Raw genomic sequence first — 56,658 nt, forward strand, 5'->3', positions numbered from 1 at the left:
CGATCTGGCGGATCTGGTCGATGGGCAGGTCGTCCCATCGCAGCATGCGGATCTGCCGGGCCCGCCCGGCCTGCGAGCGGCGGTAGCGGCGGTATCCGGTGGCGGGATCCACCGAGGCCGGTGCCAGCAGGCCGACCTCGTCGTAATGGCGCAGCGTGCCGACCGACAACCCGGTCAGCCGGGCGAACCGGCCGATGGTCACTACCTCATCGTCATCCACCCCTCCACCATCGGCCCTCCGGTAGCCCGAGAGTCAATGCGGAGGGCGTTTCAGGCCAGTTCGGCGAGGTCCTCGGCGCTGAGCCGCAGATCTCCGGCGGCGATGTTCTCCTCCAGGTGCGCGACTGACCCGGTGCCCGGTATCACCAGGATCGACGGCGACCGGGTCAGGAGCCAGGCCAGCGCGACCTGCGGCACGGTCGCGCCGTGCCGGGCGGCGACCCCGGCCAGGCGCGCGGTCACGGCCTCGTCGAACTCGCTGATGGGGAAGAACGGCACGAACGCGATCCCCGCCCGCGCGCAGGAGTCCACCATGGCCTCGTGCCGCCGGCGGCCGACGTTGTACAGGTTCTGCACGCACACGATCGGCGCGATGGCCAGCGCGCGGGCGAGCTGGGGTGCCGACACGTTGGAGATGCCGAGGTGCCGGATCACTCCTTCGTCCCGCAAGCCGGACAGTGTCTCGAGCGCCGACTCCATGGAGCCCTCCCCGGGTGTGACGGCGCCGTCCATCCGCAGGTTCACCAGGTCAAGGCGGTCGGCTCCCAGCGAGGACAGGTTCGCCTCGACGGCGCGGCGCAGCCCGTCGGCGGTCAGCCCGACGCGCGTGCCGGGCTCGCGGTCCTCCTCGCCTTCCATGATCGGCCCGACCTTGGTGGCGATCACCAGGCCGGCCGGATACGGGTGCAGGGCCTCGCGGATGAGGTCGTTGGCGGCCACACCGTCGCGGCGGTAGTAGTAGCTGGTGTCGAGGTGGTTGACCCCGAGCTCCACCGCACGACGCAGGACGGCGAGCGCGGTGTCGTGGTCCGGCCTGCGGGCGCCTTGCGGCCAGCCGGTCAGCTTCATGGAGCCATAGCCGATCCGGGTGAGGTCGAGATCGCCACCGATCGTGAGGTGTCCGGCAGACCTGGCGTCTGGCGTGCGTGCTGTGGTCATGGCGACAGCAAAGCAGACGACCCCTCCTTCTCCGCGTCCCGGGCAGCCGGGCGAGCATGACCGGCACGCCACCCCTCCACCCCGCCGTGCCGCGCCTGGAGCACTCCACCCTCTAGCCGGCCGAGGACGCCTGACGGGAGCGCAGGCGGGCCGTCCCGTCCGGGTCCGGGTGACCGTCGGCGTCGAGGGCGACCAGGTAGACCTCGCGTGCCCGCGCCGCGGTGATCCAGCCCTCGCGCACGTCGCGGGCGACCGCGCCCGGCGCGCGGGTGTGCGGGGGACCGTACCCGCCGCCCCCGCTGGTGCGGGCGAGCAGCCGCTCGCCGTCCTCGACGTGGACCGGGCCGCAGATGTCCACCGGACGCAGCGTCCCGTCGCGCTCCCGCTTGAGCTGGGCCGAGGGCGCGCCGGGCAGGCCGCCTCTGGCGCCCATCATGGGGTTGATCGAGCCGTCATTGGCGTAGATGGCCGCGATCGTGCCGCCGAGCGGGCCGTACTCGACCTCCAGGCCCGGGGCGCCCCGGTGCCGGCCCGCTCCTTCGGTGTCGGGCGCCAGCCGCCGACGGTGGATGACGATCGGCTGCTTGAGCTCGTCGATCTCCACGCTGTCCAGCAGTAGTGTGCCGCCGCTGCCCAGGTCGCTCATGGTCAGCCAGCCGTCGGCGGCCGGTCCGCCGGCACCGCCGTTGGGGCCGATGAAGATCTGGTTGACGAAGGGGGCACCGGTCCGTTCGTCGGTGCCGGACACGACGGCCTCGGACGGGGACATGCCGGAGCCGACCTCCGCCAGCCCCATGTCCGCCCCGATCTCGGCCATCGCGCGCTGGACGAGGTTGCCCACCCGGTTGGCCAGGTTCGTGGTGGCCACCGAACAGCTGAAGGGGTGGCGGGGTATGCCGACGACGCAGTTGTCGCGCAGGGCCACCCGTACCCGCCGGAAGCTGCCCTGGTTGTGCGGGATGGTGTGGTCGACGCTGTTGAACACGCCGATGAGCGCCGCCGTACGCGAGGACGCCTCGCTGAGGTTCAGGCCGGACGGCACGCAGTCGGGGTTGTCGCGCAGATCGACCTCGATCATGCCCGCCTCCGGCCGGACGGCGACCGTGGCCTGGATCGGCACGCCGTCGGGCACGCCGGGGAAGGGATCGTGCCGGGTCGCGGTGGTCGCCACGCCGGCGGGCAGCGCCCGGATCGCCGCCTCCATGCGGGCTTCGCCGTAGTCGAGCCAGTCGCGGGCGAAGCCGGTCAGCGCGTCCCAGCCGACCTCGTCGGCGAGCTGGAGCAGCGCGCGTTCACCGATGCGGGCGCTGCCCAGGACCGCGAGGTAGTCGCCGCGCCACTGCTCGGGCACCCGGATGCGCATCTCGCACATGCGCAGGATGTCCGCGCAGTCGGCGTACGCGTCCTGCACCCGGACGACCGGGAAGATCAGCGCCCCCTCCTCGTACACGTCGCGGGCGCTGGCCATGTAGGTGGTGGGCACCGAGTTGCCGCAGTCCGCCTGATGGGCCTTGGCCAGCACGGTGAAGCGGTGCACGCCGTCGTCGTCCACGACCGGCACCAGGATGGAGTGGTCGGCCGCGTGCGTGTTGCCGTGGTAGGGCGAGTTGTGCAGGAAGGCGTCACCCGCCCGGGGCCGCGGATAGAACTCCAGCATCGACCGGGCCTGCAGGTCCGGGCCGCCCATCACATGGATCGGCGGGCTGTCGCCGGTCATCAGCACCTCGCCGGCCGCGGTGAGCACGCAGCAGGAGAAGTCCCTGGCGGTGTTCAGCACGCCGGAGCGTCCCGAGCGGGCCAGGGTGTTCGACATCCGGCGCACGATGGCCTCGAAGCGGTGGCTGAGCACCGCGAGCCGGGCTCCGTCCAGCCGCTCCCCGGTACGGCCCGGCGCGGGCGCTGCTTGCACGCTGGTCATGCGGCGTCACCTCTGTTGATGATCAGGGAGCCGGAGGGGCCCAGCTCCGCCGTGCCAGTGGTGTCGGCGATCACCACCGTGGTGAACGGCGACTCGATGAGCACCGGTCCCGGCACCCGTTCCCCCGCCGTGATCGTGGCCAGGGGCCGTACCGGGACGTCGGCCATGCCGTGACCGGCCACGAAGGCCCGCCGTACCGATGGCCGCCGCGGATCGGCGAGCCGGGTCGTCAGCGTGCCCCCGGAGCCGGGCAGCGCGACGCACGAGATGTTTGCGGTTGACCCGGTCGGCCAGCCACGCCATGGGGATTCCGCCGACCGTCAGCGCGACGCCCGCCAGCCCGGCCATCGCGGTGAGGAAGGCGGCGGAGATGCCGAAGTAGTCCCTGATGTCCGGCGCCAGCGTGGTGGTCGCCTCGCGGGTGAGTTGTTCGAGGGCCACGAGCGGGATGGCGGTCGCGCAGATCGACCAGCCGCCGTGGCGGAGGGTGTCGAGCAGTCCCGGCTCCGTGGCTTCGGCACCGGGCAGCAGGTCGTCCGGCAGGACGACGGGTTCGGACGGATCCGGCACGTCGGCGGCGGTCATGAGTCGCCCTCTTCCTTCGGGGCGCCGTTAGAGGTGCTCGTCCAGCCAGTCGAAGGTGAACTCGGCCGCCGTCGCGGTCCCGCCGGTCTGGCAGTGCAGCTGCGCGGTCGAGGTCGCGTCGAAGAGCAGGAAGTCCTTCGGGCAGGTCAGCGCGTCGTAGAGCTGCTCGGCGTGCCCCGCGGAGAACCGCTCCTCGGTGCCGTCCATGACCAGCGTGCGGCAGGTGATCCGCCCGGCCACGTCGGTCAGGTCGCAGGCGTCGAGCTCCTTGAACAGCTCGTACGGTGTCTGCACGCCGTGCTTCCAGGAAGAGTCGCGGATGAACCACTCGGCCAGCGGGGAGGCGTCGCCGAGGGCGGCCGCGGCGGCGTTGAACGTGTCGGGCCCCTGCTCCAGGGCCTGACTGAGCGTCTCCGGCAGGTTCTCCTTGATGGAGGCGCCCCACTTCAGCACGCCCGGGTTGGCCACGCACACCTTCAGCCGGGACTCGAACGCCGCCGCCCGGGGCGCGAGGTAGCCGCCGAAGCTCAGCCCCATGAGGCCGATGCGCTCGCGGTCGACGCCGTCGAGCTTCTCGGCCACGTCCACGATGGGGGAGACGACGTTCTCCCAGTCGTGGCGGAAGTGGAGGTTGTTCACCCGCAGCGCCGCGCCCTGCCCCGGTCCCTGTACGGCGAGGCAGTGGTAACCCCGCCTGATCGCGTTGTCGTAGACCCAGCGGGTGTCCTCCGCCCAGGCGTCACGCCCCTGGAAGAAGATCAGCAGGGGCGCCGGTCCTTTGGCCAGCGGGGAACGGTAGAGGTAGGACGGCAGGAAGCTGTCCTGGTAGGGAATCTTGAGCAGTTGCCCCGGATAGTCCGACAGCTCGAGGTAGCGGTCGTAACAGGCGTAGGCCGCGACCGCGTTCGCCCTGACCCTGGGGTCGCCGGGGAAGCTGAAGTGCAGCAGCGAGGTGCGCCAGTACGTCGAGGCCCGCAGGTAGGCGTCGGCGGCGCTGACCAGCCGCCCCTTCCGCTCGGCCGCCTCGGCCCGCCGCTGCAGCCGCGAGGCCACGTCGGACCAGGCCGTGACCCAGCTCTCCTCGTCGTCGACCCGGATCCTCCCCGCGGCCTCCAGGCATTCGCCGAGGTCGGACATGCCGAAGAACATCATGCCGAGCGTGTGCTTGATCTGGTCGTCCATCACCTCGTTGCCGATGAACACGTGGGAGGTCCAGTGGTCGCCGGGGAAGTACGGATTGGGCCGGGTGTCGGTGGACGTCGTCATGAGAACCTCTCGGCTGGGTGGGGAGCCCGCGCGGCCCAGGGGCGCGCGGCCTCGAGCTGGGCGGCAAGACGGAAGAGCATGCCTTCGTCGCCGTAGGGCGCGACGAAGTGGGCGCCGAGCGGGATCCCGGCGGCGTTCCAGTAGAGCGGGATCGACACGGCCGGCTGGCCGGTGATGTTGATGAGCGTGGTGAACTGCAGGAAGGCGCCCATGAGGGCGAGACCGCCGGTGGCGAACGCGCCGAGCGGCGGTGCCGGGGCGGCGGTGGCGGGCGTGAGCCAGAGATCGTAGGGCGCCTGGAAGGCCGCCAGGTCGTCGCACAGGGTCTGCAGCTCGGCCAGGGCGTCCATGTAGTCGCTCAGGCTCGTCGCGCCGGACCGGCCCTGTTCGATCATGGCCCAGGTGGCGGCCTCGAAGTCCTCCTGCCGGGCCTTCTTGCCGGTGACGCGTTCGAGGTGGGCGACGTCCCAGGCCAGACCGCCCGCGGAGACGGTCGTGAACGGCCTGGCGAGATCGGAGTCCAGCTGGGGCGTGCCCTCCTCCACGTGGTGGCCGAGGCTTTCGCACAGGCGGGCCGCGTCCTCCACGGCCGCGACGGCGTCCGGGTGGAGCGGGGCGCCGAGGAGCGGCTCCCTGGTGAAGACGATCCGCAGCCTGCCGGGGTCGGTTCTGGTCTCCTCCAGGTAGGGGCGCGGTGGCGGGGGTGCGACGAAGGGGTCGCCGGGCAGCGGCCCGGCGGTGGCGTCCAGCAGGGCGGCGCAGTCGCGGACGCTGAGCGTGATCGCGTGTTCGCTCAGCACCGCGATGCGCATGGAGACCCCGGCCCGCCGGCGGGCGGAGGCGATGCGCAGCCGGGTCGGCTTCAGGCCGAACACGCCGCAGCACGAGGCGGGCACCCGGATGGAACCGCCGCTGTCGCTGGCGTTGGCCATCGTGACCATGCGGGCCGCGACCGCCGCGGCGGCGCCGCCGCTGGAGCCGCCGGCCGACAGGTCCGGGTCCCAGGGGTTCCTGGTGGGACCGAACAGCTCCGGTTCGGTGGTCGGCTGGAGGCCGAACTCGGGCAGGTTGGTCTTGCCGCAGACCACGAGCCCGGCGGCCTTGTACCTGCGGGTGAGCTCACCGTCCCGGCCGGGGACGTAACCGGCCAGGAACCTGCTGGCGGAGGTCATCGGGACTCCCGCGTAGGCCACGCCGCCGCCGTCCTTCAGCAGGAACGGCACGCCGGTGAACGGCCCCTGCGGCAGTGGGCCCGCCAGCGTCGCGCGGGCCTCGTCGTACATCGTGGTGACGACCGCGTTGATCGCCGGGTTCGTCTTCTCGATGCGGTCGATCGTGTCGTCCAGGAGTTCGGCCGGGGTGACCTGGCCGGTGCGGACGAGCTCGGCCTGGGCCAGTGCGTCCAGGCCGTCGGGCGCTACCCGGCCGCCCATGGCCAGAAGTAGTTAAGTGCTTTAATCATATGGGGAGTGTAGCCACTTTCTCGTCGTACGCAATGGGGCGGAGCGCCTCAATCCATTCAATTAGGCTGTGGCCGATCAAGGACGCAGTGTGAAGGAGAGACATGGACAAGGGTATGGACGCCGACCTGCTCGCCGCCGTCCGGACGATCGTCCGCCTGGCCCGCATCGCCCAGCAGGCGTGCGAGGAGGGCGGTCTGACCATGCCGCAGTACCGGGCCCTGACCAGCGCGGCCGCCGGCCGGCAGCGGGCCTACGAGCTGGCCAGGTACACGGCCGTGAGCCGGCCGGCGATCTCCGCCCTCACCAACGGAATGGTCAGGAGCGGCCTGATCGAGCGCAGTGGGCTGGCCTCCGACGGGCGCGGCGTGGTCTTCGACGTCACCCGGCATGGCCACGAGGTCCTGGACGCCGTGAACCTCCTGCTCGTCGAGCGTTTCCAGGAAGTGCTCGGTGACGCCGGGGAGGCCCTGAAGGCGCTCAACGGCGAGGCGCTCGAGGAGGCGCTCGAACGGCAGGCGGACAAGGACTTCGGTCCGGCCAAGTAGGGCGCGTGTCCATATAGTTAAGGCATGGAACTAGATGCTCCTTCCTCCCGGCTGTCCGAACGCGAGATCCTGAAGTCACTGGCCGGGCTGCTGCTCGCCTTGTTCTCCGCCGTGTCCAGCACGCTGATCGTCACCAACGCCGTGCCGTCGATCGTGGCCGCCCTCGGCGGAAGCCAGGCGCAGTACACCTGGCTCGTGGCGACCTCCCTGCTCACGATGACCGTCAGCATCCCTCTGTGGGGGCGGCTGGCCGACCAGTTCGACAAGCGCAAGGTCGTGCGGGTGGCGCTCGCGCTGTTCGCCGCCGGGTCGGTGGCCGCAGGGACGTCCCCCACCATCGAGATGCTCATCGGCATGCGCGCCGTCCAGGGCGTCGCGATGGGCGGGTTACTGGCCACGGCCCAGGCCATCGTGGCCGGCATCGTCCCGCCGCGGCAGGGCGGGCGCTACGGCGGCTACATCGCCACCGTGATGGCCCTCGGCACCCTGTGCGGGCCGCTGATCGGCGGCGCGATCGTCGACACCGCCTGGCTGGGCTGGCGCTGGTGCTTCTTTGTGGTGGTCCCCTTCGCGATCGTGAGCCTGGTCATCCTGAACCGGTACCTGCGCGTGCCCTGGATCCGGCGCAAGGCCCGCGTCGACTACCTCGGCGCGCTGCTGACCACCGTGACCGCCATGACTCCAGCGGTGTGGGTGACCTTCGCCGGCCGCGCCTACCCGTGGTGGTCCTGGCAGAGCGCCGCGTGCCTGGCCGGCACGCTCGTCGCCGGTGTCCTTCTGTACCTCGCCGAACGGCGGCACCCCGACCCCGTCGTACCGCTGTCCCTGCTGCGCCTGCGCACGACGGCGCTGGCGATCGCCGGGAGCTCGGCGGTGGGGATGGTCATGTTCAGCTCGATCGTCTTCATCAGCCAGTACTTCCAGCTCGCCCGCGGCCACTCGCCGACCGAGGCCGGGCTGCTGTGCATGCCCATGATGGTGAGCACCACGCTCGCCTCGCTCGGCTCCGGTCACCTCATCACCCGGTTCGGACGCTGGAAGGGCTTTCTGGTGGGCGGCTCCGCCACGCTCGCCGCGGGTCTGGCGCTGCTGGCGGTCCTCGGCTCGGGACCGCCCACCTGGTACGTCGTCGCATCGACCATCCTCGTGGGTCTCGGCATCGGGGTCGTGATGCAGAACTACGTGCTCGCCGTCCAGAACAGCGCGCCCGCCGACCGGGCCGGCGCGGCGAGCGCGTCGGTGTCGTTCTTCCGCTCGCTCGGCGGGGTGATGGGCATGTCCGTGCTGGGCGCGATCGTCACCCACGCCGTGGACGCCGCCCGGGGGTACGGCCCGGCCGTACGGGAGGCCTATGCCGGGGCGACGGGAACGGTCTTCGCCGTCTCGGCCGGGCTGGCGATGGTCAGCCTCCTGGCCGCGCTGGCGATCAGGGCCGTCCCCCTGCGCGCCTGATCAGCCGGGTAGCCCGGCGACCGCGGCGCCGAGGATCTCCAGGTGCAGATCGACGTCGGCCTCGGTGGTGTCCGGGCACATCAGGGCCATGTTGTGGAAGGGCGTCAGCATCACGCCCCGGTTGAGCAGGTACAGGTGGAGGTAGTCCTCGAGCGTGGCGTCGGTCGACCGGTAGGACTCGGTGCCGTTGCGCGGCCCGGGCGTCATGAACCGGTACTCCGAGCGCGCACCGAGCTGGGTCACCACCCACGGCAGCCCGTGGGCGTCGATGAGCCGCCGCACGCCCTCGGTGTACCGGGCCGACAGGGCGATCATCCGCTCGTAGGCGCCCTCGGTGAGCACCTCGCCGAGGGTGGCCCGCGCCGCCGCCATCGACAACGCGTTGCCGGCCAGTGTGCCGCCGACGCCCCCGGTGTCGACCAGGTCGAGGTCACCACGCCCCAGCAGCCGCCCGGCCAGCTCGCCGGTCAGCCCGTAGGCGCCGATGGGCAGTCCGCCGGCGATCGCCTTGCCCACGGTCACGACGTCGGGCCGCAGTCCCCACGCCCTGGTGCAGCCGCCCGGTCCGGCCGAGACGGTGTGCGTCTCGTCGTTGATCAGCAACGTCCCGGCCCGCCTCGTCAGCTCGCGGACCGCGGCCAGATAGCCCGGCTCGGGCAGGACGATGCCCATGTTGGTCATGGCCGGCTCCATCAGCACGGCGGCCACGTCGCAGGGGGCCAGTTCCCGCTCCAGCGCCTCCACGTCGTTGAACTCGACCACCCGGCTGGTCCGCGTGACGTCGTAGGGCGCGCCCACGTTGCCCGGACGCGGCACCGGGCCGTCCGGCCCGGTCACGATGAACGACTCGTCGACGCTGCCGTGGTAACTGAAGCTCATCACCAGCACCCGCGGCCGCTCGGTGACCGCGCGGGCCAGGCGCAACGCCCACCGGTTCGCGTCGGTGGCGGTCAGGGCGAAGCTCCACCGGCTGAGGCCGAACCTGCGGGTCAGCTCCTCGGCCACGGCCGCGGCGTCCTCGGTCGGCATCATCGTGGTGGCGCCGCCGAGCTCGGCGTAGCGCCTGCTGACCGCCTCGACCGTGGCCGGGGGCGAGTGCCCGGCCATCGCCCCGGTGTCTCCCAGGCAGAAGTCGGCGAGCTCGTGGCCGTCGGCGTCCCACACCCGCGCCCCGGAGGCACGATCCAGGTACAGCGGGAACTCCGCGGCCGACTTGGCCATCCAGGTCATCGGCACCCGGCCCAGCAGATGGTCCGCGCGCTCGTGCGCGGCGCGCGATCGGGGGTTGCGGGCGGCGTAGGCGGCCCGTTCCTTGGCCAGCGGTTCGCTCAACATGTCGCTCATCGTGACGGCCTCCTAGGGATGAGACAGTCATTCTGTACGTCTGTTCGCGTTGTTTTCAAGCTTTTCGATGGCACTTTGGATTCGAGCAAGCCAATCGCTTGCCGCGACCGGTATCGGGAAGCGATACGATCGAGGGGCTGACGAGGTGGCCGGTGCCGTACGGTGGGACCCGCCGCAGTGAAGATCAGCGTGGGAGGCGCCGCGTGGCCGAGGACAACCGGGCACACCAGGTCGAACTCGACGAGATCGACAAGTCGATCATCCGGGTTCTCCAGGTGGACGGCCGCATGCCGTACTCCAAACTGGGGCCGGAGGTCGGGCTGTCGCGCGCCGCGGTGCGTCAGCGGGTGCAACGGCTCCTCGACAGCGGCGTCATCGAGGTGGTGGCCGTCTCCGAGCCGTTCAAGATGGGCTTCAACGTCCAGGCCATGATCGGGATCAACGCGGACGGGGACCTGCGGGCGGTCGCCGCCGCGTTGTCGGACGTCGACCAGATCGTCTACGTGGTGTTGTCCTCCGGGCGCTACGACATCCTCGTCGAGGTCATCGGGCGCGACTCGGCCGAACTGCTGACCATCCTGAACGACGTCGTCCGGCGCGTTCCCGGGGTGCGCAGCACCGAGTTGTTCACCTACATGAAGATCGAGAAGGTCACGTACTCGTGGGGCGCGCTGTGACGCGGGCACCCGCCACCTGACCTCACTCCTCCATCAGCGCCGCCGCCTCCTCCTCCGAGAGCCGGTCGATCTCCGCCGCCAGGTGCGCCTCCACCGCCGCCGCCAGCCGGCGGACCGTCCGGGTCAGGAAGAGCGTGTTGAGCGGCAGTTCGATCTCCAGCTCCGAGCAGATCCTGGCCACGACCCGGGTGCCGAGCATCGAGTGCCCACCGAGGTCGAAGAAGTCGTCGTCGATGCCGAACCCGTCCCTGCCCAGGACGTCGGTCCAGACGTCGTGGACCAGTTCCTCCGCGGCCGTCTCCGGCGTGGTGGCCGTGGCGGTGGCGGGGGCGGCCTGGGGGGAGGGGAGGGCGGCGCGGTCGAGTTTGCCGTTGGGGAGCTTCGGGAAGTGGCCGACCGGCACGTAGAGACTGGGGACCATGGTGGGCGGCAGGCGGTCCCGGAGGTAGGCGCGCAGCTCGGCCAGCGGGGCCCGGTCGTCCACGTAGGCGACGAGGGCGCGACCGCCGGGGGCGTCGTCGCGGACGGCGGCCACGGCGCGGGTGACGCCGGGGTGGGTGGTGAGGGCGGTTTCGACTTCGCCCAGTTCGATGCGGACGCCGCGGACCTTCACCTGGTCGTCCACCCGGCCGACGAACTCGAGCGTGCCGTCGGGCCGGCGGCGGACCAGGTCGCCGGTGCGGTAGAGGCGGCCGCCGGCCGTACCGAAGGGGTCGGGGACGAAGCGGGTGGCGGTCAGGGACGGGCGGCGGTGGTAGCCGCGGGCCAGGGCGTCGCCGCCCAGGTAGAGTTCGCCGACCACGCCGGGCGGGAGCGGGTCCAGGCCCGGGCCCAGGACGTAGGACGTGGTGTTGGCCACGGGGCGGCCGATCGAGATGGCCGTGTCGCCCGGGTGTACCCGGTGGGTGAGGGACCAGATGGTGGTCTCGGTGGGGCCGTACATGTTGTGGAGCTCCCGGGTCTTGCCCAGCAGGCGGCGGGCCAGGGGGAGACCGAGGGGTTCGCCGCCGCTCAGGATCTTCGGCAGGCCGTCCGGGAGGTCGTCGATGATCTCCTCCAGGACCGACGGGGGCGCCTGGACGGTCGTCACGTCCGCCAGGAGCGGGGTGAGCTTGCCGTACGGCGGGGCGACCACGACCGCACCTCCCCGCAGCAGCGGCCCGAAGAGTTCGAGGGCGGCGATGTCGAAGGAGAGCGGCGTCAGCAGCAGCACACGCTCGGCCGCGGGGAAGGCCAGGCTCTCGACCAGGTTGACCACGCCCCGGTGCGGGACCATGACGCCCTTGGGCACCCCGGTCGAGCCGGAGGTGTAGATCACGTACGCGAGGTGGTCGAGCGTGACGGCCGGCAGCGGGCGGTGCTCCGCAACCTCGGCGGCCAGGTCGGTCAGCAGGGCCACTCCGGGCAGACGGCCCGCCAGTTCCGGGGTGGTGAGCGCGAGCTCGGTCCCGGAGTCCTCCAGCATGAGGCGCAGCCGCTCGGCCGGGTAGCGCGGGTCGAGGGGGACGTAGCAGGCACCGGACTTCAGGACGGCCAGCAGGGCGATCACGAGGTCGGCGCCGGGCGGGAGGCAGACCGCGACCGGGGACTCAAGTCCGACGCCGCGGGAGACGATCGCCCTGGCCAGGGCGTCGGCGTGGGCGTCCAGCTCGGCGTAGGTCAGGGTGCGCTCCTCGTGCGCGACGATCACCGCGGGGGCGTCCGGGCTTTCGGCGGCGCGTGCCGCCACGAGGTCGTGAAGGGGCGAGGAGGGGTATGGCAGGCGCGCCCCGTGCCAGGCGCCGGCCACCTCGGAACGGCGGGAGGCGGGCATGAGCGGCAGCCGCGACAGCGGCAGGGACGGGTCGGCGGTGGCCGCGTCGAGCAGGGCGAGGTATCCCTGCGCGAGCCCGGCGATCGTGGCCGGGTCGTAGAGGTCGGTGCTGTACTCCAGCCACCCGCTCATCTCGCCCTGCGCGTTCTGCAACTCCAGCGTGAGGTCGGTCTTGGTGGTCCCGGTGCCGATCTGGCCGCGTACGTCGAAGGGGAGCTGGTTGAAGGCGACCTGGTAGAGCGGGGTGCGGGCGGGGTCGCGGGGCGGGTTGAGCGCGCCGACGATCCGGGCGAAGGGCACGTCCTGGTGTTCGAGCGCCTCCAGGACGGTGGTGCGCACGCGGTCCAGGGCTTCGTCGAAGGTGGGGTCGCCGCCCAGGTCGGTGCGCAGGGGCAGGGTGTTGACGAACATGCCGATGAGCGGGTTGAGCTCGTCCTGGTCGCGGCCGGCCACGGGAGAGCCGATCACGACGTCGTGGTGGCCGCTCCAGCGGGCGAGCAGGGCGGCGAAGGCGGTGAACAGCACCATGAAGGGGGTGGCGCCGCGGCGCATGCCCAGTGCCGCCACCCGGGCCGTCAGCCCGGCCGGCACGGTGAACGGGTGGTTGGCTCCGGCGTAGCCGAGTTCGGCGGGGCGGGGGTGGTCGGCGGGCAGTTCGAGGGGAGCCGACCCGGCCAGGCGCCGGCTCCAGTACGCCAGGTCGTCCTCGAAGGTCTGCTCGCGCTGCCAGACGGCGTAGTCGGCGTACTGGACGGTCAGCTTGGCGAAGCGGGGGGCGCGCCGCTCGCGCAGCGACAGGTACGCCTCGGTCAGGTCGGCGCCGAAGATCTCCGCGGACCACGCGTCATAGATGGCGTGGTGGAAGACCTGGACGAGCCGCCAACGGCCGCCGCCGAGCCTGACCAGCCTGGCCCGCCACAGCGGCGCCCGGTCGAGGGCGAACGGCTCCGCGGCGTCCCGTGCGGCCAGCGCCGCCAAAGCCCCCTCGTCATCGGTCAGGTCGGTGCAGGCCAGCCGTACCGGGATCTCGGGAGCGATGAGCTGCATGACCTTCTCCTCGCGCAGCTCGAAGCGGGTGCGCATCGGCTCGTGCCGCTCGGCCACCAGCCCGAGCGCCCGCTCCATGAGCGCGGGCTCGACCTCGCCGAGCCGCTCCAGCCGGGAGATGCCCGCGATGTTGTACAGGGGCAGGCCGGGCAGAAGCGTGGTGAGGAACCAGACCCGTTCCTGCGCGGAGGATGCGGGGAAGGCGTCTTCGGTCACAGACATGCGCGAATCTCCCGGGTGATCGGCTCCAGCGCGCTGACCTCGCCGAGGGTGGCCAGCCAGTGCCATTGGTCCAGCGCGTGGTAGAGCCGGTAGAAGGCCAGCCGCTCGGCCCAGTCGCCGGGCAGCGTGCCGTACCCGTCCAGCAGGGCGCGGCGGCGGGCGGGGTCGTCCTTGACCGCGAAGTAGTCGGTGCGGGCCAGGTCCATGAGGGGGTCGCCGGCGAGCGCGTTCTCGACGTCGATGACACCCGTCAGCTCCCATCGCCCGTCGCGCTGGTCGGCCATGACGTTGCGCTCATGGAAGTCGTGGTGGAGCAGGACGGGCGTGGTGCAGCGCTCCAGCAGGCGGCGGTCGGCGCGCACGCGGGCGACGAGCGCCGCGTGCACGCCGGGGTCGCCGCCGAACTCGGCGAACTGGGCGACCTTGAGGTCGAACTGGCCGCCGAGGTAGGCGGCGTTCGTGGGTTCCTGGACCCCGTCCAGCGGGCCGTACGCGGTGAGTTCCACGCTGTGCACGGCCCGCAGCAGGCGGCCCATCTCGTGGTAGAGCCGTTCGACGGTCTCGGCGTCGAGGGAGGCGGAGACCTGCGAGAGCGGCCGGCCGGGGATCTTCGTCATCACCAGGTACGCCTGGGGCAGGTCACGCTTGGAGTCGTCGGCCAGGACCACGCCGGGCGCCGCCGCCCCGGTAGGGCCGAGCAGCTCGTACACCCGCTGTTCCTTGCGCATGCGGTCGGTGAACAGGCCGGGGTACAGCTTGAAGATCAGCTCGCGGCCCGGTGTCCTGACCTCGTACACCGCGCTGATCTCGCCGCCGGTGCGCAGCAGGACCCGCTCGACCGGCTCCCCGAGCAGGCGGGCCGCCGTGTCCGCGCTCAGCGGCATGGTCAGCGCCTTGGCGAAGGCGGGCGCGCTCCAGGCGAGGCTGACGGTGTTGCCCGCGCCGGCCTGCAGCGCCCGCGCGCCGACGAGGTCGTCGGGATCGGCTTCCGGCACCTCCCGGTCGAACCTGGCCAGGACCGGGATCCGCATCGACACCAGCGCGTGTACGGCGATGCCCAGGCCGAGCAGGACGTACATGAACCCGATGCCGCGCCCGGGTCCCACCCCGATCACCGCGCCGACCGTGGCGGCCAGGGCGCCGTCCGGCATGAGCAGCGGCTCCAGCACCCGCTCGCCCAGCGGCGCGACCACGGCCATGCCGACCGGCAGCGTGGACCAGGAGATCATCTGGTTGAACGCCATGACCCGGCCGTGGAAGCGCTGCGGCACCTTCACATGGATGATCGTCATGAAGACGCCGTTGACCACGGACAGGCTGCACCACAATCCGAACGCGCCAAGACCGACGGTCAGCGGGGAGGCGTACGCCCCGGTGACGACGGCGAACAGGCTGAGTCCCAGGGTGCCCAGCAGCACGGCGCGCATGCGGCGACGGCGCGGCCCGCCCCACAGCGCGACGATCATGCCGCCGAGCGTGGCGCCCAGGCCGCCGACGAACGCGATGCGCCCGGCGGTGCCGAGGTCGGAGAACGACAGCACCAGCGGTGAGATCGACATCAGCACCGCGGCCAGCATGACGTTGAGCACGGCGAAGTAGAGCAGCGCGGCCCGCAGGTGCCGGTTGCCCAGCGACATGCGGAAACCACCGGCGATCTCGGCGGCGAGCGTTTCGCGCCGCTCCAGCCCGAGGGTGGCGGGGAAGCGGATGACGGCCAGCGCGCCCAGCATCACGCAGAACCCGGCGACGTTGATCGCCAGGATGCCGCTCAGGCCGACTCCGGCCAGGAGCGCGACGGCCAGGAGCGGGGCGACGAACTGGGAGGTGCCGAGGAGCATCTGGACCACCCCGGCCGCGTGCCCGAGGTAGCGCTTGGGCACGAGCTGCGGCAGCGCCGCGGAGTAGGCGAGCCGCTGGAAGACCATCATGACCGAGAGCGTCGCGACGAGGGGGTAGATGTGCCAGGTGGCCAGGGTGCCGGTCCACAACAGCGCGCCGAAGATCAGCTGCACGCCGCCGGCGAGGCTGTTGCCCAGCGCCATCATCGCGCGTTTGCCCGACCGGTCGACGATCGCGCCGAGGAGCGGGGCGGCCAGGACGCCCGGCATGATCGCCAACGCGACCAGGAGGGCGAAGTTCAGCAGGGATCCGGTCGTGGTGTACACCCAGATCGGGATCGCGAAGTCGGTGATCGCCGTGCCGACCAGGGCGACGAGCTGGGCGGCCGACACGCTCAGGAAGCGCCGCATGCTCGGGGGCGGTGCCTGCTTCGCCGGCTGTTCCCGTTCCGTCTCCTCGACCCACCATCGGGCGGCCGGCCCCCTGGCGGAGCGGTTCAGCGCGGCGGTCGAGCCGTACTCCATCGCGATGTGCGTGTTGGTGAGGATCTGGGCGAGGTCGTCCGCGCGGTACTTCAGGTAGTAGTGGCCGGCTTCGCTGAGGACGACGAGCGCGGTGGTGGGCGACAGGAACCGCCACTCCCGGTAGCGCTCGCGGTAGTAGTCGGTCGCCGGGTCCTGCTCGCCGACGACCGCGATGACCGGGGCGCGCAACGGCTCCGCCCGCTCGCCGAGCATGCGGGTGAACGACTCCTCCGCGATCAGTGTGTCCCGGCGCTGGTTGCGGACCATGAACTTGACCTGCTCCTCGTCCAGGCCGGAGATGTCGTTGCCCATGGCCTTCATGCGGTTCTCGTAGGTACGGTCGCCGCGCAGCCGGTCGGAGCGCAGCAGCCTGCCCAGGGGCCCGGCGATGCGGCCCTGCGGCCGGGCGAAGGGGAAGATGGCGCCGATGTAGACGGCCTGGAGCTCACGGCCGGCGGCCTCCAGGCGCCGGGCGACCTCGGCGGTGACGGCGCCGCCGATGCCGCAGTGGCCGTACAGGGCGATCGGTCCCTCGATGCCGTCGAGGATTTCGCGCACGCACTGGCCGATGACCTCGTCCAGGGGCATCACCGGTTCGTCGGGGCGCCCGGGGTCGTGGCCGGGGAAGGCCATGGAGTACAGCGCGCACTCCTCCGGCAGGGCGTCGGCCAGCGGCTGGTAGACCAGGGCGCTGCCGCCGCCGTAGGGGAAGCAGACGAGCGTGAGCGCGGGCGTGGCGCGCGAGCGCGTGAGGCGGTGCAGGAGCTCGCGCGGCGTGTCCTCGTCCGGGGCGGGGCCCTCGATGAGCTCGGCCAGCGCCCGCACGGTGGAGTTCCGGAACAGGTCCATGACGCCGACCGAGCGGCCTTCGACCGGTGCGAGCAGCTTGCGCAGCCTGGCCACCACCTGGATGGCGACCAGGGAGTGCCCGCCGATCTCGAAGAAGTCGTCGTCGGCCCGGATGCCGGTCAGGCCGAGCAGTTCGCCCCAGATCCCGGCGACGGCGATCTCGGCCGGGGTGGTGGGCGGGGCGCCGTCCCCGGCGGTCCGGGTGGGGGCGGGCAGCGCGGCGCGGTCCACCTTGCCGTTGGGACTGAGGGGCAGCGCGTCCATGGTCACGTAGGCGCCCGGCACCATGTGGTCGGGCAGGATCTCCTTCAGCGCCGCCCGGAAGCCGGGGTCCGGGGCGTCGGTGACGACGTAGGCCACCAGGCCGTCCGCGCCGGCCACGACGAGCGCCTCGCGCACGCCCGCCTGCTCACGCAGCACGGCCTCGATCTCCCCCAGTTCCACCCGCTGGCCGCGGATCTTGACCTGGTTGTCCAGCCGGCCGAGGAACTCCACGGCGCCGTCGCGCCGCACCCTGGCCAGGTCACCGGTGCGGTACAGGCGTGAGCCGGGCGGGCCGTAGGGGTCGGGCACGAAGCGGTCGGCGGTCAGCGCGGGCCGCCCGTGGTAGCCGGGGGCCACCTGGACGCCGCCGATGTGCAGCTCACCGGGCACGCCGGACGGCACCGGCCGCAGCCGCGCGTCGAGGACGTGGATACGGGTGTTCTGTACCGGATGACCGATCGGAATCCGGCTATCGCCGGGCGCGCATCGCCAGGCGGTGACGTCGACCGCGGCCTCGGTGGGGCCGTAGAGGTTGTGTAGTTCGGTGCCCGGCAGGCGCTCGAAGAACCGGGCGGCGACGGCCGGCGGCAGCTCCTCGCCACTGCAGATGACCCTCTTCAGCGAGGCGCAGCGCTCGACGCCCTCCTCCTCCAGGAAGGCGGCGAGCATCGACGGGACGAAGTGCATGGTCGTCACGCCGCTGCCGATGATCAGGTCACGCAGGTAGGCGGTGTCCCGGTGCCCGCCCGGCTCGGCCACCACGAGGCGGGCCCCGGTGATGATCGGCCAGAAGAACTCCCAGACGGAGACGTCGAAGCCCGCGGGCGTCTTCTGCATGACCGCGTCCGCGCCGCCCAGGCCGAAGCGGCGCTGCATCCAGTCCAGGCGGTTGACGATGGCGGCGTGCGTGTTGGGCACACCCTTGGGGCGGCCGGTCGAGCCGGAGGTGTAGATCATGTAGGCCGGGTGGGCCGAGGTCAGCGGCGTGTCCGTCGCGGGGCGGGGCGCGTGGACCGTCTCCTGTGGCAGCAGGATCGCGGCCTGCGCGTCCCGCAGCATGAAGTCCAGGCGGTCGCGCGGGTAGTCGGGGTCCAGCGGCACGTAGGCGGCGCCCGCCCTGACCACGGCCAGCAGGCTCACGACCAGGTCGAGCGAACGCTCCATGCCGACCGCGACCCGGGCGCCCGGTCCCGCGCCCCGTTCGCGCAGCCGCCCGGCCAGCAGGCCCGAGCGCCGCTCCAGCTCGGCGTAGGTGAGGCGCTCCCGGCCGTACTCCACCGCGACGGCGCCGGGCGTACGGGCGGCCTGCTCCTCGAACAGCGCGCCCAGCGTCTTGTCTCCGGGGTACGGCTCGCGCGGCCCCTCGGCCAGCGCCAGGAGGTGTTCGTGTTCCCGCGGGGTCAGCATCTCCAGGTCCGACACCCGTGTGTCCGGCCCGGCGACGGCGGCGCGCAGCAGGGTGGCGAACCGGGTGCCGAGTTCCTCGACCGTGGCCGGGTCCAGCAGGTTCCGGTTGTAGACGAACAGCGCGTCGAGCCCGTCGTCGCGCTCGGTGAGGAACAGCTCCAGCTCGTAGGGCGCGGCCTGGGCGGTCAGCGGGTACGGCTGCGCCGCCAGTCCCGGCCAGGCGAAGCTGTCCTCATCATAGCTCTGCAGGGCGAGCGCGGCCTGGAAGACGGCGGTGCGCGAGACGTCCCGGGCGTGCCCGAGCTCCCCGACGAACTGCTCGAAGGGCAGCCGCTGGTGGCTGAAGGCGTCCAGGGTGTTCTGCCTGACCCGGGTGAGCAGTTCGGTGAAGGTGGGATCGCCCTCCAGGTCGGCCCGCATGGCCAGCATGTTGACGAACATGCCGATGAGGGGTTCGAGCTCGCTGCGCGGGCGCCCGCCGACCGGCGTGCCGACGGCGAAGTCGGTCTGCCCGCTGTGGCGGCCGAGCAGGACCTGGTAGGCGGCCAGCACGACCATGTACAGCGTCGCGTCGTGCTCCCTGGCCAGGCGGTTGGCGGCGGCCAGCAGGCCGGGGCCGAGCCGGAAGGAGTGGGAGGCGCCATCGAAGGTGGCCACGGCGCCGCGCCGGCCGTCGATGGGCAGGTCGATGGGTGGCACGCCGGCCAGCCGTTCGCGCCAGTAGGCCAGGTCGGCCTGGTCGGCCGGGCGGGTGCGCTGCCAGAGGGCGAAGTCGGCGTACTGCAGGGTCAGTTCGGGCGGGGTCTCGCCGGCGTAGAGCGTGCGCAGTTCCCCGGCCAGGATCTCCAGCGACCATCCGTCGCCGGCGATGTGGTGGAGCGTCACCAGCAGGATGTGGTCGTCGTCGGCCAGGCGGACGAGCGCGGCGCGTACGGGCGGTTCGGTGGCGATCACGAAGGGGCGGGCGAGTTCGGCGCCCAGGAGGTCGCGGGCGTGCGCCTCGTCGGTGGCGGCCAGCCGCCGCAACTCGACGTGTCCGATATCGGACACCTCCACGCGGGGCCTGCCGTCCGCGTCGGCCGGAAATCGGGTGCGCAAAATCTCGTGCCTGGACACGACCGTTTCAAGCGCCCGGTGCAGTCGTTCATCATCGAGGCTGCCGCGCAGCCGGAGGACGAAAGGGATGGTATAGGCGGCTGTGCCCGGAGCGAATTGCTCCATGAACCACAGGCCCTCCTGGGCATAGGACAAGGGGATCTCGACACCCGGCTCGCGACGCGGGATGCCCGCTGACTTGCCGGTGGACCGGCGGCGGAGGCGTTGCTCCAGCAGAGCTCGCTTGGTGTCGGAAAGCTGGATTTCGTCTGAGGACAGCCCCGCCGAGGATGTCACCACTGCCTCACTTCCTTGGTGAACGCCACATTAAACGAGATTCATACACATTCACCACACGCCTGACAATCACTACTTTCCGTCACGCCCTTTGCCGGTTTTGTATGCGTCCGAAATGGGCGTTGACTTGGAATTATGTCCTTGGCTATAAGGATTTATCCGGACTCTAGTGAATGCCTGGTGAACCATTGAGTACGGCGTTCCCATTGCCAGCCGACGCCCAGCTCTTCCGCCTCCCCACCCTCCGCAAGCCGGCCGCCCACCTCGACGGCCACGGCACCACCTCCGGTTCCGGCCGCGCCACCCGGCGGATCGCCGCAAGCCCGTGCCAGGACCAGGCCCACAAGGAAAGAGTGAGACATGACCGAACCGACGGTCGAGCCCATCGCCGTCGTCGGGCTGGCCTGCCGGCTGCCCGGCGCGGGGGATGTGCCGCAGTTCTGGCGCAATCTCGTGGATGGCGTGGAGTCTGTGCGTTTCTACAGCCGGGATGAGCAGGCCGGACTCGGCGTGCCCGGCTACCTGCTGGACGACCCCAACTTCGTCCGGGCCTCGTCCATCGCCGCCGAGTACGGCGCCCTCGACGCCGCCTTCTTCGGAATGTCGCCACGCGAGGCCGAGCTGCGCGACCCGCAGCAGCGCCTCTTCCTGGAGCTGGCGCACACCGCGCTGGAGGACGCGGGCTACGACCCGGCCCGCTACGACGGCGAGATCGGCGTGTACGGCGCCATCGGTTCCGACGAGTACCAGTGGCTCTACATCCGGCGCGACCGCAAGACCCACGCCTCGGCCGGAAACCTCGCCGTCTACGTGGGCAACCACCCCGACTACCTGGCCACGTTCGTCTCCTACAAACTCGACCTGCGCGGCCCCAGCCTGACCCTGCACACCGCCTGCTCCTCCTCGCTGGTGGCGGTGCACGTGGCCTGCGAGGCGTTACGGGGCGGGGAGTGCGACATGGCACTGACCGGCGGCGCCTCCTTCGAGCTGCCGCCGGAGTGGGGCTACCTGTACCACCAGGACGGCATCTACTCGCCCGACGGCCACTGCCGCGCCTTCGACGCCTCGGCTCAGGGCACCATCTGGGGCGGCGGGGGCGGCATCGCCGTACTCAAGAGACTGTCCGACGCGGTCGCCGACGGCGACCACATCCGCGCGGTCATCCGCGGCAACGCCATCAACAACGACGGCTCCTCGAAGGCCGGCTTCTCCGCGCCCAGCTCCGAGGGACAGGCCGGGGCGGTCGCGGGCGCGCTCGCGGTCGCCGGCATCGACCCGCGCACGATCACGTACGTGGAGGCGCACGGCACCGGCACCTCCGTCGGCGACCCGATCGAGGTGAGCGGGCTGAGCGCGGTGTTCGGCCGCGACACCGACGACGTGGGCTGGTGCGCGATCGGCTCGGTCAAGACCAACATCGGCCACCTGGGCCCGGCCGCCGGCATCGCCGGGCTGACCAAGACGGTCCTGGCGATCGAGCACGGCCAGATCCCGCCCACGCTCAACTACGAGCGGCCCAACCCGCGCATCCCCTTCGGCACCAACCCGTTCCACGTGGCGGCCGAGCTGACCGAGTGGAAGTCGAACGGCGTGCCCCGCCGCGCGGGCGTCAGCTCCTTCGGCATCGGCGGCACCAACGCCCACATCGTGGTCGAGGAGGCGCCGCCGCTCCCTCCGGTCGTCCGTGAGCACCGCGGTCAGCACCTGCTGCGGCTGTCGGCCCGCACGCCGTCCGCGCTGACCGCCATGACGGAACGGCTGGCCGCCCGCCTCGCCACGGAGGACCTCGACCTGGCCGACGTCGCGCACACGCTGCGTACCGGCCGGCGCCGGTTCAAGCACCGCGCGGTCGTCGTGGCGGGCAGCCACGAGGAGGCCGTACGGGCACTCGGCGACCAGCGGCGCCTGGTCAGGGGCGCGGCCGGCAACCCGCGCGTGGCCTTGCTGTTCCCCGGCCAGGGCGCCCAGTACGAGGGCATGGGCAGGGAGCTGTACCAGACGGAGGCGGTCTTCCGCGACGCCGTCGAGGAGTGCGCCCGGCTGCTCGGCTTCGACCCGCTCACCCACGACGCCGAGGCGCTGCGGCGCACCGAGCTCACCCAGCCCGCGCTGTTCACCATCGAGTACGCGCTGGCCCAGCTCTGGCGCTCGTGGGGCATCGAGCCGGCCGCGATGATCGGCCACAGCATCGGCGAGTACGTCGCCGCCACCGTCGCGGGCGTCTTCGACCTGCCCGGCGCGATCCGCCTGGTCGCCGCCCGCGGCAGGCTGATGCAGAGCACGCCGGCCGGCTCGATGCTGGCCGTCCGCCTCGACGAGCGCGAGGTACGGCCCGGCCTGCCCGACGGCCTGGTGATCGCCACCGTCAACGGCCCCGGCACCTGCGTGGTCGCGGGGCCGGAGACGCTGGTCGCCGAGTACCGCGACAGGCTCACCGCGCAGGGCGTCACCTCGACCGCCTTGCGCACCTCACACGCCTTCCACTCGCCGATGATGGACCCGATCGTGGGTGAGTTCCACCAGCTCGTCGCCGCCACCGAGCGCCGCGTGCCGGCGCTGCCGTTCCTGTCCAACGTGAGCGGCACCTGGATCACCCCCGGGGAGGCCGTCGATCCGGCCTACTGGGCCCGCCACCTGCGCGAACCGGTGCGGTTCGGCGACTGCGTGGCCGCGCTGGCGGCCGAGGGCGAGTGGCGGCTCGTCGAATGCGGCCCGGGCCGGCAGCTCTCCGGCCTGATCAGGAGCCAGCTCCCGAAGAGCGCGCCGAAGCCGCTGCCCAGCCTGCCCGGCCCCGCCGACTCCGGCTCCGACCTGCGGGTGCTGTACGCGGCGGCGGGCGCGCTCTGGGTCGCCGGCGCGCCGCTGGAGGCCCCCGGCGAGCCCGGCCGCCGGGTCCCGCTGCCCACCTACCCCTACGAGCGCACCCGCCACTGGGTGCCGATCACGGCCGACCCCGAGCTGATCTACCCCAGGTCGCCCAGGACCGGCGCGCTGCCGATCGAGCAGTGGTTCAACCTGCCCACCTGGCGGCAGACCCCGCGGCCCGTCTCCGGCGCGCCGCTGGGGGAGCGCCTGCTCGTGTTCGCCGGACCGGCGAGCGAGCCGCTGACGGCCGCGCTGCGCTCGGCCGGTGCCGAGGTGGTGACCGTCCGCGTGGGCGAGGCGTACGGCGCCGCCGACGGTTCGTTCACCATGCGCCCGGGATCCCGGGAGGACTGCGAGCGCCTGCTGGCGGAGATCGGGACTCCCGGGCACGTCGTCCACGCCTGGGCCCTGGACGCCGGCACGGCGGAGGAGGACGGCTTCTACACCCTGCTGGCGTTGTTCCAGGCGCTGGCCCAGTCGGAGCGGGAGAAGGAGGTCCGCCTCGACGTCCTCACCGAGGGCGCGCAGAACGTGCTCGGCCACGACGTCCGCCGGCCGGAACACGCCACCGTGACCGGCATCGCGAACGTGCTGCCGCTGGAGGCGCCGTGGTTGTCGGTGCGCCACATCGACGTGGAGTCGGCGGCCGGTGACCTGGAGGCGCTGGTGGCCGAGCTGGCCGGCGCCGCGACCACACCGGTCGTCCTGCGTTCGGGCCGCCGGTGGACGCAGCACCACGAGGCCGTCGAGCTGCCGCCGTCCCCCGACCCGATGGCCGGGCTGCGCGAAGGCGGCGTCTACGTCGTCACCGGCGGCCTGGGCGGCATCGGCCTCACCCTGGCCGAGGACCTGGCCACGCGTACCCGCGGCGCCGTGGTCCTGCTCAGCCGTACCGGCACGCCCGGACCGAGGGCGCGGGCGGCCATCGCGCGCATGGAGGCGGCCGGAGCGGGGGTGCTCGTGCTCGCCGCCGACGTGACCGACCCGGAGGCGCTGCGCCGGGTGCGCGCGAGCGCGCTGGAGCGCTTCGGCCGCGTGGACGGCCTGGTCCACGCCGCTGGTCTGCCCGGTGGCGGCATGGCCGAGGTCAAGGACCCCGCCGACGCCGCCCGCGTCATGGCGCCGAAGATCGCCGGGACGCGGGCGCTGCGCGACGTCTTCGGCGACCTGGACCTCGACTTCGTCATGCTCTGCTCGTCCGTCACCGCCGTGGCGGGCGGCTTCGGCCAGGTGGACTACTGCGCCGCGAACGCCTTCCTCGACGCCTACGCCGCCACCTGGCCCGGACGGGTGCTGTCGGTCAACTGGGGCGCCTGGCTGGAAGTGGGCATGGCCGCGGAGGTCGAGGCGCCCAAGGTCTTCCGCGCGCTCCAGCGCGGCGACCGGACCAGCCCCCTGGCGCACCCGCTGCTCACCGAGCTGCACGAGCCGGGCGACGGCCGCCTGGCCTGGTGCGGCGGCAGGATCTCGCCCGCCACCCACTGGGTGCTGGACGAGCACCGCCTGGCCGGCGTCCCCGTCCTGCCCGGCACCGGCTACCTCGAGTGCGCCCGCTTCGCGTTCACCTCCGTGGTGGCCGCACCCGGACCGGAGCACGTGGTCGAGCTGCGCGACGTGGCCTTCACCGCGCCGCTGCCGGTGTCCTCCTCCGCCGAGCTGCGGGTGCTGTTCACCGCGACCGGCGAGGGTGCCGACTTCGAGGTGGTCAGCGTCGCCGGGGGCGCCCCGCGCACCCATGCGAGGGGTAGCGCCGCCTGGGTGGCCGGTGCCGCCGCAAGCACGGCCGACCTCGCCGGGATCCGCGCCCGCTGCTCGTACGGCACGCGCACGGAGAACATGTTCGCCTCCGCCTCCGGCCTGGTCACCTTCGGCCCGCGCTGGCGCAGCCTGCGCTCGGTCGCCCAGGGGGCGGGGGAGGAGATCGCCCTGCTGGAGGCGGCGCCGGAGACCGCCGCCGAGCTCGGCGGCTACGGCCTGCATCCGGCGCTGCTCGACGAGGCCACCGCGTTCGTCAGCGCCGCCGGGGAGCACAGCTACCTTCCCCTCGGCTACGGCCGGCTCACCGTGTACGCGCCGCTGCCGGCCAGGGTGTGGAGCCACGCCGTACACCGGGAGGGCGGCGGCGAGGTCATCGCCGTGGACCTCACGATGTACGACGACACCGGGCGGCCGGTCGTGGAGATCTCGGAGTTCGTGCTGCGGCGGGTGGACGTCGAGTCGGTCACCCAGAGCGTGGGCGAGGACGACGGACAGCCGGAGGTGCCGGAGAAGTCGGCCGCCGCCGGTGTCGCGCTCGACCGCGAGGGCGCCCAGGCCGGCATCCTGCCCGCGTTGGGCGCCGACGCCTTCCGCCGCCTGCTCGGGCACGCGGTCGGCACCCAGGTGGTGGTCAACGCCACACCTCTGGCCGAGTTCGTGGCCGGGGTGCGTACGCTCACCAAGGAGACCCTGGAATCGGCGCTTCCCACGGGCGGCGCCGCCGCCGAGGACGGCGAGCAGGACGACACCGGCTACGTCGCGCCGCGCGACGGGGTGGAGGCCGCGCTGGCCGCGCTGTGGTCGGAGGTGCTGGGCACGCCGCGGGTCGGCATCGAGGACGACTTCTTCGAGCTGGGCGGCAACTCGCTGGTCGCGGTCCAGCTCATCTCACTGATCCGCAAGAAGCTGGGCGTCCGGTTGCCGATGCGCAGCCTGTTCAGGGAGGCGACGGTGACCGGGATGGCCGCCCTGGTGGCACAGGCCAGGACGGAGGGCACGGCACCGCCGTCCACCGGCATCACAGCCCAGCCCAGGAACGCCCGCGGCTGAGCACCGTCCCACGCCCGGCCCTTCGGGCGCTCGCGGCCGGTGACCGGTCGCGAGCGCCCGGGGCGGCGGTACCGGAAGGCCGGAGCGCACCACCCCCGAGATCCCGGAGAACGTCCGCCGCGCGATGCAACATCTTCGTCCCTTCGGTCGTCTGGGACATGACGACCGAAGGGACGACACGTGGACGACGAACCCGGCTTCGACGACTTCGTGGCAGAGCAGACGGACGCCCTGCTCCGCTACGGATACGTCCTGACCGGCAACCCTCATGACGCCGCCGACCTGGTCCAGGAGGCCCTGGTACGGCTGTGCGGCGCCTGGCCGGGGGTGGGACGCAAGGACAGCCCGCACAGCTACGTCCGGACCACGATGGCGCGGTTGCACATCAGCGTCTGGCGGCGGCGCAGGCGTGAACACCTCACCGGAGAACCACCGGAGCGGGTCCACCACGAAGTCTTCCTTCCCGACGAGGAACAGGGCCTGTGGCAGGAACTGGCCGCCCTGCCCCGCGGGCAGCGTGCCGTGCTGGTGCTGCGCTCCTACGAGCGGCTCAGCGACGCCGACATCGCCAAGGTGCTCGGCATCTCTTCCGGAACCGTGCGCAGCCAGGCCTTCCGGGGCCTGGACAAGCTGCGTTCCTCCCTTTCCTCCTCACCGGCGACCCATGGGAGCCTGCGATGACCGACCTGGAAGAGAAGCTGAGCCGCGTTCTTTCCGGGGCCGCGCATGGCGCGCCGCGGGCGCCCGCCGGGATGGTCGCGACGGTCAAGACCCGCCATCGCCGGCGTCGGGCCCGGACCGCCGCCGTACGCGCGGCCGCGGCCGTGGTCCTGGTGGCCGGCGGGGTGGGCGCGGTGGTGAGCGCCCTGGGGGCGTCGGCCGGGCCGTACCCCGTGGTCAGCGCGACCGGCGAGGCGGGGCCGCGGGCGGACGGGATTCCGCCGCCCATCGGGACGGTGTGGCCGCGGGCCGTACACAAGATCCCGGTCAAGCTGCCCGACGGCCGCGCGTACCATCCGCAGCTGCTCCTCGACGATCGCACGCTGCTGGTCATGACGGGCGTGTCCGACGGGGCGCGTCAGTTCCTGTGGAGCTACGACCTGGGCACCGGCAAGCCCACGCGGATCGCCGAGATCCCCGCGACGAAGGGATCGGCGATCTTCCCCGACGACGTCGCCGCCGATGGCGGCCACATCGTCTGGTGGGCGTCCCACAAGGAGGCGGGCCGCCCGCGCGTCGCCCGGATCTGGACGGTACCGGCCGCCGGTGGCCGGCCTCGGGTGGTGACCGACGTGCCGCTCGGAAACGTCATGAAGCAGGGGCATATCGACGGGTTGACCGTGACGGGCCAGGACGTGGTCTTCGCGTACGAGAAGGGCGGGGTCTACCGGGTGCCCCTGAGCGGGGGCTCGCCGCGGCCGGTGAAGGGCGCCGAGCGGCACCACATCCTGCGGTGGCCGTGGGTGGGCGTCCATCACGGAAAGGCGATCTTCCGCGAGCTGCTCAACGCCGAGACCGGTGAACGGCGCGACGCCGTGGTCAAGGCCGGCGAGGAGGTCAGGTGCGGCCTCGAGCGGTGCGCGGGCGTTGCCGTGCGCTACAGGACCGTCAAGGTCGAACGCCCCCGCGACCGCTCCGGCAAGGAGATCCGGTGCGGCAGGCGGCGCTGCCCGGACACGGTGCAGTCCCAGACCATCCTGCGAAGATTCGTCCGCGACCGCGACGGCTCCCGGGAGCGGGAACTGCCGCGCACCTTCCAGCTGGGAGACGACGCCGGTTTGGAGCGTTTCTTCAAGGTCACGCTGCGAGGACCGGGCAACCGGGCCGTCCTGACGCTGTACGACGCCGACACCGGCAGATCCGCGGATCTCGGCATCCGCCCGGATACGGAAGGAAACATGACGATCCCCGACGGCGGCCTGGACCGCCTGATGACCTACCCGATCAAGAACGAGATGTACGTCCTGGACCTGGCCGCGATCACGTAGGGGCTACGGCGTCCCCGGCGACCAGGCCCGCGCCCCGCCGGGCGTGCCCCGTGGCCGGGCCCGGGAGCCCGAAGCAGAACAAGACAGCCGGCCGGACCTCATCGCCGGCGCTCACAGGGTGCCCGGAGTTGACGGCGGGGGGCCGGTGTCGCCGGTGCGGGAGCCGAGAAAGGCGGCGATCGCACGATGGAGCCCGGCGGCCCCGCTGCCGGGATCGGCGCCGGCGGTGATGACGTCGGCTTCCCTGCGCAGCACGGAGGCGATGGTGCTCCATTGACCGCGGGTCAGCGTGAGGGTCACGGTGCGGCCGGGGCGTGGCCCGTGCCCCACGCCTTCCGCGTCGGCGGGCCAGTCGGGCAGCGCGGCCAAGCCGAGAGCGCGCAGCTCGCGCAGGCTCCGGCCGTGGTCGTCGGCGAAGACGGCGCTCGCGTTGTCCAGCGCGGCATCGATGACCAGCCAGTGATCGACCGACATCGTGATCGCGATCAGGTCGCCGCCGCTGGTGGTCATGGCGGCGATCCTGCCTCATCCCGGCCGGGAACACCATGACCTCAGGAGCCCACCCAGGGTGGGCTCCTGAGCTCGTCGCGCGGCTCTCCGGGCGGGCTCAGAACCACGTCCCGGCGGCGGCGAAGCGATCGCGACAGGGGAAACGCGGTCTGATCCCGGGCCGGCGCCCTGCCGTTCCAGGCCGCGGAGTACGGACTGATTTACGGAGGCCGAACAGGCGCTTCTACCGTGATGGCGCCACGGGTCATGGCGTCGTGGTGGTTACCAGGCGGGGCCCGCGTAGGGCTGCGACCACAGCGCGATCTGCAGGGTGACGGCCTTGAACCAGGCCTGGAACATGGCCTCGACCTGGTCGTCGTCGTGCCCGTCCGCGGCCAGGAAGGGCCGGATCGTCGCGGTGATCGGGTAGATGAACGCGATGAGGTAGCGCAGCGGGATGTCGGGCACCGAGTCGGCCCGATCGGTGTGGTTCTTCTTCTCCCGGGTGTGCCGCAGGGCGATCTCGTGCTGGTAGGCCAGCCAGCGCTCGTCGTGGGGACGGGTGCAGGTGTCGGTGATCCAGCGGCCGAAACGCGCCCGCACGCGCGTCAGGTACTCGCCGATCGGCTCTCCGTCGGGCGTGGAGAAGTAGGCGAGCAGGTGGGGGTGTGAGCCGACGAAGCCGTACCAGACGTCGAGGATCTGCTCGATCTGCCCGCCGAGGACGTCTCCGGCGGTCTTCAGCGCGGCCTGGTCGTCGGGGCCGAACAGGACGCCGGCCCGCAGCCTGGCGAGGTCGTCCAGGGTGACCGGCGACGCGGCGAGCGCCGGGTCGTCGTGGGTGTATCCGGGGATCGGGCTCGTGGTGCTCATGGTGCTCCTTGTCGAGTCGGCGATCGGGCGTGGATGGGGTTCCGGGGCACAGGACCCGGCGGTAGAACCCGGTCCTGCCACCGCGCGGGGTCGCGGCGGCAAGGTCGCGGATGCCGTGGCAGGCGGCCGGCTTGTGGCAGGGTCGGCGCGGCTGGGTCACCTGCGGCACGACGGTCGCGATGGTTGTGTCGTCTCCAGGAAGCATGCCACAAGATTGGTAGGAGTCCTACCTACTTTGCCCGGTGTGATGCCGCACCGGTGTTCGGGCAAGACCGCGAGGAAGGCGTCGAACGGCACATCGCCCACGGCGGAGAGGGCGTGCGCGGGGCGATCGGCTCGCCGGCTACGCCGTGGCCGGCTCGTGTTCGGGGCAGTCGATCCGCAGGCCGGCCAGGGGCAGCGGCGCCCGCAGCAGGTGGCAATGGTGGGGAGCGGCGGGGTCGGCGTGGGCGTGGGACTCGAAGAAGCGGCAGGTCGTGCACGTCCGCACGACGCTCACCACGCCCCGGCGCTGCAGGTCCGCGATCACCCGCAGCAGGCTGTGCAGCGTCGTCGCCCGGTCGGCGACCGGCAGCTTCGCGAAGGCCTCCAGCAGCGGCCCGTCCCATGGCGCGAGCCGCCGCGCGACCTCCCGGCCGCCGTCGGTCAGGCTGAGCAGCCGCCGGCGCCCGTCGGGGCCCGGCGAGCGCGCCACGAGTCCCTTGCGCTCCAGCGCGGCGACGGCGTCGGACAAGGTCGGCGAGGTGACGTCGAACTCCGCGGCCAGCGCGCTCACCTCCCGGCGGGCAGCGGGCACGCGGACGAGGGCGAGCACCGTCTGCTGCTGCAGCGCAGACAACCCGTGCTCGCGGGCGCTGCTCTGGGCCAGCGAGCGCAGACCGTGCCCGAGGCGCTCGACCGCGTCGGCCAGCCGCCGTTCCAGGTCTCCCGCGCCGTGCTCCAGGCTGCCCATGCCGCCGGTCTCCGTCACATGCTCGGTCATGCGCCCGCCCATAAAGATAGGACTCCTAATCCCAGTCAGGATACCTTTCGGCTGCCGGGGTCAGGTGGAGCGGCGGGTCCGGGCCGCGGCCGGTCCGAAGCGCCGGCGGCTTCGGTCAGGTCCAGGTGAGCCGTTCGGTCAGCAGCGCCTGCTGGGCGGGGTTGGCGGTCAGCTCCAGCGCCCGCTCGTCACAGGCCCGCGCCTGCCCGGCCCGGCCCAGTTCGCGGAGCAGCTCGGCGCGGGTGGCGTGCCAGAGGGCGTAAGTGGCCAGGTCGTGCTCCAGCGCGTCCACCTCGGCCAGCGCCACCGCGGGGCCGTGCACCTGGCGCACGGCGATCGCGCGGTGCAGCCGGGTGATGGGCGAGGGAGCGAAGTGCGCGAGCATGTCGTAGAGCACGAGGATCTGCGCCCAGTCGGTGGCGGCGAACGACGGCGCCTCCGCGTGGCAGGCCGCGATCGCCGCCTGCAGCTGGTACGGCCCCGGCCGCCGGTGCGCCCGCGCCGCCCGCGTCAGCAGCGTGGCCGCCCGCTCGATCGCCTGGTGGTCCCAGCGCGAGCGGTCCTGGTCGGCCAGCAGCACCAGCCGGCCGCGGTCGTCGAAACGGGCCGGACCGCGGGCGCGGTGCAGCCGGATCAGCGCCAGCAGCCCGGCCACCTCCGGCTCGCCGGGCACCAGATTGGCCAGTAGCGCGGCCAGCCATTCGGCGTCGTCGACCAGGTCACGCGCCTGAGCCCGCTCGGGAGTGCTGGACAGGTAGCCCTCATTGAACAGCAGGTAGACGACCGACAGCACCGAGGCCAGCCGCTCCGGCAGTTCCTCGGCCGCTGGGACACGGTAGGGGATGCCGGCCTCGCCGATCTTCTTCTTCGCCCGGGTGATGCGCTGGGCCACCGTCGCCTCCGGCACGACGAACGCCGCGGCGATCTGCGCCACCGACAGCCCGCACACCACCCGCAGGGTGAGGGCGATCCTGGCCTCAGGGGCCAGCGCCGGATGACAGCAGGTGAAGATCAGCCGCAGCCGGTCATCGGCCTCCTGCGGCTCCGGCCGGCGCAGCTGGGCCAGCTTGGCCCGGTAGTTCGACTCGCGCCGCAGCACGTCCAGGCCCCGCCGCCGGGCGACCGTGTACAGCCACGCCTGCGGCCGGTCGGGAACGCCCTCCACCGGCCAGCGCCGCAGCGCCGTCTCCACCGCGTCCTGCACCAGATCCTCGGCGGCCGAGAAGTCGCCCAGCAGCGAGATCAGGCTCGCCGCCAGCCGGCCCGCGTGCTCGCGCAACACCCGCGCGAGCACGCGCCCGCTGTCGCCGTCCGGGCACTCCCCGGTACGTGCGGGCGGGTCCACGGAGCCGGTCATGAGACGGGGCGGATCTCCACGATCGGGCACGCAGGCCAGGAGCGGGCCAGCTTCAGCACCTCGTCCAGATCAGCCACCTCGACCTCGGCGATCCCGCTCACCACCTCCTTGCCCTCCATGTACGGCCCGTCGGTGACGACCGGCTCGGCACCGTCCAGGCGCATGGTGGTGGTGCTGTGCACCGGCGCCAGATGCGCGTGGTGCGTGATCACGGCGGCGTTGTCGGTGAACCACCGGCCCACCGCCTCATAGGCCTCACGCCGCTCCAGTTCGCCCATCTCCTCCAGTTGCCGGGAGAACCCCTCGGTCTCGATGAACATCAGCACGTACTTCATTCCCTGTTCCTTCCGCTTGTCCGATGATGTACCCGCGCTCATCCGGCCGGCAGCGTGGCGTACAGGTCGACGCCGCACCCGTCCGGATCGGCCACCGTGGCATAGCGCATGCCCCAGAAGGCGTCGAACGGCTCGGCGATCCCCCGGTACCCGGCCCCGGTGAGCTCGCGGTACTTGGCGTCCACCCCGGCCGGAGTCTCGAACTCGAAGCACAGCAGCGTGCGCGGCCCGCCGGACGGCCTGCTCCAGCCCGGCAGGAACGGCGTGCGAAAACCCTCGGTGTCGAGCATCACGTGCAACCCGTTCGGCAGGTCACAGCCGGCGTGCTCCGGCGAGTACTCGTCGATCTTGAACTCCAGCCCGAGCCGGCCGTAGAAGGCGATCGAGGCCCGCAGATCGGACACCACGATGTCGATGATGTTGAGCGTCGGATGCATGACGCGCACTCCCGATGTTCTCCCGGGGGGCCCGTGGACCGGGCCCCTTCACCAGCACGACGATCGGCGGGACCCTCAATACGACACCTGCGGTACGCGCCCTGCACCGACACCGTCAAGGCGGTGCTGGACTCCGGGCGCATCGGGGAGATCGTGTCGGTCCTGCACCTCGAACCCGTGGGCTTCTGGCACCAGGCGCACTCCTACGTGCGCGGCAACTGGCGCCGCGCGGACCGGTCGGCGTTCATGCCGCCGGCCAAGTCGTCCCACGACCTCGGCTGGCTGCAGTACGTCGTGGGCCGCCGCGTCCGGCGGGCTCCAGCGCTTCCGCCCGGCCAACCGTCCGGAAGGGGCCGCCGCGAGATGCCTGGACTGCGCCGTGGAGCCGCAATGCCCCTATCCGGCCCCGCGGCTGTACGTCGGCCGGCTGCGCGAAGGGCGGCACGGGTGGCCGCTGAGCGTGGTCACGCCCACCTTCACCTGACTCAAGGGGCGGACGGCACTGAGGAAGGGCCCGTGGGTGAGGGGGCGGTGCCTCACTTGCCGGGGCCGGCGTGATCGGCTGCCAGTTCGATCAGTTTCCGGCGCATGATCTTGCCGGTGGACGTCTGGGGCAGCGCCGGGACGAACTGGATGGAACGGGGAAGCTTGTAGGCGGCGAGCCTGCCGCGGCAGTACGCGATCAGTTCCTCGGGGGTGGCCGTGGCGCCGCCGGACGGGACGATGTAGGCGCGGGCCGTCTCTCCCTTGACCTCGTCGGGGATCGGCCCGACCGCGACCATCGCCACGGCCGGGTGTGCGGCCAGGACGCGTTCGATCTCGGCGGGGTAGACGTTGTAGCCCGCAGTGATGATCATGTCCTTGCGGCGGTCGACGATGAAGAGATGGCCGGTGCCGTCCTGGTAGGCGATGTCGCCGGTGCGCAGCCAGCCGTCCTGGTCGATCGCCTCCGCCGTGGCCGCGTCGTCGCCGAAGTACCCGAGCATGACCAGCGGACCCCGCACGAGCAGTTCTCCCGGTGTCCCTGACGGTGCGGTGCGGGAGGCGTCGTCCAGGTCGCCGATCCGCACGTCGATGCCGGGCAGGGCCACGCCGATCGAGCCGGGGCAGGGCTCCGCGCCGGCCCAATGCGTCGTCCCCAGGCCGGACAGTTCGGTCATGCCCCACAACTCGATCAGCGGGGCGCCGCTGACCTGCTGCCAGCGCTCGATGGTGGAGCGGGCGATGGTCTGCCCGCCGACGGTGCAGCGCGTCAGCGAGCTCAGATCGGTGGCGGCGAGCCGTTCGTGGGCCAGCAGCATCGCGTACATCGCCGGCACGCCCTCGAACATGGTCACCCGGTGCCTGGCGATGAGCTCCAGCACGGTCCGCGCGTCGAAGCGTTCCAGCAGCACGACCGTCCCGCCGGATAGGAACGTGCTGTTGATCGCCACGTTGCCGTAGACATGCGGGGCGGGCAGCGCCGTGAGGAGCGTGTCCGCCGCGGTTCTGCGGTGCATGCGGGCGGTCAGCTCGCAGTTCATCAGCACCGCCCGCTGTGACTGGACGGCACCCTTGGGATGCCCCGTGGTGCCCGAGGTGTAGCCGATCGTGGACGGCTGCTCCCGGCGCACCCGCACGGGCTCCGGCGGCGCCGTCGTGGCGAGACAGCCGGCGAAGGCTTCGGCACCGGGAGGCGGGTCGTCGAAGCAGATCACGCTGCGCAGCGAGCCGACCGCGTCGAGCACCCCGCCCAGGGCGGCGAGTTCGTCGCGTGAGGCGAACAGCGCCACCGCCTGACAGTCGCGCAGGACGTGGCGCACCTCGTCCGCGGTGAGCATCACGTTGATCGGGTTCACCACCGCGCCGGCCTTGAGCACGGCGTGATAGGCCACGACCCACTCCCACCGGTTGTGCGCGTACAGCGAGACGCGGTCGCCGGGCCGGATGCCGCGCTCGGCCAGCGCCGCGGCGACGGACGCGGACATATGGTCCAGCTCGGCGTAGGTCAGTTCACGCATCGCCGTCACCAGCGCGCTCTTGTGCGGGAACAACGCCGCGCTGTGCGGCAGGATCTCACCCGGCCCGTTCATCGCAGCCATCCTTGTCCAGGAATAGAAGGTCGGTAGGTGGTCACTCAGACGGCGTCGGGCCTCTTGTTCAGGGTGACCGTCTGCCAGTTGGTGTACTCCATCAGCCCATGCAGCGAGTTCTCACAGCCGATGCCGGACTGCTTGTGCCCGCCGAAGGCCTGGGCGGGGGAGTACTGGTGCACCTCGTTGAGCCACACGGTGCCCGCCTCGATCTGCCGCCCGATGCGCTCGACGGCCTCCAGGTCCTTGCCCCACACGCTGGCGCCCAGGCCGAACGCGGTGTCGTTGGCGCGCGCGATCACATCGGCCTCGTCGCTCCAGCGCACCAACGGCAGGATGGGGCCGAACGGCTCCTCGCGCATCAGCCGTGAGTCCTCCGGCGGGTCGTCCACCAGGGTCACCGGGACGAACCAGCCTCGGGCGGACTCGTCGATCTGGCCGCCGAGAGCGAAGGTGTACCCGTTGCGGGCGCAGTCGTCGAAGTACTCCTTGACCTTCTCGAACTGGGGCCGGTTCTGGATCGGGCCGAGGTCGGTGCCCGGGTCGGCGCCGTCGCCCACCGTGATCGTGCGGGCGTAGTCGACGAGCGCGTCGCGGACCTGCTCGTAGACGTCGGCATGGATGTACAGGCGCTTGGCGGCGTTGCAGAACTGCGCGTTGTTCTGGAAGGCCGCCCAGAACAGCTGCGGCGCGATCTTGGCCGGGTCCACGTCCGGCAGCACGATCGCCGGGTCGTTGCCGCCGAGCTCCAGGGTGATCCGCTTGAGGTTGCCGGCCGCCGAACGCATGACGTGCTTGCCGGTCTCGGTGTTCCCGGTGAAGGCGATCTTGTCAATTCCGGGGTGCGCGGTGAGCTGCTTGCCCAGGTCGTCGTCGCCCGACAGCACGCTGAACACGCCGGGGGGCAGCAGGTCCTGGACCAGTTCGGCGAGCTTGAGGGTACACAGCGGGGTGAACGGCGAGGGCTTGACGATGACGCAGTTGCCGGCCACGAGCGCGGGGGCGATCTTCCACACCGCGAGCAGGATGGGGAAGTTCCACGGTGTGATGCCGCCGACCACGCCGAGGGGCGGGTAGCGGGTGATCACGCGCCGGTCGGCGGTGTCTTCGATGACCTCCTCCGGAAGGGACTGAGCGGCGATCGCGCGCAGCCACGCGACCGACCCCAAGACCTCCCACGTGGCGCCGCTGCCGGGCTTGCCCTGCTCGCGGGTCAGCAGCGTCATGAACTCCCCGGCGTGTGCCTCCAGCCGGTCGCCGATGGCGCTCACGATCGCCTGCCGCCGAGGGAGCGGGGTGGCCGCCCACGAGGGGAAGGCCGCCCGCGCCGCTTCCACGGCCTCGTCGAGCTGCTCCGGGCCGGCGACCGGAACCTCTGCGATGATCTCGCCGGTCGCGGGATTGACCACGGCCGACGTGGTCACCGACCGCTCCGGCTTCCCGTTGATGGTCAGGACGTAGTCGCCGTCGAACTGGATGGACGGCCCGCCGTCGCTCATGTCGGCCTCCCGTGTGTCGTTGCCGTTGGCCGTCATCGTGGGCCACGACCGGGGCCGGTAACTGTCGCGATCCGCAACAGGGGTCAGTCGAGACCGAGCTCCCTGAGCCGCCGATACAGCGTGGTCCGGGCGATTCCCAGCGCCGCGGCGGCGTGAACCTTGTTGCCGCGGCAGCGATCCAGGACGGACCTGATGGTGTCGAACTCCGCCTGCTCAAGCGCGGACAGCCGCCGCCGGGGGTAGCGGAAGGTGGTGGGCAGGTCCAGCTCGGTGATCACTCCCGCGTCGGTACGCCGGGCGAGCTCGGCCATCACGGCCGACAGTTCCGCGAGGTTGCCGGGCCAGGCGGAGCGGCTCAGGGCATCCAGGGCCGCGGGGGTGAGGTGGGCCGTGCCGCCGTGGCGTTTCAGCAGCGCACGGGCCAGCGCGGGGATGTCGTGGCGGCGCGAGCGCAGCGGGGTGGTCTCCCAGCGGGAGGTGCATCGCGCGGCCGGGCCGATCCGTTCGCCGGTCAGCTCTTCGACCGGACCGCTGGTGAGGGCGTACCAGCCGGTCGTGCCGTCCAGGAGATGAGCGAGCTTCGCCGCCGTGGGGTCGTCGAGCAGGTGGATGCCGTCGATGACGACGAGGTGGTCGCGGCCGCGACGCAGTGCCGCCGTCATACCGGCGGCCGGCAGGCAGGCGGCGTCGAGGACGGTGCTGGGGTGATCTCCGGCCAGCGCGTGCGCCGCGTACGTGCGGCCGCTGCCCGGCTCGCCGTGGATCAGCAGCCTGCTGCGCCGCCGGCGGAACGGCTCAAGCTGATCCGCGATGCTCTCGGCCGCGCGTGCGCGGGGTACGGCCGGCGGTGCCGGCCCGGCGTCGGTGGCTTCGAACAGCACTGCCCGCCGGGTGCCCGGCAGCACCGAGAACCGGGCACGGACCGGACTCCCGGCGCGGCCGGGGAGCAGGCAGACGCCGTCCTCGCCGGTCAGGTCCCGGCCGAGCGCCCGCACGACGGCGGGGTCGAACAGCTCGATCGCCGACCGGCTGGCCAGCGTGATCCCGTCGCCCAGAACGATGACGGGAGCGCCGGTGCGGGCGGTGCGAGCGCGGTAGGCGGCCAGCATGACCTGGTCGGAGAGCCTGCTTCCCTCCATCAGCCGCTGCTCGATGCCGCGTACGGCCTGGGCGAGGAAGGGTTCGAGCAGGCCGGTGGCATCCCGCGCCAGCCCCGTCACGTCGAGCACTCCCTCCAGCCGGCCGGTCACCGGATGGATGACGGGGTGGCCGTAACAGCAGAACCCCTTCAGCCGCTCGAGAAAATGCTCGGTGCCGACCACCGAGACCCCGCGGCGGAGCTCGAACGCGGTCGCCAGCGCGTTGGTTCCGGTGATGTCTTCGGTGTAGCGGCATCCGGGCACCGCGAGCACCTCATCCAGCGCGTCCGCCAGGCGCGTGTCGCCGAGCCGCCGATCCACGATGCGGGCCTCGCCGTCGGCGAGCAGCACGCTGAAGCGGGTGTCGCGCAGATGCCCGGCGACGGCGTCGAGCACCGGCTTCGCGGCCACCATCAGCCTGCTGCCGGAGTCGACCTCCTCCAGCCCTCCCTCGGCCACGCCAGAACCGGGATCGAGACCGCTCAACGCCGCCCGCCGCCAGGAGCGGGCGATGTCCGGGCGAAGGCGGGCGGCGTTGATGTCGGTCACGAGCCGCCTACTCCCTGACCAGCGGGAGCGTCGCGCAGTGCAGACCGCCGGGGAAGCGGGTGACTTCCGCGAACTCCACCGGTACGGGCGTGATGCCGTGCCGGGACAGCTCGGCCTCGAGCCGCTCGTGCCCGGCCTGGATGATGAGCCGGTCGGGTCCGAGCGCGACCGTGTTGACCGCGAGCGCCCGTACCTCCTGCGGGGTCACGGTGATCAGCTTGAAGCGGTCGCGGAGGTGGCCGAGGCTCTCGGCGTCGAACGCGGCGGGGCTGACGAGGCCGACGTCGGGTGAGGCGAGGGTGAAGTGCACGTCCAGGTGAACCACGCCCCGGTGGGTGAAGCGCATCGGCACCACGTCGCGCGACAGGCCCGCCGCGGCCATGGCCCGGCGCAGCGCCTCGACCCCCTCCTCGTCGGTACTGTCGCCGATCCCGACCAGCACCTCGGAGGGGGTGACCAGCACGTCGCCGCCCTCGATGAAGCCGGCGTCCAGCGCGCGCACCTTGGACATGCGCGAGTGCAGGCTCAGCAACGCCGACTGCTCCCGCCGGCGGGTGGGGGTGGCCGGGCGGGCCAGGAAGAAGACGTCGTCGATGGCGAAGCCCATGTCCCGGGTGTACATCTGGACGGCGCAGCCGACGGGGTCCGCCCAGCGGACGGTCACGTCATGCTCCTCCAGTACCGCGACGAGCCCGGCGTGCTGCTTGGCCGCGATCGCGGGGTCGGGGGCCTCGATGGAGTAGCGGGCGAGCATCTCGTTGAGGAGGTCCTCGTCGCCGTCGTGGCCGTCGGCCAGCGCCTCGCGGTAGAGGTCCTCCAGGGTGAACGCCTTGGAGGGGCCCACGATCACGTCCCGGAGCAGGCCGACGTCGCTGGTGACACTGATTTCGATCATTGTGTCCTCTTCGTTGTGGAGGTGATGGTGTGGAGGCGGTGATAGAGCTCGCCCCAGCCCGGGTTCCGCCGGACGAGGTCGTCGAGCAGGTTCGCGTCGAAGCGGCCGGCGCCGGCCAGCGCGAGGCACCGCCAGAACGAGGGCTCCCGGTTGCCCGCGCCGAAGGCCCGCTGGGCCAGGTCGAGATCGGCCAGGATCGGCTCCGGCTCGCCGCCCGCGAGCATGGCGTCGATGGCCGAGCGCATCAGGCGGTCGCCGCGCCAGAGCCCGAGCAGGCGCTCCAGCTCGGCCAGCGGGTCGGGGTGGTCATCGACGCGCAGGTCGAGCAGGACACCGCCCTCCGGCGTCGCGTCCACGACACACAGGCTCGCGGCCTGCCCGCCGCGCACGTCGCCACCCGCCTTCCCGGCCGCGCGCAGGGCGGTCAGCAGCCGGTCGGCCAGCTCGCCCGACGTGCCGGCGAACCGGTCGGCCATGAGGTCCCACAGCCCGTCGGCGGCGAGCATGTTGCCCTGGGCCACGACGCCGGCGCCGGCCCGCCATCCCGCGTGGGCCACGCAACCGCCGCCGGTGTGCCCGGCGGTGCGGCCGTGGACGTCCACGAGGCCGATCTGGCGCAGCGCGGCACTCTCGTCATCGGTCATGGCGAGCTTCAGCGCCGCCTCCGGCGTCAGGCCGCTGGCCAGCAGCTCCGGCAGCCGCCGGCCGTACCGCCGGTCGGTGAGCGCCTGGGCGACGCCGGCGCCCACGCCCGGACGGGCCCACGGCACCACCGCGCCGACCGCGAGGGAGTGCGAGGCCACCGCGACGCCCATCCGGCCGGTACGCGCGCAGCGTGCGGCCAAGGAGAAGGTCATGACCCGCCCATGACGCCGGGCTCGTGCGGCGAGCCATGGTAGTGGATCATCTTCCAGTCGCCGTCGCGCCGGTGGTAGACCTCGGTGGCGCGGTAACTCTGGTCGAGGTCGCCGCCCGCCTCCCCGCCACGCGGCCCGAAGTCGACGGTCAGCCGGCACAGGTAGCTGACCACGGCCAGATCCCCGCCGACGGTGATCCGCTCGTCCCACGCCCGCGAGACGACCTTCTGGGGTACGGCCTCGCCCGCCATCGCGATCAACCGCTTCCACAGCTCGGCGATGCCGTCGAGGCCGAAGAAGTTGCTGCCCAGCGTGTTCCACATGATGAAGTCGTCACCGGCCAGATGGGCGCGCAGCCAGCCGATATCGCCGGTGCCGTTGGCCGTCACCCAGCCGTCGTGCAGTTCGCGGACGCGCCGCTCGTCGTCGTTCATGTCACTCTCCTTTGGTGGGTCCCTCAGTGGCCGAGGCGGCGGATCGCCTGGGCGGGGCAGGCCTCGATCGCCTCCCCGGTCGCCGCCTCCAGCTCCGCCGGGACGTCCTCCCGCGTCGCCACGGCGTAGCCGAAGTCGTCAAGGTCGAAGACCTGAGGCGCGATCTCCACGCACAGCGCGTAGGCGGCGCATTTGGTGCCGTCGACGTTCACACGCATCTGTCAGTCCTCCTCGGGTTCGGGTGGGTGCACCCGGAAGCGGGTGTCGGCGCCCACCGGCAGCCGGGCGCAGCGCGCGCATGGCCCGGCCAGGTGGTGCCGGATCTCCTCCGGGAAGTGGCGGAGCAGGCTGTCCGCGGTCAGGCAGGCGGCGTCGAGGGTGCCGCAGGCGCCGCGGCCACGCAGCCGCCGCGCCCACTGCTCCAGCCGGTCCACCTGCTCGGGGACCGCCGTGCCCGCGCGCAGCGCCTCCGCGGCCCCGGCCATGGCGCTCGTGCCCTTGAAGCAGCTTCCGCACTGGCCGGCGTTGGCCCTGTCGAAGAAGGCCAGCACGTCGGCGGCGGCCGCCACCGGGCAGTCGTCGCGCCCGATGGCCACCAGGGCGCCGCAGCCGAGTGTGCTGCCGATCGCGCGCATGGCCTCGTGGGTCAGGGGCGTGTCCCCGGCCGAGGGCGGCAGCAGGCCGCCGGAGAAGCCCCCGGCCAGGAAGCCCCGGCAGGCGTCGAAGCCGAAGCGGGCGGCCAGCTCGGCCGGCCGTACCCCATGAGGGACCTCCGTCAGCACCGGCGCGCCACCCGAGCCCGAGAGCGTCACCAGCAGGCCGCCGCGCCGGAACCGGGTCAGCAACGCCATCCTGGCCAGCGACTCGACGTTGAGCACCAGCGTGGGACGGCCGGCGACGCCCTGTTCGTGAGGACGGGGCGGCTTGGCCGTGGGCTTGGCGGGGCCGCCGTCGATCGCGCGCACGAGCGCGGTCTCCTCGCCGCTGACGTAGCCGGACTCGGCGTCGAAGACGTCGATCGAGCTGGAGCGGCGTTCGGACAGTGCCTGCCGGATCGAACGGGCCGACGGCGCGTCGGAGGCGTACAGGATGGCGCGGTCGGCGCCGGTCAGGCGCGCGGCGAGGAGCATGCCCTCCAGCACCAGGTGGGGCCGCGTCCGCATGAGGTAGCGGTCCTTGACGCTGGCCGGCTCGCCTTCCTCCCCGTTGGCGACGAGCGCGCGCGGGCCTTCCGCGGCACGGACCGCTTCGATCTTCGTGGCGACCGGGAACCCGGCTCCGCCCCGTCCGCGCAGTCCGGCCGCGCTGATCGCGGCCAGGACGGCCTCCGGCGAGTGACGTAGCGCGCTGTCGCCGTCCGAGGCGAGGTGGCGGGCGTAGTCCTCCTTGACGTTGCCCCGTACGGCCACGCCGCCTCCGGGCGGCACGGCCACGAGGGCCTGGGTGCGCATCGTTCACGACCTCCTGACGGGCAGGCGTTCGAAGGTGCGCAGCGCGCCGGTCGGCGTCGCGCGCACCGGCGTGCCGGGGCCGAGTTCGAAGGACGGCCAGGCGGTCATGAGCGCGTTCAGCGCGACCTGCGCCTCCAGGCGGGCCAGCGGCGCGCCCAGGCAGTGGTGCATCCCCATCCCGAACGCCAGGTGCCTGCCCTCCGCACGGGTGATCAGGAAGCGTTCCGGGTCGGGGAACACGGCCGGGTCCCGGTTGGCCGCCGCGCCCAGCAGGACGACCGCGGCCCCGGCCGGGATCGTGACCCCGTCCAGCTCGATCGGCGCGCGGGTCACCTTGAGCCCGAACTGGAAGGACGGCTCGAACCTGAGCACCTCCTCGACGGCGCCGGTCAGCAGCGACGGCGTGGCCCGCAGCAGGCCGAGCTGGCCCGGATGCCCGAGCAGCACGTGCACGGCGTTGGCGATGAGCGCGGTGGTCGTCTCGTGCCCGGCGTTGAACAGCAACAGGGCGGTCGAGACCACCTCCTGCGGCGTCATGACCGCGGTGAGCGCGGTCAGCAGATCGTCGCGTGGCTCTCTCCTGCGCCGCTCGACCAGGTCGAGGAAGTATCCGGTCGACTCGGCCAGCGACCGCGCGGCCGCCTCCAGAGCCTCGGGCGGCACGACCGGCGCCAGCGTGCGCCCGGTGGTCTCGGACCTGCGCACGCAGGCGGCGCGGTCCTCCTCCGGCACGCCGAGCAGCTCGCCGATGAGCGCGGTCGTCAGCGGCAGGGCGAACTCCGACACCACCTCCAGGCAGGTACCGGCCGCCTTCACCAGCTCGGCCGCCTTCGCCTCCAGCCGGGGCCGCAGCGCGTGCACGGAGGCGGGCGTGAACGCCCGCTGGAACAACTGCCGCAGCCGCCGGTGCTCGGGGTCGTCCATGAAGACGAACATCGAGCGCTGCCAGCGGGCCACCGGCCCGTCCACCCCGTCGAGGTGCCGGCGGGCCCACTCCCGGTAGTCCGGCCGGGCCGCCGGATCGCTGGTGGCGCGCGGGTCGAGCAGCAAGGCCCGCACGTCCGCGTACCGGCTGACCAGCCAGAGGCCCTCGCGCACCCGATGAACCGGCGCGCGCTCACGCAGCTCCCGGTAGAGCGGATGGGGGTCGGGGACGATCAGTTCCTCGATGGTGTAGGTCATGGCCTGGCCCTTCCGAGTGACTCCACCAGGCCGGGCAGCTGGTCGGGCGGGTTGACCAGGCCGAGCGCGACCTCGTCGATCCCGGTCGCGGCCAGCCGGGCCAGCGCAGCGGGGAGCGTGCCCGGCGTGGCGACCAGCGCCAGCTCGGTCACGGCGGCGGTGGTCAGCAGTTCGGCCATCGGCACCCGCCCCGCCTGGGCGTCGGCCAGCGCGGCGGGGTCGAACAGGCCGGGCGCGCTCACCCCGAACCCGGACGGGCCGAACCCCGCCAGGATCGGCGTGAGCATCGCCGCGGCGCTCTCCTCGTCGGGGCCGATCGAGCCGAGCACGGTGGCCGAGATCCGGAAGTCCGCCCGCTCGCGCCCGGCCTCGGCCAGCGTCTTGACCACCGAGGAGACGGAGGCGGCCAGGTAGTCCAGCGAGGCCCCGGCGGTCAGCGAGACGCCGTCGGCGACCCGCCCCGCCAGATCCAGCATGCGCGGCCGGACGGCGAGCAGGTCGATGACGGGCGCCACCGGCGGCGCGGCGATGGCGCAGCCGGCGAAGCGGTGCCCGGCCAGCTCCCCGTCGACGCTCTCCCCGGCCAGCAGCCGCCGCAGCACGCCGACCAGCTCTCCGGCGACGCGCAGACCCCGGCGGTGGTCGCCGCCGAGCATGCCCGCCAGCAGGGCGTCGCCGAGTCCGACCTGGACCCGGACACGTCCCGGGGCGAGTGCGGCCAGCGAGGCCAGCTCCATCGCCAGCAGAGCGGGATGCCGGGCGATCGGAGCGGGCCCGGTCAGGCCCACCTCAAGGCGGCCGGTGCGGGCGAGCACCGCGGCCGCGGGCACCACGGCGTCGGTGAAGCCGAGGTGCTCGCACATCCACACGCCGTCCAGCCCGGCCGCCTCCGCGGCGGCGGCCGCGCGCAGCGTGGGCGGCAGCGGCCCGAACCCGCTGAAGCTGAGGCTCAATCGCATGGTGTACTCCTTCGGCTAGCGGATCGCGGTGATCCGGGTGACGGTGAAGGCGGCGCCGGCCATGCACAGCGCGGCGGCGGCGTAGAGGCCGGTGAATCCGGCGCCGGACAACATCACGGCGCCGAGTGCCGGTCCCGCCAGGCTGGGAAAGGTGTTGGCGCTCTGCAGCACGCCCAGGTGGCGGGCGCGCTCGCCGGCGCGGGGAAGGACGTCGGCGGCGACGGCGAGGTCCATGGTCGAGTAGACGCCGAAGGCCAGCCCGGTGACGGCGGCGACGACGAGGACGCCCGTCCACGTCGGCCAGGCCAGGTTGGCCACCGAGCACACGCTGAGCACGAGCCCGGCGCCGACGACGAACGCCTTCCTGCGCATCAGCCGGTCGGAGACGATGCCGGCGACCACCCCGGAGACCACGGCCATCAGGGAGTACACGGACGTGGAGACGGCTATGTACTCGGCCACCACGGCCGGTCCGGCGCCGGGACCGAGCACGTCCTGCACCCAGTAGAGGCCGAAGCCGAGCGAGAGCGCCAGCCCGAGGAAGACCAGGAACCGGGTCAGCCACATCCAGCCGAGGTCGGGGTCCCGGCGCGGGCTGAGCCGGACACCGGCCAGCCACTCCTGCCAGTCCCACGGGCGGACCGCCTCCGAGCTGCTGGACGGCTCGCGGACGGTGACCAGCAGCAGAAGTCCGCCGCCCAGCATCAGTACGCCGAGCACCAGGTAGGCACCGGGCACGTCGCCACCCAGCAGGCTGAACACCCAGGCGCCGAAGACGGGGGAGACGGCGCCGGCCACGCCGAACACCGCGGAGATCTCGCCCCGCTGCCCGCGCGGCACCTGGTCGGAGACGAGGGCGAGCGAGCTGGCGATCACGCCACCGATACCGACCTGGAGCACGCCGAAGGCCAGGATCAGCGCCGGGACGCTGGTCGCCGCGGCCAGAGCGGCCAGCCCGAGGGCCCCGGTCGCCGCGCCGGCCAGCGCCCAGGCACGGCGCCTGCCGTACCGGGATCGGGTGCGGTCGGAGGCCATGCCGACCAGCGGGGCGGCGACGATGCCGGCCAGGCCGCCGAAGGAGGAGACCAGCGCCAGCGTGCCCGCCTTGGGCTCGCCGCCCAGCTCGGCGGCCTGCAGCGGCAGCAGGATCTGCGCGGGTGTGAGCAGCGCCGCCAGCACGCCGAAGGAACTGGCGGCGAGGCCCAGCCGGAAGCTCACGCCCACGCGTACCTCGGCGGTGGTCATGAGCGTCCGCCCCTTACGTCCCGGGCGAAGACGCGGCCCTCGACGGCGTGCTCGGGCGCCATCGCGGAGCCGTCCCTCATCGCCGGCTCCAGAAGCTCGCGATCAGGGCGGCGGTCAGTTCGGGCGCCTCGGCCATGGGGAGGTGACCGGCGCCCGGCACGGTGTGCTGCCCGGTGCCCAGCGCCGCCGCCGTCTTCGCGGCGGCCTCGTGCGGGCAGGTCCTGTCGTGCTCGCCGCGCGCCACGAGAACGGGGCAGCCCACCCCGGCCGCCGCCGGCCGGAAGTCGGCGGTGAACCCCGCTTCCAGCAGCCGGGCGACGGTTGCCGGAGAGTTGGCGGCGGCCACCCGGTTGGCCTCGGCCACCAAGCCGGGATCGGCGCCGGGGGCGAAGGTCCACTCGGGGGCGATCGCGGCGAAGAAGCCCGTGACCCCGGCGCCGGCCAGCAGGTCCAGGGCCGGTTTCACGGTCTCGGGAGCGGGGTCCAGCGCGGTGCCGAACATCGTGACCGTGGCGGCCCTGCCGGGGTGTGCGGCGGCCACGGCCAGGGCGAGGCCGCCGCCGTACGAGGAGCCGACGAGGTGGGCCCTCGGCCAGCCGAGCCGGTTGATGACGGCGAGCACGTCGGCCGTCTGGCGCTCGACCTCGAAGGAACCCTCGTGGGTGGAGCCGCCGTGCCCCCGCAGGTCCATGGCGGCCAGGGCGCGGTCGCGTGGCAGCAGGCCGGACACGGCGGTCCACACGTCGGCCGAGCTGTTGAGCCCGTGCAGGAACAGCGCGGGCGTGGCGGTGCCGCCCCGCCGTACCACGACGGCCAGCCGGCCGCCGGGCACCGTGACGATCACCGCCCCGTCTCCAGCGGCACGTAGTCGAGGACGTTGCGCTGGAAGGCCTGAATGCCGCGCTCGTAGCGGTAGGCGATCGGGCCGACGGAGAAGCGCGGCGACCTGATGCCCACCTGCACGGCCTCGCAGCAGAACACGTCCTCCTCGATCAGGTCGTAGGTACGCTCCTTGCGCAGGATCCGCCTGGTCAGGCCGTCCACGGCCGCCTTCAGCGCCGCCATGGCGAGCCTGCCTTTCTGGCCGGGCAGGAAACGGGTGCGCATCTCGAACGTGGTGGTCTCGGGGCCGGTGGGGATCACCTCGATGCTCGACCACCAGACGGCCGAGGACAGGACGAACAGGTTGGGGAAGAACAGGCCGAACGCGGAGCCGTACCAGCGGGGTTCGGCGGCGATCGGCTTGAGGCCCGCCTGGGCCTCCATGGGCGTCAACCGGCCCGGTTTCAGCGGCGGCTCGTAGAAGAACCAGTGCCGGTCCCCGCAGGCGTACTGTTCCTGGCGTTTGTGGTCGTAGCCGACGAGCGTGTCCTTGTGTACGTAGCCCAGGTGGTAGTTGTCCAGGGCGTTCTCCATGAACACCTTCCAGTTGGCCTTGATGTGGAACTGCTGCGGGGCGACCACCTCGGCGAGCTGGAGCGGGTCGTAGGGCGGCATGCGGTCGGGCAGGTCGGCCAGCCAGTCGGTCAGCGGCTCCGGTTCGGGATCCGGGTGGACGAACACCAGCCCGCGCCAGATCGCCACGGAGGCCGGGTGCAGGCCGAGCTTGGAACGGTCGAGGTGAGGGTCGACCTCATTGCGCTGGGTGACGGCCAGCAGGCAGCCGTCGAGCCCATAGGTCCAGTTGTGGTAGGGGCAGACGATCCGCTTGTCCGCCACCCCGCTGCCGGACAGGACGGCGGTGCCGCGGTGACGGCACACGTTGTGGAAGGCGCGCAGCTCACCGTCCTTGCCGCGCACCACGACCAGCGGGTGCCGCCCCACCTGGATCGACCGATAGGAACCCGGCGCCTTGAGGTCGTCGGTGGTGCCGGCGTAGCGCCAGGTGCGGCTGAAGAGCTGCAGTTGCTCCCGTTCGTACCAGTCGGCGTTGAAGTACGCACTCGGCGGGAGGAGCTGCGTCGCTGTCTCCGTCACTGCCTTCACCTCTTTCTTGTACGCCTGGACAATTTCTATTACTGGACGTATGTTCAAAAACAACTCATGGGACTGGACCTCAGCCGAACAGGCGGTCCAGCTGCCGGTCGATCAGGCGCTCGGCCATGGCCGGCGGCAGACCGCCGGGATCGGCGCACCCGTGCAGCGCGAGCCCGTCGACCAGCGCCCAGAGCGCCGCCGCCTCCTCGCCCGGATCCCTGCCGGCCGGGATCTCGCCCTCGGCCCGCGCCTGGGCGATGGCCGCCGCCAGGTCGGCGCGGGCCGTGGAGTACAGCGCGGCCTGCACCCTGCGCAGGGCCGGGTTGCCCACCGCCCTGCCGCAGTAGACCTGGTAGATCCTGATCTCCGCGATGCGCTCGTCGTCCAGCGGAAGCAGTTCGAGCAGGCAGCGGCGCAGGCGGTCCTTGACCGGGCCGCCCGCCTCCCAGACGTTCTGGAGCCGCTCCACCAGGCGCGCGCCGAGGAACTCGAAGGTCAGCAGCAGCATCTCGTCCTTCGCCGGGAAATAGCGCCGCACCAGCCCGACGGAGACCCCGGCCTCCGCGGCGACCTCGGCCACCGTGGGCCCTTCCATCCCCCGGGCCGCGATGACCCGCATCGTGGCCTCCACCACCTGGCGGCGGCGCTGTGCGTGATCGGCGACTCTCGGCATGAAATAAGTGTATGGCAATATTTTTATTCTGTCGACCCTCATCCGGTCCCGAGGGCGATCACGGTCAGTGGTGGTGTGGTGGGCTGCCGGGAGCCGCCCCGGGGTTCCAGGGTGATGCCCAGTTTGTCCCCCGCGTGGACCGGTCCGGCCAGCACCGGCACGGGACGCCGGGGCATCAGTCCCGCCGGCCTGATCGCGTCCGGGCCGATGAGCCACACCTGGTAGTCGTGGGCGGGCGGCGGCGCGGGCATGCCCGCCGTGACGAGCACCACCGACGCCCTGGCGGGGGAGTAGATCGCCGTGACGGTCGCGGCGCCGACGCGGGTGGACACCGGGCGGGCGTCGGGTGCGGCCAGCAGGGCCGCGATCCGGTCGGCCTGGGCGCGTTCCCCGGTCAGCAGGCCGTTGGTGCGTACGAGCAGCACTCCCAGCACCAGCGCGGCCGCCACCAGGAGCGCGGCGGCGGCCCGTCCGGCGAGCAGCCGCGCGTGCGGGCGGCCGGGCCGGCCCACCGCGGCGGGGACGATCGGAGCGGCTTGGCGGACGGCGCCGATCTCCTCCAGCACCCGGGCCTTGAGAGCGGACGGAGGCTCGTGCCGGACGGCCGCGGCCATCCGGGCCGTCGTCTCGCACAGCCCCCGGGTCTCCTCGGCGCAGCCGGGGCAGCGGGCCAGATGGCGTTCGAACTCGCGGGCCTGCTCGGCGGGCAGCGCGTTGAGCGCGTAGGCGCCCGACAGCGTGTGGGTGTTCTCCTTCACGTCGCCACCCCCAGGCAGTCGCGCAGCCGGATGAGCCCGTCGCGCATGCGTGTCTTGATCGTGCCGAGTGGAGTGGCCAGCAACTGGGCCACCTCGGGGTAGGAATGGCCGCCGTAGAAGGCCAGCGTCACGGCCTGGTGCTGCAGGTCGGTCAGGCCGTCGAGGCAGCGCCGTACCCGCTCGCGTTCGAGCCGGTCCTCGACCGCCTCGGCGACGGTGTCGTAGTCGCCTCCGGCCGCCTCGCGCCGTCCCGCCGCGGCCTCACGGTCGGCTCCTGCCTGGGCGGAGCGGACCCGGTCGACCGCGCGCCGGTGGGCGATGGTCGTCATCCACGCCATCGCGCCGCCGCGTGAGCCGTCGTATCGGGGAGCCTGCCGCCAGATCTCCAGCAGCACCTCCTGCACGACCTCCTCGCTCTGGCCGCGATCGCGTACGACGCGGAGCACGAGCCCGTACAGCACGCCCGCGACCTGGTCATAGAGCCGGGCGAAGGCGTCACGGTCACCTCGGCCGCTCTGGCGCAGCAGTTCCTGCACCGTGGGTGCCGTCCCGGGACCTGTGCGGTGCTGATCGGGGTCGTTCCGCTCGCGGCTGTTGGTCACGTCCCTGTATTCGGAGCGGCGCCGTTCACGGATTGGGCGGTGCCCGACCAAGCCGGTCGGTGGCCGGCTCCGAATACCCGCCGTGAGACGAGAACAACGCCACGTCATCCGCGCAGCTCGCGCCGGGCTGCTGAGCGTGGCCGCCGCACTGGCGGTCGCGGAGCTCGTCGCGCGCTTCACCGGCGGGCAGAGCTCGCCGGTGGTGACGATCGGGTCGGCCGCGATCGATCTGGCGCCGGCGCCGGTCAAGGAGTTCGCGGTACGCACGTTCGGGACCGCGGACAAGGCCGTGCTGGTGGGCGGCATCCTGCTGGTCCTGATGGCCATCTCGGCGGGACTGGGCATCCTGGCCGCCCACCGGCGCGGCCTCGCGGTGACGGCCGTCGCCGCACTCGGCGTCCTGGGCGCGCTCGCGGCGGCGACCCGGCCCGCGATGGTCGCGACGGATCTGCTGCCCGCCCTGGCCGCGGTCCTGGCCGGGACGTTCACCCTCACCGCGCTGACCCGCCCGGCGGCCGGGGAGACGGCGGGACGGCGGCGAGTCCTCCGGGCAGGGCTCGGCGTGGTCGCGCTGGCGAGCCTGGGCGGGCTGGCCACGCGCCTGCTGCCCGCCGAACCGCTCCGTGCCCGTTTCACCCTGCCCAGACCCGCGAGCCCCGCCGGGCCTCTGCCACCCGGGACCGATCTGCGCATCCCCGGGCTGACCCCCTTCACCACGCCGAAGGCCGGCTTCTACCGCGTCGACACCGCCCTGTCCGTCCCCCGGCTCGACGCCGCCACCTGGACCCTGCGCGTGCTCGGCACATCGACGATCGAGCTCACCATGGCGGACGTCCTCGGGCGAGGACTGATCGAACGCGACATCACCCTCACCTGCGTCTCCAACGAGGTCGGCGGCCCCTACGCGGGCCATGCCCGCTGGCTGGGCCTGCCGCTCGCCACCCTGCTGCGCGAGGCCGGCATCCCGGCCGGCGCCGACCAGTTGCTCAGCCGCTCGGCCGACGGATGGACCGCGGGCACCCCGCTCGCCGCGATCCTGGACGGCCGCGACGCCATGCTGGCCGTCGGCATGAACGGCGAGCCGCTCCCGGCCGAGCGCGGCCACCCCGCCCGCCTCGTCGTTCCCGGCCTGTACGGCTACGTCTCCGCCACCAAATGGGTGGTGGAGCTGCACCTGACCCGCTACGACCGGCGGCGGGCCTACTGGACCGAGCGCGGCTGGGCCACCGACGCGCCGATCAAGACCGCCTCCAGGATCGACGTACCCGTCCCGCTCGCCACCCTCCGCGCGGGCCCGGTGACGGTGGCCGGCGTCGCCTGGGCCCAGCACCGCGGCGTCGCCGCCGTCGAGGTCCGCGTCGGCGAGAACCCCTGGCAGCGGGTACGGCTGGCCGCCACGCCCAGCGCCGACACCTGGGTCCAGTGGAGCTGGACCTGGCAGGCGGCCCCAGGCACCCACACCCTCCAGGTCCGCGCGACCGACACCACCGGCCGCACCCAGCCGCCCTCCCGGGTCCCGCCCTTCCCGGACGGCGCCACGGGCCGGCACTCGATCGTGGTCACCGTCGTGTGACCGCCTGCCCCTCACCGCAACAAGTCCTTTCACCCAGGAGATGAACCCCATGAAGTACTCCGGCATCCTCGCCGCCTCGGCCACCGCCCTGATCGTGGCCACCGGCTGCGGCGCCACCGATGCGGCCGCGCCCGGCGCGCCCGCCGCCACCATGGCCACCACCCAGCCCGCCCCGGCCACCAGCTCCGCCATGGCCGACGGGCCGTTCGGCGCGGCCTGCTCGGCCGTACCGGCTGATGGGGAGGGCAGTTTCACCGGCATGGCCGACGACCCGGTCGCCACCGCGGCCTCGAACAACCCGGTCCTGTCCACGCTGGTCACGGCGGTCAAGAAGGCGGGCCTGGTCGACACCCTCAATTCGGCCAAGGACATCACCGTCTTCGCGCCCACCAACGACGCCTTCGCCGCCATCCCGAAGGCCACCCTGGACAAGGTCCTGGCCGACAAGGAGACCCTGACCAAGATCCTCACCTACCACGTCGTGGCCGGGAAGAACGCGCCGGCCGACCTCGCCGGCGCCGAGCTCGCCACCTTGCAGGGCGGCAAGCTGATGACCAAGGGCTCGGACGAGACCTACACGGTCAACGACGCCAAGGTCGTCTGCGGCAACGTTCCCACCGCCAACGCCACCGTCTACATCATCGACAAGGTCCTCATGCCCAAGTAGACGCGGGTCGGCCTGTGGGAGGGCCACGCCGGGCGGCGCCAGGCGTGGCCCTCTCACGCGAAGAGCCGGTCCTCCGGTTGCCTGGAAGGTGACCGGTGGTCCAGGTGCTCGGCGGTGACCTCTTCGATGCGCTGAACACGCTGATCGCCTACGTGCTCGGCACGGCGATCGGCGAAGCGGGCCGGCCGGGCGGTGCTTCGGCGATCTGTTCGACGGCCGGATGTGGTGGGCCCGCCTTCAGATGACGCCGGACTCCTCGGGGGCCGGGTCCTGCTGAGGTGCGGACAGCGGGCCCAGGAGCTGCGCGGTCAGGATCTCGCCCGGTGTTCCCTCCGCGGCAAGACGTCCCCGGTCGAGCAGGAGGCAGTGGTCCGCGCGCCTCGCCATGCGCAGGTCGTGGGTGGCATGGATCACCGTGGTTCCGCCGGCGCGCACCTCGTCGAGTACGCCGGAGATGTGCTGCCGGGCCTCCGCGTCAAGCCCTGTCGCGGGCTCGTCGAGCAGCAGGAGATCGGGCTCCTGTGCCAGCCCCTGAGCCAGGAGCGCGCGCTGCCTCTGCCCGCCCGACAGCGCGCCCAGCCGGCGACCCGCCAGTTCCTGGATCCCCAGCCGGGCCATGCATGCGTCGACCACCGCCCAGTCCCGCCGTGACAGCGGCCGCCACGCGCCACGACGCGCCCACCGGCCCATGGCCACCGTCTGCCGGACCGTGATGGGCAGGGTGTCGGACGCCTCGCTGCGCTGAACCACGTAGCCGGGACGCCTGCCGCCGTCCCGCGACACCGTTCCCGACAGCGGCCTGACGACTCCGGCCAGTACGGCCAGCAGCGTCGACTTGCCGGAACCGTTCGGCCCCACCACGGCGGTGACGCCCGGCCCCGGGAAGCGGGCGTCGAGGCCGTGCAGGACCGTCCGCCTGCCGTACCCCGCGCTGAGACCACTGATCACGACGGTCACCGGACACCTCCGAGTTGAACTTGATAATGGTTTTCATTGTAGAGTGCTTTGCCATGGATTGGTGGCTAGATCCGTTTCAGGTGTCGTTTGTGTGGCATGCCCTCATCGGCGGGATCCTTGTTTCCCTCATCTGCGCCCTGGCGGGGACGTGGGTGGTGCTGCGCGGCATGGCCTTCCTGGGCGACGCGATGTCGCACGGGATGCTGCTGGGAGTCGCGGTCGCCTCGCTGATCGGGGTCAATCTCCTGGTGGGAGCCTTGGTGAGCGCCGGGGCGATGGCGCTCGGCGTGAGCGCGATCGGCAGGTCGCCGAAGCTGTCGCAGGACACGGGCATCGGCCTGCTGTTCGCCGGGATGCTGGCGCTCGGCGTGATCGTGGTGTCGCACTCGGAGTCGTTCGCGGTGGATCTGACCGCGTTCCTCTTCGGAGACGTCCTCGGTGTGCGGCCGCGGGACCTGGCCTATCTGGCCGTCGCGCTCGGCGTCTGCGCGGTGATCGCGCTGCTGGGTCATCGGCTCTTCGTCGCGCTGGCCTTCGACGCGCGAAAGGCGCACACGCTGGGCATGCGGCCACGCCTGGCCCACGTGCTGCTGCTCGCCCTGCTCACGCTGGCGATCGTCGCGTCCTTCCACATCGTCGGGACCCTGCTCGTCTTCGGCCTGCTGGTGGCGCCGCCCGCGGCGGCGGCGCTGTGGGCGAACCGCATCCCGATGATCATGTTGGGTGCCGCGGTGCTGGGTGTCGTCTCGACCGCGTTGGGGCTGGTGGTGTCGTGGCACGCCGGGACGGCCGCGGGGGCCACGATCGCGGCCGTCGCCGTGGCTCTGTTCTTCGTCTCCGCCATCGGTCGCGGAGTTGCCGGAAGGAATCGCACGCAGTGATGAAGATCGCCCTCGCGGGGCTTCTGGTCCTGGCCGGATGCGCCGCCGAGCCCACCGGGAACGCCGCTCCCCACGGCTACGTGCCGGGGGCGGAGGAGACCGCCGAGCCGCAGTACCGGCTCGTCCTGGCCGATGGCGCGAAGGCGCACGTCCTTGACCTGCTCACCGGGAAGGTGTCGGCCGCGGGCGAGGCCGGGGACGTCACGGGGGTCACCGGCGACGGACGGCGCGCGTTCCTGTCCGGCCGCGCGCTGAAGATCGTGGACGGTGGCGCGTGGATGGTCGATCACGGCGACCACGTGCACTACTACAAGTCGGCCGTTCGCGACCTCGGCGATGTCGCCGGACCGGGGCCGCACGAGGCGTTCGGCGACGCGGCCGTCACGGCCGTGCGATTCGGGGACGGCACGGTCAGGCTGCTCGACCGGGCCCGCCTGGACAAGGGGGACATCGCCCAGATCGGCGGGCTCTCGGCGGATGGTCCCGTCGTCCCCTACGCGGGGCATCTGCTCGTGGCCGACGGCGACGCCGTACAGGTGAAGACCAGGACCGGCGCGCAGGTCCGCACGATCGGCGAAGGATGCCGGGAGCCGGAAGGCGCCGCCGTGACCCGGCGCGGCGTCGTCGTCGGCTGCGCCGACGGCGCGCTGGTCGTCGACGAGAACCTCGCGGGGAGGAAGATCGGCTATCCGGTACGCGGCACGCGGGCGACGGAGTTCCATCACCGGCCCGGCAGCACCACGCTCGCCGCCATGGCCGGTGACCAGGGCATCTGGGTGCTCGACGTGACCCGCTCGACCTGGAAGCTGATCAAGGGCAAGGGCGTGCTCGCGGTGAACGCGGCCGGTGACGGCCTGCCCGTCCTGTCGCTGACCGAGGACGGAACGCTCCAGTCCCACGATCCCGTCTCGGGGAAGCGGACGGCGCGCACGAAGCTGCTCGCCGTACCGGAGAATCCGGTCATCGAGGTGGACACGGCCCGCGCCTACGTCAACGATCCCGCGCGCGAGGCCGTCCACGAGATCGACTACAACGACGGGCTCAGACGGGCGCGGACGTTCAGGCTCGGCTTCGCGCCGCGGTACATGACGGAGATCGGCCGATGAGCCGCATCGCCGCCGCCCTCCTGGCGATCGTCCTTCTGGCGGGCTGCGCGGCGGGGACCGGGACCGGCACGGGCATCGTCGTCACCACGAACATCCTCGGCGACATCACCCGCAACATCGTCGGCGACGAGGCCGAGGTGACCGTGCTGATGAAGCCGGACTCCGACCCGCACTCCTTCGGCATCTCCGCCCAGCAGGCCGCCCGGCTGGAACGGGCCGACCTCGTCGTCTACAACGGCCTCGGACTGGAAGAAGGCGTGCTGCGCAACGTCCGGGCGGCCCGCGAAGCCGCCGTGCCCACCCTCGCCGTCGGCGATGGCGTGATCGGTGACGCGGACGCCGACCCGCACTTCTGGACCGATCCGCGGCAGGTCGCCAAGGCCGTCGACCTGATCACCGAGCGCGTCATCGCGGAGGTCGACGGCATCGACGCCGCCCGGGTCCGCGCGAACGCGGCCGCCTACCGCGGCCGCGTCTCGGAACTGGACGACTGGATGGCCACCCAGATCGCCGCCATCCCCACCGGCAACCGCAAGTTGGTGACAAACCACCACGTCTTCGGATATTTCGCCAAAAGGCACGGCTTCGCCGTCGTCGGGGCGGTGATCCCCAGCGGCACCACGCTCGCCTCCCCGAGCGCCTCCGACCTGAAGTCGCTCGCGGACGCCATCAGACGCACCAAGGTCAAGGCGATCTTCGCCGACTCCTCCCATCCCGACCGCCTGGCCCAGGTCCTGGCCTCGGAGACCCGCCTGGACGTCCGCGTCGTCACCTTGTTCTCCGAGTCGCTCAGCCGGCGCGAACCGGGCGCCGCGACCTACCTGGACATGATGCGCACCAACACCACGGCCATCGTCACATCCCTCCAATGAAAGGTGTCCTCACCATGCGGTTGCCGATCCTCATCGCCGCCGGCCTCCTCCTGACCGCCTGCGGCACGACCTCGGAGGCGGCGGCCCCGCCGCCGGTCGCCGAACCGCTCGTCGCCACCTACGCCGGAGGCCTGTACGTCCTCGACGGCAAGACCCTCCGCCTGGCCAAGGACATCCCGCTGACCGGATACAACCGGGTCAACCCCGCCGGAGACGACCGCCACATGCTCGTCTCGACCGCCACCGGCTTCCGCGTGCTCGACGCCGTCTCACCGGCGCTCAAGAACGACGAGTTCAAGGCCGCCAAGCCGGGGCACGTGGTCAGGCACGGCGGCACGACGGTCCTGTTCGCCGACGGCAGCGGCGAGGTCACCCTCTTCGACCCCGCGCGGCTCGGCGAGGGCCTGCCCAAGGGCGAGGTCTACACCGCGGCCGCCCCCCACCACGGCGTGGCCATCAAGCTCGAGAACGGAGAACTCGTCGTCACCCTCGGCACAGAGGAGGAACGCCGCGGCATCGTCGTCCTGGACAAGGACAGGAAGGAACGCGCCCGCAGCGAGCAGTGCCCCGGCGTACACGGCGAGGCCACGGCCAAGGACGAAGCCGTCGTTATCGGCTGCGAGAACGGCGTCCTCCTCTACAAGAACGGCAAGATCACCAAGGTCGCGAGCCCGGACCCGTACGGCAGAATCGGCAACCAGTCGGGCACCGGCGCATCGCCCGTCGTCCTCGGCGACTACAAGACCGACCCGGACGCCGAACTGGAACGTCCCACACGCGTCTCCCTCATCGACACCGATACCGGCAAGCTGCGGCTCGTGGAGCTCGGCGTCAGCTACACCTTCCGCTCCCTGGCCCGCGGCCCACAGGGCGAAGCCCTCGTCCTCGGCACCGACGGCAAGATCCACGTCATCGACCCGGTGGCGGCCAAGGTCGTCAGGACCATCCCGGTCCTCGGCACCTGGACCGAGCCCGTGGACTGGCAGCAGCCCCGCCCGAACATCTTCGTCCGCGCCCGGACCGTCTACGTCAGTGACCCGGCGAAGAAGCAACTCCACGCGATCGACCTCGCCTCAGGCAAGATCCTCAAGACCGCGTCCCTCCCGAACACCCCCAACGAGCTCAGCGGCATCACCCACGGAACCTGATCCTCGCCATCGGATAAGTACGGTCGTGACATTCATTCCACACGAGGAGCCGCCCACGGCGGGGGCAGGTTCCATGGAGCTGAGCAGACGGGACCGCATGCGCGGAGCCGCTCTGGCGGAGGGCTCAGCGGCGGCCGGCATGCCGGTTCCCGCGGACGCGCGGCCGCCGTCTCCGGGCCCGGCCCCCGCTGAGGCCCCCGTGACGGCCCGCGTGCCGGCCACGACGGAGGATTCGGCGATCATCAGGGCGTCGCTGCGCGAGCCGGAGCGGTTCGCCGAACTGTTCGATCGGCATGCCGCCGCGCTGCACCGTTACGTCGTCCGGCGCCTCGGTCCGGATCATGCGGAGGACGTGGTCGCCGAGACGTTCACCAGGGCGTTCGAGAAGCGGCAGAGGTACGCCTTCGACCGATCGGAGGCGTTGCCGTGGCTGTACGGCATCACCACGAACATCATCGGCACCCACCGGAGAGCGGAGGTACGTGGATACCGGGCGCTCGCCCGAACCGGCGAGGACCCTGTGGCGGCGGCCTTCGACGAGCGCGTGGCCGCCCGCGTGTCCGCCTCGGCGACCAGGGAACGGCTCGCCGCCGCCCTGGCCAAGCTGGGCCGGGGCGAGCGCGACGTACTGCTGCTGATCGCCTGGGGCGACCTCAGCTACGAGGAGACGGCGCAGGCGCTGGACGTGCCCGTCGGCACCGTGCGGTCCCGCCTGTCGCGTGCCCGCCGCAAGGTGGTCCACGCGCTGGGCGGCAGCAATCCGATCGACATCGTTGAGGAGGTCTGATGAACGACCTGGACATGGTTCGCGACCTGCGGTCACAGGTACGGCAGAGCGACGAGAGCGATCTTCGGGGCGCCCGGCGGCGTGTCCTGGCCGCGATGGCCCCCAAGCCACGGGGTCGCAGGCTCTCCCGTCCCCTTGTGCGCGTGGCCGCCGTCGGCGTTCTTGGCGTCACGATCGCGGCGGGCGTCACGATCGTGCAGAACCTCCCTGCGGAACGCCCCAGCGCTCCGGCGTGGCTGCCCGTGGCCAACGCCGAGACCCTGGCCAAGCGCGCGACGGCGGCGGCGGCGGGCCAGGCGGACGTCTACCCGCGAGACGATCAGTGGGTCTACGCCAGAAGAGACTTCTACCGATCGCCCAGGATAGCGCCCACGCCGGCCGCGTCGCCGAAGGCAGGAGCCGAGACCGGCTCCCGGCACACCACCGAGATGTGGACTCGGGGTGACGGCAAGGAGAGAGCCCTGCGGGAAGCGGGC

General features: G+C 72.4%; 47 protein-coding genes and 1 pseudogene (2 of these 48 running past the window's edge). 15 read left to right on the forward strand and 33 right to left on the reverse strand.

What is annotated here, in order from left to right; genetic code table 11:
• The 6 genes from ACIBKY_RS37500 to ACIBKY_RS37525 form a co-directional block, all read right to left on the reverse strand.
• On the reverse strand, positions 1–220 hold the beginning of the coding sequence (locus tag ACIBKY_RS37500; protein ID WP_397104404.1) for a MerR family transcriptional regulator. Its footprint begins 518 nt before the window's first position; 220 of the gene's 738 nt are visible here — the first part of the coding sequence; its start codon is at positions 218–220; the stop codon falls past the left edge of the window.
• A 50-nt stretch (positions 221–270) separates the two neighbouring features.
• On the reverse strand, positions 271–1,158 hold the full coding sequence (locus ACIBKY_RS37505; protein WP_397104406.1) for an oxidoreductase: 888 nt from the start codon (positions 1,156–1,158) through the stop codon (positions 271–273).
• A gap of 112 nt (positions 1,159–1,270) precedes the next feature.
• A complete protein-coding gene (locus ACIBKY_RS37510) occupies positions 1,271–3,076 on the reverse strand; it encodes a hydantoinase B/oxoprolinase family protein (RefSeq protein ID WP_397104408.1) in 1,806 nt (601 codons plus the stop codon).
• 6 nt (positions 3,077–3,082) lie between these two features.
• Entirely contained in the window at positions 3,083–3,661 is a 579-nt protein-coding gene (locus ACIBKY_RS37515) for a hypothetical protein (protein WP_397104410.1), read from the reverse strand.
• 27 nt (positions 3,662–3,688) lie between these two features.
• The gene (locus tag ACIBKY_RS37520) at positions 3,689–4,927 is read right to left on the reverse strand and encodes an alpha/beta hydrolase family protein (protein WP_397104412.1); all 1,239 of its coding nucleotides are present in this window, start codon (positions 4,925–4,927) and stop codon (positions 3,689–3,691) included.
• Positions 4,924–6,360 carry an amidase gene (locus ACIBKY_RS37525; RefSeq protein WP_397104414.1) on the reverse strand — a complete coding sequence of 479 codons (1,437 nt, stop codon included), beginning with the start codon at positions 6,358–6,360 and terminating at the stop codon, positions 4,924–4,926. Before ACIBKY_RS37525 ends, ACIBKY_RS37520 begins: the two co-directional genes overlap by 4 nt.
• A 131-nt stretch (positions 6,361–6,491) precedes the next feature.
• Between ACIBKY_RS37525 and ACIBKY_RS37530 the strand changes: the two genes are divergently transcribed.
• Both ACIBKY_RS37530 and ACIBKY_RS37535 read left to right on the forward strand, forming a co-directional pair.
• A complete protein-coding gene (locus ACIBKY_RS37530; RefSeq protein WP_397104416.1) occupies positions 6,492–6,935 on the forward strand; it encodes a MarR family winged helix-turn-helix transcriptional regulator in 444 nt (147 codons plus the stop codon).
• A 24-nt stretch (positions 6,936–6,959) separates the two neighbouring features.
• The gene (locus tag ACIBKY_RS37535; protein WP_397104418.1) at positions 6,960–8,387 is read left to right on the forward strand and encodes an MFS transporter; all 1,428 of its coding nucleotides are present in this window, start codon (positions 6,960–6,962) and stop codon (positions 8,385–8,387) included.
• Here the strand turns inward: ACIBKY_RS37535 and ACIBKY_RS37540 are convergent, their stop codons facing one another.
• Positions 8,388–9,731, reverse strand: a complete 1,344-nt coding sequence (locus ACIBKY_RS37540) for a transaminase (protein ID WP_397104420.1) — start codon at positions 9,729–9,731, stop codon at positions 8,388–8,390. It lies immediately after the preceding gene.
• A gap of 203 nt (positions 9,732–9,934) precedes the next feature.
• On the opposite strand from ACIBKY_RS37540, the gene ACIBKY_RS37545 reads away from it, so the two are divergent.
• A complete protein-coding gene (locus ACIBKY_RS37545; protein WP_397104422.1) occupies positions 9,935–10,408 on the forward strand; it encodes an Lrp/AsnC family transcriptional regulator in 474 nt (157 codons plus the stop codon).
• A gap of 22 nt (positions 10,409–10,430) precedes the next feature.
• Here the strand turns inward: ACIBKY_RS37545 and ACIBKY_RS37550 are convergent, their stop codons facing one another.
• Both ACIBKY_RS37550 and ACIBKY_RS37555 read right to left on the reverse strand, forming a co-directional pair.
• Positions 10,431–13,490 carry an amino acid adenylation domain-containing protein gene (locus ACIBKY_RS37550; protein ID WP_397104424.1) on the reverse strand — a complete coding sequence of 1,020 codons (3,060 nt, stop codon included), beginning with the start codon at positions 13,488–13,490 and terminating at the stop codon, positions 10,431–10,433.
• Positions 13,481–19,768, reverse strand: coding sequence for an amino acid adenylation domain-containing protein (locus ACIBKY_RS37555; protein WP_397104426.1), 6,288 nt, complete (start codon positions 19,766–19,768; stop codon positions 13,481–13,483). Before ACIBKY_RS37555 ends, ACIBKY_RS37550 begins: the two co-directional genes overlap by 10 nt.
• 357 nt (positions 19,769–20,125) lie before the next feature.
• Between ACIBKY_RS37555 and ACIBKY_RS37560 the strand changes: the two genes are divergently transcribed.
• The 3 genes from ACIBKY_RS37560 to ACIBKY_RS37570 all read left to right on the forward strand — a co-directional run bounded on the left by ACIBKY_RS37560 (position 20,126) and on the right by ACIBKY_RS37570 (position 27,426).
• Positions 20,126–25,438, forward strand: coding sequence for an SDR family NAD(P)-dependent oxidoreductase (locus ACIBKY_RS37560; RefSeq protein ID WP_397104428.1), 5,313 nt, complete (start codon positions 20,126–20,128; stop codon positions 25,436–25,438).
• A gap of 180 nt (positions 25,439–25,618) precedes the next feature.
• Complete coding sequence (locus ACIBKY_RS37565; protein ID WP_397104430.1) at positions 25,619–26,119, forward strand: SigE family RNA polymerase sigma factor; 501 nt, start codon at positions 25,619–25,621, stop codon at positions 26,117–26,119.
• Entirely contained in the window at positions 26,116–27,426 is a 1,311-nt protein-coding gene (locus tag ACIBKY_RS37570) for a TolB family protein (RefSeq protein ID WP_397104432.1), read from the forward strand. Before ACIBKY_RS37565 ends, ACIBKY_RS37570 begins: the two co-directional genes overlap by 4 nt.
• A gap of 111 nt (positions 27,427–27,537) precedes the next feature.
• Here the strand turns inward: ACIBKY_RS37570 and ACIBKY_RS37575 are convergent, their stop codons facing one another.
• The 23 genes and pseudogenes from ACIBKY_RS37575 to sigK all read right to left on the reverse strand — a co-directional run bounded on the left by ACIBKY_RS37575 (position 27,538) and on the right by sigK (position 48,191).
• The gene (locus tag ACIBKY_RS37575) at positions 27,538–27,936 is read right to left on the reverse strand and encodes a hypothetical protein (protein ID WP_397104434.1); all 399 of its coding nucleotides are present in this window, start codon (positions 27,934–27,936) and stop codon (positions 27,538–27,540) included.
• A 261-nt stretch (positions 27,937–28,197) separates the two neighbouring features.
• Positions 28,198–28,788, reverse strand: a complete 591-nt coding sequence (locus tag ACIBKY_RS37580) for a protoglobin domain-containing protein (RefSeq protein WP_397104436.1) — start codon at positions 28,786–28,788, stop codon at positions 28,198–28,200.
• 49 nt (positions 28,789–28,837) lie between these two features.
• A pseudogene (locus tag ACIBKY_RS37585) lies at positions 28,838–28,993 on the reverse strand (MOSC domain-containing protein); the annotation flags it as partial.
• A 138-nt stretch (positions 28,994–29,131) separates the two neighbouring features.
• Positions 29,132–29,770, reverse strand: coding sequence for a MarR family winged helix-turn-helix transcriptional regulator (locus ACIBKY_RS37590; RefSeq protein ID WP_397104438.1), 639 nt, complete (start codon positions 29,768–29,770; stop codon positions 29,132–29,134).
• 115 nt (positions 29,771–29,885) lie between these two features.
• Positions 29,886–31,127, reverse strand: a complete 1,242-nt coding sequence (locus ACIBKY_RS37595) for an RNA polymerase sigma factor (protein ID WP_397104440.1) — start codon at positions 31,125–31,127, stop codon at positions 29,886–29,888.
• Entirely contained in the window at positions 31,124–31,462 is a 339-nt protein-coding gene (locus ACIBKY_RS37600; RefSeq protein ID WP_397104442.1) for a YciI family protein, read from the reverse strand. The genes ACIBKY_RS37595 and ACIBKY_RS37600 overlap by 4 nt, the downstream gene beginning before the upstream one ends.
• Before the next feature lie 38 nt (positions 31,463–31,500).
• A complete protein-coding gene (locus tag ACIBKY_RS37605) occupies positions 31,501–31,899 on the reverse strand; it encodes a VOC family protein (RefSeq protein WP_397104444.1) in 399 nt (132 codons plus the stop codon).
• Positions 31,900–32,435: 536 nt separating this feature from the next.
• Positions 32,436–33,971, reverse strand: coding sequence for a class I adenylate-forming enzyme family protein (locus ACIBKY_RS37610; RefSeq protein WP_397104446.1), 1,536 nt, complete (start codon positions 33,969–33,971; stop codon positions 32,436–32,438).
• 44 nt (positions 33,972–34,015) lie between these two features.
• Entirely contained in the window at positions 34,016–35,506 is a 1,491-nt protein-coding gene (locus ACIBKY_RS37615; protein WP_397104448.1) for an aldehyde dehydrogenase family protein, read from the reverse strand.
• 47 nt (positions 35,507–35,553) lie between these two features.
• Positions 35,554–37,158, reverse strand: coding sequence for a sigma-54-dependent Fis family transcriptional regulator (locus tag ACIBKY_RS37620; RefSeq protein WP_397104450.1), 1,605 nt, complete (start codon positions 37,156–37,158; stop codon positions 35,554–35,556).
• Between the two features lie 7 nt (positions 37,159–37,165).
• Complete coding sequence (locus ACIBKY_RS37625; RefSeq protein ID WP_397104452.1) at positions 37,166–38,053, reverse strand: dimethylarginine dimethylaminohydrolase family protein; 888 nt, start codon at positions 38,051–38,053, stop codon at positions 37,166–37,168.
• Positions 38,050–38,910: a DUF1028 domain-containing protein gene (locus ACIBKY_RS37630; RefSeq protein ID WP_397104454.1), complete on the reverse strand. Its 861-nt coding sequence runs from the start codon at positions 38,908–38,910 to the stop codon at positions 38,050–38,052. Before ACIBKY_RS37630 ends, ACIBKY_RS37625 begins: the two co-directional genes overlap by 4 nt.
• Positions 38,907–39,344, reverse strand: coding sequence for a YybH family protein (locus ACIBKY_RS37635; protein WP_397104456.1), 438 nt, complete (start codon positions 39,342–39,344; stop codon positions 38,907–38,909). Before ACIBKY_RS37635 ends, ACIBKY_RS37630 begins: the two co-directional genes overlap by 4 nt.
• A gap of 23 nt (positions 39,345–39,367) precedes the next feature.
• The gene (locus tag ACIBKY_RS37640) at positions 39,368–39,562 is read right to left on the reverse strand and encodes a ferredoxin (RefSeq protein ID WP_397104458.1); all 195 of its coding nucleotides are present in this window, start codon (positions 39,560–39,562) and stop codon (positions 39,368–39,370) included.
• Between the two features lie 3 nt (positions 39,563–39,565).
• Positions 39,566–40,795 carry an NADH-ubiquinone oxidoreductase-F iron-sulfur binding region domain-containing protein gene (locus tag ACIBKY_RS37645; RefSeq protein WP_397104460.1) on the reverse strand — a complete coding sequence of 410 codons (1,230 nt, stop codon included), beginning with the start codon at positions 40,793–40,795 and terminating at the stop codon, positions 39,566–39,568.
• Positions 40,796–40,798: 3 nt separating this feature from the next.
• The gene (locus ACIBKY_RS37650) at positions 40,799–41,977 is read right to left on the reverse strand and encodes a cytochrome P450 (RefSeq protein WP_397104462.1); all 1,179 of its coding nucleotides are present in this window, start codon (positions 41,975–41,977) and stop codon (positions 40,799–40,801) included.
• Positions 41,974–42,936 carry an LLM class flavin-dependent oxidoreductase gene (locus tag ACIBKY_RS37655; protein ID WP_397104464.1) on the reverse strand — a complete coding sequence of 321 codons (963 nt, stop codon included), beginning with the start codon at positions 42,934–42,936 and terminating at the stop codon, positions 41,974–41,976. Before ACIBKY_RS37655 ends, ACIBKY_RS37650 begins: the two co-directional genes overlap by 4 nt.
• A gap of 15 nt (positions 42,937–42,951) precedes the next feature.
• The gene (locus ACIBKY_RS37660) at positions 42,952–44,181 is read right to left on the reverse strand and encodes an MFS transporter (protein WP_397104465.1); all 1,230 of its coding nucleotides are present in this window, start codon (positions 44,179–44,181) and stop codon (positions 42,952–42,954) included.
• A gap of 76 nt (positions 44,182–44,257) precedes the next feature.
• Positions 44,258–45,025, reverse strand: coding sequence for an alpha/beta fold hydrolase (locus tag ACIBKY_RS37665; protein WP_397104466.1), 768 nt, complete (start codon positions 45,023–45,025; stop codon positions 44,258–44,260).
• Positions 45,022–46,158, reverse strand: coding sequence for an aromatic ring-hydroxylating dioxygenase subunit alpha (locus ACIBKY_RS37670; protein ID WP_397104468.1), 1,137 nt, complete (start codon positions 46,156–46,158; stop codon positions 45,022–45,024). Before ACIBKY_RS37670 ends, ACIBKY_RS37665 begins: the two co-directional genes overlap by 4 nt.
• A 79-nt stretch (positions 46,159–46,237) precedes the next feature.
• Positions 46,238–46,831, reverse strand: coding sequence for a TetR/AcrR family transcriptional regulator (locus tag ACIBKY_RS37675; protein ID WP_397104470.1), 594 nt, complete (start codon positions 46,829–46,831; stop codon positions 46,238–46,240).
• A 38-nt stretch (positions 46,832–46,869) separates the two neighbouring features.
• Positions 46,870–47,589 (reverse strand): anti-sigma factor domain-containing protein, encoded by a 720-nt coding sequence (locus ACIBKY_RS37680; RefSeq protein ID WP_397104472.1) that lies wholly within the window; start codon positions 47,587–47,589, stop codon positions 46,870–46,872.
• A complete protein-coding gene (sigK, locus tag ACIBKY_RS37685; RefSeq protein ID WP_397104474.1) occupies positions 47,586–48,191 on the reverse strand; it encodes an ECF RNA polymerase sigma factor SigK in 606 nt (201 codons plus the stop codon). Before sigK ends, ACIBKY_RS37680 begins: the two co-directional genes overlap by 4 nt.
• A gap of 82 nt (positions 48,192–48,273) precedes the next feature.
• Between sigK and ACIBKY_RS37690 the strand changes: the two genes are divergently transcribed.
• The 3 genes from ACIBKY_RS37690 to ACIBKY_RS37700 all read left to right on the forward strand — a co-directional run bounded on the left by ACIBKY_RS37690 (position 48,274) and on the right by ACIBKY_RS37700 (position 50,676).
• A complete protein-coding gene (locus ACIBKY_RS37690) occupies positions 48,274–49,764 on the forward strand; it encodes a molybdopterin-dependent oxidoreductase (protein ID WP_397104476.1) in 1,491 nt (496 codons plus the stop codon).
• Positions 49,765–49,813: 49 nt separating this feature from the next.
• On the forward strand, positions 49,814–50,431 hold the full coding sequence (locus tag ACIBKY_RS37695; RefSeq protein ID WP_397104478.1) for a fasciclin domain-containing protein: 618 nt from the start codon (positions 49,814–49,816) through the stop codon (positions 50,429–50,431).
• Between the two features lie 95 nt (positions 50,432–50,526).
• A complete protein-coding gene (locus ACIBKY_RS37700; protein WP_397104480.1) occupies positions 50,527–50,676 on the forward strand; it encodes a hypothetical protein in 150 nt (49 codons plus the stop codon).
• Here the strand turns inward: ACIBKY_RS37700 and aztA are convergent.
• Positions 50,669–51,388, reverse strand: a complete 720-nt coding sequence (gene aztA / locus ACIBKY_RS37705) for a zinc ABC transporter ATP-binding protein AztA (protein WP_397104482.1) — start codon at positions 51,386–51,388, stop codon at positions 50,669–50,671. The two genes, ACIBKY_RS37700 and aztA, sit on opposite strands and share 8 nt — an antisense overlap.
• 53 nt (positions 51,389–51,441) lie before the next feature.
• Between aztA and aztB the strand changes: the two genes are divergently transcribed.
• The 6 genes in view from aztB to ACIBKY_RS37735 are tightly spaced (at most 25 nt apart) and all read left to right on the forward strand, a layout consistent with a single transcriptional unit that may run on beyond the window.
• The gene (aztB, locus tag ACIBKY_RS37710) at positions 51,442–52,269 is read left to right on the forward strand and encodes a zinc ABC transporter permease AztB (protein ID WP_397104484.1); all 828 of its coding nucleotides are present in this window, start codon (positions 51,442–51,444) and stop codon (positions 52,267–52,269) included.
• Complete coding sequence (locus ACIBKY_RS37715; protein WP_397104919.1) at positions 52,269–53,375, forward strand: hypothetical protein; 1,107 nt, start codon at positions 52,269–52,271, stop codon at positions 53,373–53,375. The genes aztB and ACIBKY_RS37715 overlap by 1 nt, the downstream gene beginning before the upstream one ends.
• Positions 53,372–54,247 (forward strand): zinc ABC transporter substrate-binding protein AztC, encoded by an 876-nt coding sequence (gene aztC, locus ACIBKY_RS37720; RefSeq protein WP_397104486.1) that lies wholly within the window; start codon positions 53,372–53,374, stop codon positions 54,245–54,247. Before ACIBKY_RS37715 ends, aztC begins: the two co-directional genes overlap by 4 nt.
• Before the next feature lie 14 nt (positions 54,248–54,261).
• The gene (gene aztD / locus ACIBKY_RS37725; protein WP_397104488.1) at positions 54,262–55,395 is read left to right on the forward strand and encodes a zinc metallochaperone AztD; all 1,134 of its coding nucleotides are present in this window, start codon (positions 54,262–54,264) and stop codon (positions 55,393–55,395) included.
• A gap of 25 nt (positions 55,396–55,420) precedes the next feature.
• On the forward strand, positions 55,421–56,182 hold the full coding sequence (locus tag ACIBKY_RS37730; RefSeq protein ID WP_397104490.1) for an RNA polymerase sigma factor: 762 nt from the start codon (positions 55,421–55,423) through the stop codon (positions 56,180–56,182).
• On the forward strand, positions 56,182–56,658 hold the beginning of the coding sequence (locus ACIBKY_RS37735; RefSeq protein ID WP_397104492.1) for a CU044_5270 family protein. The gene runs 492 nt beyond the window's last position; the window shows 477 of its 969 coding nt (coding positions 1–477); it begins with the start codon at positions 56,182–56,184; the stop codon falls past the right edge of the window. The genes ACIBKY_RS37730 and ACIBKY_RS37735 overlap by 1 nt, the downstream gene beginning before the upstream one ends.

The organism is Nonomuraea sp. NPDC050394, from assembly GCF_044459065.1.
Lineage (GTDB): Bacteria > Actinomycetota > Actinomycetes > Streptosporangiales > Streptosporangiaceae > Nonomuraea.

What these genes read in the sequence shown, in the direction of transcription:
- ACIBKY_RS37530 (WP_397104416.1), top strand. Translation starts at nt 6,492, where the DNA reads ATGGACAAGGGTATGGACGCCGACCTGCTCGCCGCCGTCCGGACGATC.
- ACIBKY_RS37575 (WP_397104434.1), bottom strand. Translation starts at nt 27,936, where the DNA reads ATGACCACCAGCGGCGGCGACCTGATCGCGATCACGATGTCGGTCGAT.
- ACIBKY_RS37675 (WP_397104470.1), bottom strand. Translation starts at nt 46,831, where the DNA reads ATGCCGAGAGTCGCCGATCACGCACAGCGCCGCCGCCAGGTGGTGGAG.
- ACIBKY_RS37635 (WP_397104456.1), bottom strand. Translation starts at nt 39,344, where the DNA reads ATGAACGACGACGAGCGGCGCGTCCGCGAACTGCACGACGGCTGGGTG.
- ACIBKY_RS37600 (WP_397104442.1), bottom strand. Translation starts at nt 31,462, where the DNA reads ATGAAGTACGTGCTGATGTTCATCGAGACCGAGGGGTTCTCCCGGCAA.
- ACIBKY_RS37540 (WP_397104420.1), bottom strand. Translation starts at nt 9,731, where the DNA reads ATGAGCGACATGTTGAGCGAACCGCTGGCCAAGGAACGGGCCGCCTAC.
- ACIBKY_RS37595 (WP_397104440.1), bottom strand. Translation starts at nt 31,127, where the DNA reads ATGACCGGCTCCGTGGACCCGCCCGCACGTACCGGGGAGTGCCCGGAC.
- ACIBKY_RS37520 (WP_397104412.1), bottom strand. Translation starts at nt 4,927, where the DNA reads ATGACGACGTCCACCGACACCCGGCCCAATCCGTACTTCCCCGGCGAC.
- ACIBKY_RS37715 (WP_397104919.1), top strand. Translation starts at nt 52,269, where the DNA reads ATGAAGATCGCCCTCGCGGGGCTTCTGGTCCTGGCCGGATGCGCCGCC.
- ACIBKY_RS37535 (WP_397104418.1), top strand. Translation starts at nt 6,960, where the DNA reads ATGGAACTAGATGCTCCTTCCTCCCGGCTGTCCGAACGCGAGATCCTG.
- ACIBKY_RS37570 (WP_397104432.1), top strand. Translation starts at nt 26,116, where the DNA reads ATGACCGACCTGGAAGAGAAGCTGAGCCGCGTTCTTTCCGGGGCCGCG.
- ACIBKY_RS37615 (WP_397104448.1), bottom strand. Translation starts at nt 35,506, where the DNA reads ATGACGGCCAACGGCAACGACACACGGGAGGCCGACATGAGCGACGGC.
- ACIBKY_RS37610 (WP_397104446.1), bottom strand. Translation starts at nt 33,971, where the DNA reads ATGAACGGGCCGGGTGAGATCCTGCCGCACAGCGCGGCGTTGTTCCCG.
- ACIBKY_RS37605 (WP_397104444.1), bottom strand. Translation starts at nt 31,899, where the DNA reads ATGCATCCGACGCTCAACATCATCGACATCGTGGTGTCCGATCTGCGG.
- ACIBKY_RS37580 (WP_397104436.1), bottom strand. Translation starts at nt 28,788, where the DNA reads ATGAGCACCACGAGCCCGATCCCCGGATACACCCACGACGACCCGGCG.
- ACIBKY_RS37650 (WP_397104462.1), bottom strand. Translation starts at nt 41,977, where the DNA reads ATGACCTACACCATCGAGGAACTGATCGTCCCCGACCCCCATCCGCTC.
- ACIBKY_RS37640 (WP_397104458.1), bottom strand. Translation starts at nt 39,562, where the DNA reads ATGCGTGTGAACGTCGACGGCACCAAATGCGCCGCCTACGCGCTGTGC.
- aztB (WP_397104484.1), top strand. Translation starts at nt 51,442, where the DNA reads ATGGATTGGTGGCTAGATCCGTTTCAGGTGTCGTTTGTGTGGCATGCC.
- ACIBKY_RS37695 (WP_397104478.1), top strand. Translation starts at nt 49,814, where the DNA reads ATGAAGTACTCCGGCATCCTCGCCGCCTCGGCCACCGCCCTGATCGTG.
- ACIBKY_RS37560 (WP_397104428.1), top strand. Translation starts at nt 20,126, where the DNA reads ATGACCGAACCGACGGTCGAGCCCATCGCCGTCGTCGGGCTGGCCTGC.
- aztD (WP_397104488.1), top strand. Translation starts at nt 54,262, where the DNA reads ATGCGGTTGCCGATCCTCATCGCCGCCGGCCTCCTCCTGACCGCCTGC.
- aztC (WP_397104486.1), top strand. Translation starts at nt 53,372, where the DNA reads ATGAGCCGCATCGCCGCCGCCCTCCTGGCGATCGTCCTTCTGGCGGGC.
- ACIBKY_RS37655 (WP_397104464.1), bottom strand. Translation starts at nt 42,936, where the DNA reads ATGCGATTGAGCCTCAGCTTCAGCGGGTTCGGGCCGCTGCCGCCCACG.
- ACIBKY_RS37660 (WP_397104465.1), bottom strand. Translation starts at nt 44,181, where the DNA reads ATGACCACCGCCGAGGTACGCGTGGGCGTGAGCTTCCGGCTGGGCCTC.
- ACIBKY_RS37550 (WP_397104424.1), bottom strand. Translation starts at nt 13,490, where the DNA reads ATGTCTGTGACCGAAGACGCCTTCCCCGCATCCTCCGCGCAGGAACGG.
- ACIBKY_RS37525 (WP_397104414.1), bottom strand. Translation starts at nt 6,360, where the DNA reads ATGGGCGGCCGGGTAGCGCCCGACGGCCTGGACGCACTGGCCCAGGCC.
- ACIBKY_RS37630 (WP_397104454.1), bottom strand. Translation starts at nt 38,910, where the DNA reads ATGACCTTCTCCTTGGCCGCACGCTGCGCGCGTACCGGCCGGATGGGC.
- ACIBKY_RS37510 (WP_397104408.1), bottom strand. Translation starts at nt 3,076, where the DNA reads ATGACCAGCGTGCAAGCAGCGCCCGCGCCGGGCCGTACCGGGGAGCGG.
- ACIBKY_RS37505 (WP_397104406.1), bottom strand. Translation starts at nt 1,158, where the DNA reads ATGACCACAGCACGCACGCCAGACGCCAGGTCTGCCGGACACCTCACG.
- ACIBKY_RS37625 (WP_397104452.1), bottom strand. Translation starts at nt 38,053, where the DNA reads ATGATCGAAATCAGTGTCACCAGCGACGTCGGCCTGCTCCGGGACGTG.
- ACIBKY_RS37590 (WP_397104438.1), bottom strand. Translation starts at nt 29,770, where the DNA reads ATGACCGAGCATGTGACGGAGACCGGCGGCATGGGCAGCCTGGAGCAC.
- ACIBKY_RS37645 (WP_397104460.1), bottom strand. Translation starts at nt 40,795, where the DNA reads ATGCGCACCCAGGCCCTCGTGGCCGTGCCGCCCGGAGGCGGCGTGGCC.
- ACIBKY_RS37515 (WP_397104410.1), bottom strand. Translation starts at nt 3,661, where the DNA reads ATGACCGCCGCCGACGTGCCGGATCCGTCCGAACCCGTCGTCCTGCCG.